Raw genomic sequence first — 57,671 nt, forward strand, 5'->3', positions numbered from 1 at the left:
CCGAATTCTCTGAGGTCCGATTCAAGGGCGATAAAGAAAAAGCTAAAAATGTATACCATGGGGTAGTGCCTTTATCAGGTACCGATATAGCAGATACAATTAGTTTTGTTTTATCACGTCCAGCTCATGTCAACATCAATGACTTATTAATAATGCCTACAGATCAGGCTACTGGTAGTATCGTAAACAGGAAATAACTTTTTTGAATTTTTAACCGAGCTTTAACGAGCTCATCATTACAACAAATTTTTAAACAATGTCATTAGAACAACAAATAAATCAAGATATCAAAACAGCAATGATCGCTAAAGATGCTGTTCGCTTACGAGGATTAAGAGCTATCAAAGCTGCTGTGTTGCTCGCTAAAACGGAGAAAGCAGGCGTAGATGAGCTAGATCAGGATACAGAGATCAAAGTCTTACAAAAGTTGGTAAAACAACGTAAAGAATCGGGAGAAATCTATAAAGGTCAGGGACGTGAAGATCTATTCCAAATTGAATTAGAAGAGCAACAAGTAATCGAAGAATACCTTCCCAAACAATTGGACCGTGCCGAGGTCGAATCTATAATAAAAGCCATCATCGCAGAAACTGGTGCTTCTGGAATGAAAGACATGGGAAAAGTGATGGGACAAGCAAACCAAAAATTAGCGGGACAAGCCGATGGAAAAACTATTTCTGAACTTGTAAAGAGTTGTCTATCTTAACGGAATACATAGGTAAGATGCAAAAAAATAAGGGAGAACTAGTTCTCCCTTATTTTTTCACGACTTCCGTAGACTTTATCTCTTTCAAAAGAAGAAATATGCCTTTCCTTTTTAGCCTGATATATATCGTCCAATGTAATTAAGATACCTGTCTCTTCTACCTCTCCAAACTCATCATTCATAGCTGTACCAAAAGTCATCATCGTCGGAGAAAGATTCATGTAGGTATTGATCAGTGGCGGAATATTCTCACCGAACTCACGTATATATTTATTTAACACTTTATACCCCTCCTTATAAGGCAATCCGTCAAAAATCCCTGAAAACGGTGAAATATCTGTTTTATAACCAACTAAAAGATTATCATAGGGCCTCACCATCTCTTTGTGATCCGGAAAATAACAATTCATAAAATAAAGCAATAGATCACGTGCCTTTGCATTAAACTGCGGGTACATGGTAACCTTTCCGAACAAATATTTGATATCAGGATTGATAATAACCAATGCACCAAGACCATCCCATAAGTTATCTAGCGAGAAAAGCCCCTTTCTATTATCGATAGAGGGTTGGTACTTCGGCTGAACCCAAGAACGCCCCAACTCAATAGTATACGGAAGATAATCCATAATAAATTCGTCCGAAAACTTAAAATAATGAAGTGTGGAAAGATGAATATTTCCGGCGCTATCTATTGCTTGATCACAGCGAATAATCCTATACCCTGCGATAATTTCTTCATCTTCTGGATTCCAAGCTATTAATTGATCATAATTATGCGTACAGGTATCATTCTCATCAATATCCAACGCTAAGCCGGTCCCTCCTCCAGCACCTCGAAAGGTCAGTTCGCGCAATCGGCCAATCTCCCTCATAATATTAGGTGCGGTATGGTAATTTACTAAATATACCTCATTGTTCCCATTATTGGTATAACGTAGAAAAGCTTCTTCGGTTAATTCTGCCTTTATCAAATCCCTAGCTACAGGGGCAATTATTTCTTCCATACAATTATTTCTGCGTCTTCAATTCATATACCTGCTGCCTTACATCCGCAGCCCATTGTCTTTCATTTTTTGAAGTATCAAAAAATGAAAATGGAATTTTCTTTCCAATTTTTATCACGACCCGTTGATTGCGCTGTGCAAAAAATTCATCGGCCAAATACAACATTTCCACATTAAATTTTAGCCCTATCTTATTTCTCCATCGAGAAAGATTATAGAAAAAATTAGAGTTTTTACCTTCAATATAAACAGGAACGATGTCTTTATTATATTTTCTTGCTTTTGAAATAAAACTTTTCTTCCAATCAAGATCCTCAATATTACCGTGAATCTTACGTGAAACTAATCCAGCTGGAAACACTAATAACGCGTGTTCACCAGCGTAAGCTTCTTCGATAGCTGATATTGCACTTTTATCTTGTCCCCCAATCTTGTTAACCCCTACAAAAAGTGGCTGCAGATTGTTTACATTCATCAAAATATCGTTAACTAAGAACTTAACATCTCTACGGTACCTCCCTATAGCATGCATAAAAGCTATGCCATCCAGCCCTCCTAAAGGATGGTTAGAAGCAAAAATAACAGCTTCTGTTTCTGGAATATTCTCTGCTCCCTCAAGAACAACTTCGACACCTAAGTCGTTAATCAATGCATCTACAAAATCTAAACCTTGTAAATCCCTGAAACGAAACATAATGTCATTTATCTCATCTTCATGGATAGTCCTTTCTAGATAACTAACAAGCGGACTTGGTATCCATTTGGCTAGTCCGGGACTTTTCTTTCGTATGACTTCTCTTACTTGTATAAACTTATCTTTTTCTATCGCCATCGCTTTTGAAAGTATGCATCGCCCTTCTATTTCGGGAAGCGTAAAAATAAAAAAATATTGCTGTATCTCCTTAACAAAATACAATTTAAAACAAGTTTTTTTGGGTTTTATATCTATTTTTGAGTAAAGATTAAACGTTTCAACACATTTTGTGTTTAATATTTAAAATAGTAATTATGTTTATCGGGCAATACATATCTACTGATTATCATGAGGTTTTGCTGACGGACACGGTAGAATTCGTGCTACAAAAAATGAATGAAAACCATTCTAAGTTTCTTGCCGTTGTAGAAGGTCAAATCTTCCATGGTTTAGTCTCTGAGGAATTGCTTTTGGATCAAATAGAAGCCGACGCACCGATCAACACCATTAAACTGCATTTTAAATCCGTATACCTATTTGACTATCAACACATATATGATGCACTACAATTGATTACGACATACGATTATTGTTTTATCCCGGTATTAAATAGAAAGCATGAATATCTTGGTGTGCTCACTAAACAGGATGTATTGATAGCTCTCAATGAAACGCTTGGCAATGATGAGGGTGCTATTATTGTTTTAGAATTGGGAATCCGCGATAATGCGCTGTCACATATTGCGCGGATTATCGAAGCAGAAAACACAAGTATACTCAGTACAGCTATACATCGTTTGCCAGACTCGTCAAAACTAGAAATGACTATTAAAGTCAACAAAACCAATATTTCGGCTGTAGTATCCTCCCTGTGGCGCAATGATTATGTTGTGAAAGCTACATTTCGGGACGGCGGCGAACAATCGGATATCCAGGATCGCTATGACCTTTTGATGAATTATTTAGATTTATAACCTATTCTTTGCACCTTTGTGAAATAGAAAACAGTACTAATTGCAATGGAGCAAACGAAAATTGCGATCTTCGGAAGGATTTTTAATCCAACAGTAATTCTTTATGTGGATCATTTATTTGATTATCTGACCCAAAGAAATATTCAGATTGTGGTGCATGTTGAGTTCTGTGATTTTTTGTATAAGAACGACTTTCGTCCACAAAATCTAGAAACTTTCACGTGCCATGAGGATCTCCCTAAAGACATTAGCTTTATGCTGAGTTTAGGTGGCGATGGGACTATGTTAGCTGCAGTCTCTGTTATCAAAGACTCGGGCATCCCTATAGCCGGTATCAATTTTGGCCGTTTGGGTTTTCTAGCTAATATTCAAAAAGGCGAAATGGAAGACGCTATAGATCAAATCCTAAGTAAGAAATTCCACATACAACAACGGGCTTTACTTTCTGTAGAATGCAACAACAAGAAGCTCTTTAACGGTGAAAACTTTGCATTAAATGACATAACGGTCTTTCGCTATGACAGCTCGTCAATGATTACAATCGATGCCAAAATAAACGATGAACTCTTAAACTCATACTGGGCTGATGGTCTCATCATTGCTACCCCTACAGGATCAACAGCATATTCACTGAGCTGTGGTGGCCCTATCATTATGCCTGGAAGCGGCAATTTTGTCATCACACCGATATCACCTCACAATCTCAATGTAAGACCAATCGTCGTATCTGAAAACATGACCTTACATTTAAAAATTGAAAGTCGTACAGAAAAATTCATTTTAAGCTGTGACTCGCGAAGCGAAACATTGTCCATAGATACAGAATTAATTATCAAGAAAGCACCGTTTAGCATAAATTTAATTCGATTAGAAAAGGATGGTTACTTTCGAACATTACGTGAAAAATTACTTTGGGGCATCGATGTCCGGAATTATTAGATCAATATATCATTTAACAAAAATTAAGACTATACAATTATTACAAAAACTTTATCTTTACAACCAAAATCAGTGAAGTTGATTAAAAATCGTATTGTTATATTAACCATTATGTCTTTCATACTGTCTAGTGTCTATGCACAACAGTATGAATTTGGTGTGTCTGGTGTGGGCACAGGCTACATGGGAGATCTTAATTCAACAAATCCTTTTTATTTCAAGAATCTAGGTGCAGGATTATTTGCCAAATACAATTTTAATCCTACATGGGGTGTTAAACTAGTATACAATCACCTCAGCCTCTTTGGAGCTGATCAAGATTTCAAAAATTCAAACCAGAAACAAAGAAACCTTCAATTCAACAACCGGGTATCCGAATTCGCAATAACGGGTGAGTTTAATTTTTTCAAATATATTCCAGGAGGACAATTAAATACGTATACCCCCTACCTTGTGGGTGGTGTCGCCGCCATCATGCATGATCCATATGTAAATTATGGCTCAAAAAAAACGCTATTACGCCCATTAAAGTTAGAGGTAGACAAGGATGGTTTGCCGGTAACTTACTCCAAATTTGCATTGGCTATTCCACTCGGTGCTGGATTTAAATATAATATTAAAGGCCCGTGGTCCGTGGGGGCCGAAGTGATCTACCGTACAGTTTTGAGCGATCATATAGATGGTGTGAGTCAGTATTATTTGGATCCTGATCATGAAGTACTATCCGCTAACAATAAAAATGGCCTGACTAAAGACGATATCACGTTCTTAGCAGATCCTAGTAATGGTAAACTTTTAGTAAACCAGGGAAAGTCTCGTGGAGATGGTAAAAATTTTGATGGGTATATGACTGCCGGAATTACGCTGACGTATACAATAATCAGTAAAAAATGTTATTGGTGGCAGTAATAGTTTTAGTATAATCAATGAGTGTTAAAGATAATATAGACCGTAACAGGCTTCCTCGCCACATCGCTATCATCATGGATGGAAATGGTCGTTGGGCCAAAGGTCTTGGTAAGTTGCGGGTTTTTGGCCATAAAAATGGGGTCACTGCCGTTCGTGAAGTTTTGGAGGCGACTATAGAACTGGGTATTCCTTACCTGACACTGTACGCTTTTTCTTCGGAAAACTGGAATCGTCCAAAATTGGAGGTGCAGGCTTTAATGGAATTACTGATTAATTCGCTGAATAAAGAGCTTAAAACATTCCATAAAAATGGCGTAAAGCTAAATGCTATTGGCAATATAAGCGATCTCCCTACCAATGCGCAAAAGACGTTGAAGGAGACTATAGCGGCTACTAGTAATAATGATAAATGCACACTAAGTCTGGCCCTCAGTTATGGGGCCCGGACAGAAATTGTCGAAGCCAGTAAACGTATTGCACAGCAAGTGCTTTCGGGAGAGCTGGAGCCAAAAGATATCAGTGAGCAAGTATTTGCCCAAAATCTATATACGGCCGATATTCCGGATCCTGACCTTATGATTCGAACAAGCGGCGAATACCGAATAAGTAATTTTTTATTGTGGCAATTGGCTTATACAGAACTTTGTTTTTCTCCAAAAATGTGGCCGGAATTCAATCGAGAAGACTTGTTTGAAGCCATATATGATTTTCAGACAAGAGAGAGAAGGTTTGGAAAAACTAGTGAGCAGCTTTAAAGACGCTAAAAAAACAAGACAATTAGCTACAAATCAAAGAGATAGCGTAATTATACTTTTAACAAAAATTAACAAGAGTTTGATGTACTTTAGCATCCATAATAACAAGTAAATGAAGCAACTATATATACTAACAGCAGCGTTTTTTTTGTTGAACATCACCACTACATTTGCCCAAATAGCAAATCGTGGACCTGTTAACCTTTCGGATCCGGACGAAATTTCCTATTTACAACCCAAAGACTACGTTATTGGCGGAGTCACAGTAAAGGGGGCTCAATATCTAGATACCGATGTGTTGATTACTATCTCCAAGTTGGTCGTCGGTCAATATATTGAAGTACCAGGAGAAGCTACTGCTAGTGTTATTAAAGATCTAATGGCGCAAAATCTTTTCGAAGATGTACAATTGTGGGCTACTCGAATTGACGGTGAAACCATTTTCTTCGAAATCCGTGTTCAGGAAAGGCCACGTCTGACACGTATCGACATTAATGGATTAAGTAAATCACAAACAGAAGAGATAAATAAGCGATTGAACTCTAGTTCAGGCCGTATTGTCAACGAAAACCTAATTCAATCTACCAGATCGACAATCCAACGTTTTCTAAGAGAAAAATCCTACCTATACCCTGAGATTAAAATCAGTACACTTAAGGATTCTGCGCAAGCGAATAATGAAATCTTAAATGTAAATGTAGATAAGAATAAAAAAATAAAAGTCAATAAAGTTCTCTTTACTGGAAATGAAACCTTTAGCAATTCGGACCTTACAAAATATCTGAAAGGTGTAAGGCCCCGTAAATGGTATAGAATCTTTGGACCAGGTAAATTCAAAGATGATAAATACAAAGAAGCTAAAGAGAAATTAGTTGCTAAACTTCAAGATAAAGGTTATCGCGATGCGCAAATATTGTCGGATAGTGTATACCGTTACAATGAAAAGGAAGTACGTATTAATATTAATGTCTACGAAGGCCCTAAATATTATGTTGGAAACATTGATTGGACTGGAAATACCCGCTATAAAGATTCTATATTAAATATACTATTAGGTGTCCAAAAGGGAGATGTATATAGCGAGGAAAAAATAAATGCAAAACTTATGGGACCGACTCGAAACAGTGATGATATCAGTGCGCTGTATCAGAATGACGGTTACCTTACGTTCAATATCAATCCCATCATTAAGAAAATTTACAGTGATACGATAGACCTTGAAATACAGATAAGCGAGGGCAAGCAGTATACCATTAACAACGTAATTGTAAAAGGTAACGATGTTACTAACGACCGCGTTGTGCTACGTTCTATATATACCAAGCCGGGACAAAAATATTCTCGAGAGCTTATCATGCGTAGTATCCGTGAGATTTCACAATTGGGTATGTTTGACGAACAAAAAATCACACCAGACATTCCTTCGTCAACGATGAACCATGAAGATGGTACTACAGACGTTATCTTTAATGTCGTTGAAAAACCTTCTGATCAAGTAGAACTATCCGGTGGTTATGGTGCTGGACAGATTATCGGTACACTTGGATTGACTTTCAACAACTTCTCTACAAGCAATTTCTTCAAGAAAGATGCTTGGAAACCGCTACCTCGTGGAGATGGACAGAAACTGAGTATCCGTGGGCAAACTTCAGGAAAGCGTTACCAATCGTATAGTTTCTCATTCTCTGAACCATGGTTGGGCGGTAAAAAGCCGGTATACTTTGGATTGAGTGCTTATACGTCTAACTCGTCTTATGGAGGATTCAACTATTATACAGGGGAGCAAATGGTTAAAGATTCGGAATTACAACGTATATGGATGACCGGTGTAACAGCTTCTTTGGGCAAGCGACTACAATGGCCGGACAACTATTTCCAAATTAATAGTTCATTATCTTTCCAACGCTATAAATTACAGAACTACGGAAACTATTTCAAGTTTTCAGATGGAACCGCTTATAACATTAACTTCACCCAAGAGATCAGTCGTAACTCGATAGATGCCCCTATCTATCCAACATCAGGTTCACACATCCGTTTTTCGGTAAGTTTGACCCCGCCATATTCTGCATGGAATAACATCAATTACAAGACAGATCCGGATCCAGTACGCTACAAATGGACTGAATATCATAAATGGAAATTTGATTCGCAATGGTATATGAAAGTAGCTGGCAAATTAGTTGTGAAGACTCAGGCTCAATTTGGCTTCTTAGGTAACTATACAAATAGAACTGAAACTTCCACATTCGAACGCTTCAAGCTAGGTGGCGATGGTATGCAAGGATTTGACTTCTTACAAGGATCTGAAATCATTGCTATGCGTGGTTATGCTAACGGTACCATTATCCCGGCATCGACTGGAAATGGAGATCAACGCGTTGCGATCAACTCCGGTAGCCCTATCTACGCTAAGTATCAAATTGAATTACGCCACCCTATAATGTTGAATGATCAGGCCACAGTATTTGCATTGGCTTTTGCAGAAGCAGGTAATACCTGGAATAAATTCTCAGAAGTGAACCCATTCAAAGTACGTCGTTCGGCAGGTGTAGGTGCACGGATATTCTTACCGATATTTGGTATGTTAGGTATTGACTACGGTCATGCTTTCGATCCTATTCCGGGAATGCGTTCAAGCGAATGGAAACAAAATTTCACATTTAGTATCATGCAGAGCATGGGAGGTTTTTAATATTTAAACTTTTTAGTATAATTGTTGTCATAGATTAAAAGGAGATTATAGATAAAGATCATTATTGTTAAATAAACAAATAATACACAAATGAAAAAGATATTCGCAATTTTAGCTTTTATAACTTGTAGCATCAGCGCTTCCTTTGCGCAACGCATAGCTTATGTTGATTCAGAATACATCTTAAAACATATTCCAGAGTATGTATCCGCGCAAAAGCGATTAGATGATCTATCTGTTCAATGGCAAGGAGAAGTAGACAAGCAATATGGCGAAATAGAACGCCTTTACAAAGCTTATCAGAATGATCAGGTGTTGTTGAATGACGATATGCGTAAAAGACGTGAAGACGAAATCGTAAACAAAGAGAAGCAGGTCAAAGAATTTCAAAAGCAAAAATTCGGTTACGAAGGTGAGCTTTTTCAAACACGGATCCGTCTTGTAAAACCCATTCAAGAACGTGTAGCGAAAGCTATCCAGGATATAGCGAATACGCAGGGACTAGACCTCATCTTAGACAAAGGCAGCGAAGTGACTTTCCTTTTTGCTAGTCCTAGACTTGATAAAAGCAACGATATAATTACAAAGCTTGGATTTAAACCGGATCCATCGTTGGCTGAGAAAGAAAAATAGAAACTAATTTTATTAACAATAAAGAATTATAAAAACAATTACATTTGTAATTATAGCGTTTAACATGAAAAGAATGAAAAATTTAGTAAAAGGAGCAGTATTAGCGGTAGGATTGTTTGCAGGGGTACAAGTAGCGAATGCACAACAAAAAATCGGACATATCAATGCTGATGAGGTATTTCAAGCTACTACAGAATTTAAAACTGCGCAAGAGCAATTAAAAACGTTGGGAGACACCAAACAAAAGGAATTGGAAGGAATGTATGCTGAGCTTAAGAAAAAAGAAGACGAGGCAAACGCACTCATGTTAAATCAAAGTGAAGCAAACAAAACTGAAACGCAGACTAAATTGCAGACGATAGGACAAGAGTTTCAGCAAATGCAACAACGTGTTCAAGAAGTGCAAAAAGTCGCTCAAGAAGACATCGGTAAAAAACAACAAGAATTAATGGCTCCTATTCAGACTAAATTGATGAACGCCATCAATGCTGTTGCAAAAGAAAAAGGCTTCGCCTATATCTTTGATATCGGCTCAGGAGCAGCAGTATATTACCAAGGCGGTGAAGATGTTACTGCAGATGTAAAAACCAAACTAGGGATCAAATAGACTCGTAGATAAAAATAATAGAAAAAGGGGTAAATTAAATTTTACCCCTTTTTTATTATCGCCAATTTTTAATCCTTCTAAATGCATATTATGCATGCATAATATTACGATATTAATTATATTTGTTTAGAACCTGATTATAAAAACTATGATTGGTCAATTGATATTTACAATCTTACTTGTTGCTGCTGGATTTTTCTTTTATAAAAACGCAGCAAAGATCTACAGAAACATCAGACTAGGAAAGGCGGTAGACCGTTTTGACAATCCTGGAAAGCGAATAAAGACCATGTTACTGGTTGCTTTCGGACAGAAAAAAATGTTTAAACGTCCCATTCCAGCGATACTACACCTTTTTGTGTATGTTGGATTCTGTATCATTAACATTGAGATGTTGGAGATCGTGATTGACGGCATCTTTGGAACACATCGTGTTCTTTCTTTCATGGGAGGATTTTACAATTTTTTGATTTATAGTTTCGAGGTATTAGCCTTTTTGGTACTCGCTTCCTGTGTAATCTTCTTTTTAAGACGTAACATCTTAAAAATAAGAAGATTGAATCAATCTGAATTAAATAAATGGCCGAAGACCGATGCTAATCTGATACTTCTTACAGAAATATTATTAATGGCGGCTTTCCTTTGTATGAATGCCGCGGATCAAAAGCTACAGCTGCTAGGACACCCACATTATACCGCCGTTGGTGCTTTTCCCATTAGTACAGCCTTATTATCGGTATTGCCGACAACAATAGATAATTTGATTCTCATCGAACGCTTTTGTTGGTGGTTTCACATCGTCGGCGTATTGGTTTTTCTAAACTACCTCCCTATATCCAAGCACCTTCACATTGTATTGGCCTTTCCTAACACCTATTTTAGTAAACTGGAACCAAAAGGTAAATTTGAAAATATGCCGGCTGTAACTGCCGAGGTTAAAGCTATGCTCGATCCTAGCTTTCCTCCTCCTTCTGGTGAAATATCTCGCTTTGGAATCAAAGATGCTCAGGATTTGACATGGAAAAATCTGTTGGACGCTTACACCTGTACGGAATGCGGGCGTTGTACCTCTGCCTGCCCAGCGAACATCACCGGTAAGCTCCTATCTCCTCGAAAAATCATGATGGATACCCGAGACCGTATCGAAGAGATAGGAAAGAATATAGATGCTAATAAAAGCTTCGTGGATGACGGAAAATCCTTGCTCGACACCTACATCAGCCGCGAAGAAATATGGGCTTGTACAAGCTGCAATGCCTGTGTAGAGCAGTGCCCTGTGAATATTAATCCTTTGGAAATAATTATAGGTCTAAGGCAATACGCTGTTATGGAAGAATCTCAGGCTCCAACGAGTATAAATACGATGTTGAGCAATATGGAAAATAACGGCGCTCCTTGGAAATATGCTCAAGCTGACCGGGCTAATTGGGCCAATCAATAAGAATCATTAACATGGAAAATAAACTACACATCCCCACTGTTGCAGAATTAATTGCTAAGGGTGAAACGCCAGATATACTTTTTTGGGTAGGCTGTGCTGGATCTTTTGACGAGAGAGCACAACGTGTAACAAAAGATATCTGTAAAATCTTGCATCATGTAGGCATAAAATATGCTATTCTAGGGGCCGAAGAAAGTTGTACCGGAGATCCGGCTAAACGTGCTGGAAACGAATTTCTGTTCCAGATGCAGGCCATGATGAATATACAGGTACTCGATGGTTATGAAATAAAAAAGATTGTTACGGCGTGTCCCCATTGTTTTAACACCTTAAAAAACGAATACCCCAATCTAGGTGGGAACTATGAGGTAATCCACCATACACAATTGATCCAATCACTCATTGAACAGGGTAAACTAAAACCAGCTGACGGCCATAGTTTCGTAGGGAAACGCATCACTTACCATGACCCGTGCTACTTAGGTCGTGCAAATGAGGTTTATGAAGCTCCAAGAAAAGCGTTAGAAATATTAGATACCGACCTTGTTGAACTAAAACGCTGTCGTAGCAACGGTCTATGCTGTGGCGCTGGAGGTGCTCAAATGTTTAAAGAGCCCGAATCTGGAAATAAAGATATCAATATTGAACGTATAGAAGATGTTATCGAATCTCAAGCTAGTATTGTGGCGGCAGCCTGTCCTTTCTGCATGACGATGCTTAGTGACGGTGTCAAAGTAAAAGAAAAAGAGCAAGAAATACGAGTTCTGGATATCGCCGAGATTATGGCTAAGGCTAACAATCTATAATATAATACCGGTTTCTAAAAAAGGCGACTAGAAAACTAATCGCCTTTTTTGTACCCAGAAGCAGATTCGAACTGCCATGCCCTTGCGAGCGCCACCCCCTCAAGATGGTGCGTCTACCAATTTCGCCACCTGGGTATTACTACGACAAAAATATAGCTTTTTTTCAAAGCTACAAGTTATATTGCAGGAATATTTTTAAAATTTTTATCAATCAAAGTCTGAATTATTCCATCGACAAGCCCCACTCTTGGCGCCACAATATTTTTTAAATGCCCTACCTTCATGATAGTCAGGAAGATCTCTGATGCAGGGATGATTACATCTGCCCTATCCGATCGCAAGCCCAATTCGTGAATACGATCTTTTAGCGAATAGGAGTTCAGGTGATCAAAGATTGCTTTCAACTTGGCGTAAGTCATAGGTTTATCTCCCTTTTCGTTAGCAATACGAGACAGCTTGTTAATATTACCTCCTGTTCCGATACCGTATATGTTTTTATGACCTTTCGTCTTCTCTTTAACCCACCGACGCATACTATCCCAAGTCTCCGGTTGATCCTGATTGTCCAAAATCCGAATTGTACCTAAATTAAATGAACGGGAATCAACGAGTTCACCGTTAGCAAAAAGTGTAATCTCAGTGCTTCCCCCTCCTACATCGATATACAAATAAACCTTAGTCTTATCAATCGTACTACTCAAGTAAGAGTTATAAATAATTTTTGCTTCAGTGCCACCATCTATAATCTGTATATCGATCCCCTCCTCTTGACACGCTCTAACTACTTCGGCCCCATTATCTGAATCACGCATTGCCGAAGTGGCACAAGCTATATAATCACTCACTTTATAAACATCCATCAAATTGCGAAATGCGCGCATAGTCTTCACCATATCCTGAAACTTGGTAATAGATATGTGTTTATCGATAAATGCGTCATCCCCCAAACGTAATGGCACCCTAAGCAAAGTATTTTTGGTGTAAACAACTTCCTCTTTTTTCTCTAAAATATCTGCAATCAACAATCGGACTGCATTGGATCCTATATCTATAGCTGCGTATCTCACTTACATTTATTTTAATATTTCAATAATAATGGTTTAATATTAACACTATATTAAGTTAATGTTAGAATTAACATTATACAAATAATAAAAGAAAAAACTTTCATGATGCCACTGAATTACCAACAGAGATGAAAGTTCTTGATGTCCATTAAATACGGACACTTTCCGAAAAAAAAAGGGAGATAATCGATATCTCCCCATATTTTGAACAAGCTGTTGACTTGATTAGTGACCAGCGTGTGCTTCTTCTTTACCACCTATCTGTGTATACAATTCCGTTGCTAAATGTAATTGTTCCTTACCCAACTTACGAAGATCTTCATTGGTATTACGGCTTAAACGTTTAAACTGCTCTTTTACAAAAGCAATCTCATGAATTGCATCATGCACATAATCCGATTTTGCAGTAGAAGCTACCGCTGTAGAATCGTTAAGCATTGACTCCGTAGCAGGAATACCTTTAATTGGAAAATCAACCTGAAGTGCTGTGGCAACTGTATCTAAAGATGGAAGCAACTGCGCATAGAAAGCTTTAACTTTAGAAGCTACCGCTTTTGATGCTGCATCTCCATTTGCTTCTGTTTGCTCAGCCAACACCACACCTGTTTGAGCAGCTTCACCTACCTTTTGAAACACAGCAAAAGCATCACCATCTACCAATGAAGTATGCGTATATTTCAATTGTCTCTCTTTTGCAGTTTTATCTACACAAGAGCTGAATAACGTACCAGCGCAAACCGCGGCAAAAAACAAAGTATTTAATTTCATTTTAATTCTTTTTTTTCGAATACAAAAATATAAAATATCTATCACAATCTGCCATACTTTCAGATTAACTATTAAGCGAGATTTCTTCCGGCATTTACAACACCATAAATAGTCCTACCGATCAGTTTTTTATAAGCGTCTTCCCGATCGGAAGACAGATTACTGTCTTGCAACTTACGTATTGCATAATGTTGGATAATCAACAGTGGCAAAACTATTTTTTCCCGCTCCAAAATAGATGCACGCTCGACCGGATAATTTTCCATAAGAACTTCCGAGCTACTTAGCTTTAACAGATACGCCTTTGTTTTGACATACTCGTCATGCAGAATTTGCCAGAATTCACCAAAGGTTCTGTCATCGCTCATATAGGCTGTAATCGCAAAATTAGACTTGGTCATAGACATCATGCAATTATCGATCAGTGTATTAAAAAATCCTGAATGCTGATACAGGTTGCGGACATACGACCACAGATTGTTTTCCTCCGCCCATTGCAAGGCTGTACCCACACCAAAGAAACCTGGAATATTCTGCTTAAGCTGGCTCCATGAAGTTACAAATGAAATAGCTCTCAGATCCTCTAACCGAAGATCTCTATCCGAAGTCCGCTTTACGGGTCGACTGCTGATATTGATAGAAGCAAGTACTTTTAACGGACTTAATGCTTCTAAATACTTTAAAAACAAGGGATGATTACGTAGTGATAGAAACTTATCATGGCTTACTTCAGCCATATCTTCAATTATCTTTTTCTGCTTCTCGGTAAGGGTATCGCCCTGATTTTGTCGGATCTCCGATATTAACCCTGCATGTAATAGTTGCTCGATATTATATTGTGCCGTGTCTAGCGAACCGTATTGACTACTGATCGTCTGACCCTGAATAGTTAACTGAATGTGCTTATTCTCAATCTCTGTCCCCATCGATGCGTAGAAACGCTGAGTCTTGCCTCCGCCACGAGCGGGAGGACCGCCACGTCCATCGAAAAAAACCAAATCGATGTCGTACTCTCGAGCTAAAGCAGTCAATTCGATCTTGGCATGGTAGATAGACCAATTGGCCATTAAATAACCTCCATCTTTAGTGCTATCCGAAAACCCCAGCATAATCGTCTGTTTGTTTGCTCGGCGTTTAAGGTGAGCTGCATATATCGGATTGGTATATAATGTCTGCATCACTTCTGATGCCCGGGATAAATCATCAACTGTCTCGAAAAGGGGCACAAAATCTATCGAAAGAGTGTCTTTCTGCCAACCTTGCCATAAGAACAACTGCATCAAACCAAGAATATCGGAAGCCTGCTGACAATTTGATATAATAAAACGTTGAGCAGCTCGCTCCCCCCCAGAGCGTTGTATATTCTTCAAAAGCCGGATAACGCCTATTGTATCTTTTATCAATGGCGCCGCATCGTCCGAATACTGCAGTTCATTCGCTGTAAATGGAAGAGCATTTTGCTTTACCTTTTCCTCCCCGGTAATTTGATCTAAAGAAATATTCAACTCATCACTGTACCTTTCTACGAGGTAATTCGTAGTCTGTCTTAATACAGAACTATCCTGTCTAATATCTAAAGTCGTAAAATAACAACCAAACGTATTTACTTTGCGAATCAAATCCTCAACCAACTCAACAAATAGACCATTATGTAAAGAATGAAGAACCTCTTTAATTGCCTTCAGATTATCAAGGATTTCAGATGTGTCGTCTTTGGGGTCATCTATAGGATTAAAACTATTACTGTAAAAAATATATTGTAAATTTTCAAGATAGTTCTCTACCCCTCTGAAAGTAATTCTTCTCTTAACGTTTCTGAAATCCCGGTAATAACAGCGAAATAGGATAGTTCGAAGCATACTTGCTACCTTCTTCGTACTCTCTACGGTTACATTAGGATTACCATCCCTGTCCCCTCCCGGCCAAAATCCCAGTTCAATAAGTTGCTTAACATCTTCTGATGGCACTTCCAACTCATCATCTATCTTAGATTGGATTCCTGAAGTCACTTTATAGAAGACATTTTCTAAGTACCAAGCAAGACTCACAGCCTCGTCTACAGGAGTAGGTCGTTGTTGTTTAATAAAGGGGGTTTTTCCCAATTGTTGTAATAACAAATGGATATTAGATATGTCGTTAGCTTTTATAGCTTCGATCAAATCATTAATTATCCCTAATACAGGACCTGGGTAGAATTGCGTGGGGTGAGCCGTAAGCACTAATCGTACAGAAAAATCCTTTAACTTCTCCACGAGTTGCTTTTTCAACTTCATATCATTTTGCGCTAACTTAAATAACGAATTAAGCCCGCCGATTTCATCACTTTTACCCACCGCCTGAAAAGAAGAATCCTCTATCGCATCAAACAAGACCACCTGCCGTTCGATATACTGCACGATTCTAAACAGCAAGTCTATCTGATCATCATGTTGGATGTATTGCTCGTATTGTTGAAAAAAGCTATCGATGATTTCTTCAGGAGTTGCATGCCGCTCCACACCTTGTTCACAATGTGTCGTAAAAAATGGAAGAAGTGTCCCAGTATGTTTTACACGTTGAAAAGGCAAGGTTAAAAATAGACTTTTAAATAAATCAAAGCGCGTAAGCACCTCATTTTCAAATACAGCTTGTTTTTGACTTAATTTCATATGTAAATAATTTGTCTTTTTATGGACATATAGAATACCCTGGTTATGTTAGATGTGTTCACAAGCGCGGTTATTTTCACTGGTGTTTGCGCAGTTCAGCCACATGGATATTTCATATGGAAATAATTATTGGATGAGCTCGTTAGCTCGTTTACCTTCTTTCTGCCATTATCTCATCCAGGTCTATCAGGACGCACATTCATTTTTCCCCGTAACTTCAAGCCCAAATGTAACAAACAAATACTTAAAAACACAAAAAATCAACATTAAATTTAACAATATCACACCAAAAAAGGTATTTTTATAAAAAAACAACAAAATAAAACCTATTTTTTTAACTAAGTGACAGTTGAACACAAAAAAAGCAACCTTTTGGTTGCTTAATTATGATCTTCTGTGGCAGGTTGACTTTTCGTGGAAGGCTTTTTAGCACCCGGTCTACGGTTGCCATAAGACCCCATTATAATCTTACCTCGTTTCGTTTTTTTATCTCCTTTTCCCATAACACTTATTTTTTAAATAATACATAAAGCTGATAATCAAACCCAATTTACATTTTAAAAAGCAGAAAAGCAAAAGGAGCGCTCTACTTGGGCGCTCCTTTTGCTTCTGAGTATAATATTTAGCCTCGACTATTGTAGTTCGGCGCTTCTTTTGTAATCTGAATATTATGAGGATGTGATTCTCTCAATCCAGCCCCTGTGATACGTACAAACTGTGCTTCCTGCAATTTCTTGATAGAAGCTGCACCACAGTAGCCCATAGACGCACGTAATCCCCCGATATACTGGTATACTACCTCAGCTAAAGTACCTTTATAAGGTACACGTCCAACGATACCCTCTGGAACAAGTTTTTTAATATCATCCTCTACATCCTGAAAGTAACGATCCTTAGATCCTTTTTCCATCGCTTCGATAGAGCCCATACCTCTGTACGACTTAAATTTACGCCCCTCCAATAGGATTGTTTCGCCCGGTGCTTCCTCTACTCCGGCAAATAACGAACCAGCCATAATTGTATCTGCTCCCGCCGCGATAGCTTTAGCGATATCTCCGGTCTGCTTTATTCCACCATCAGCGATTAACGGCACCCCTGTCCCTTTTAACGCCTTAGCGACTTCATAAACAGCATACAATTGAGGTACACCTACACCGGCGATAATACGTGTAGTACATATTGAACCTGGTCCTATACCTACTTTTACGGCATCTGCACCAGCCTCAGCCAGTGCTTTTGCTGCAGCACCTGTCGCAATATTACCTACGATAACCTGTAGATCAGGATGCTTTGCCTTAACTTCTTTCAATTTATTGATAACACCTAAAGAGTGTCCATGAGCTGTATCTATAGTTACCACATCCACACCTGCCTTTACAAGTGCATCTACCCGCTCTAACGTATCGCCTGTAACTCCAACTGCAGCACCAACCAAGAGACGGCCATGTTCGTCTTTAGCCGCATTAGGATAGTGTTTATATTTTTGAATATCTTTGAATGTGATCAATCCTTTTAAGACATAATTCTGGTCCACTACAGGCAGCTTCTCTATCTTATGATTTTGAAGAATTTCTTCGGCTTTCACTAGATCTGTTCCCTCTGGTGCAACAACAAGATTTTCTTTTGTCATTAATTCCTGGATAGGACGCTGCATATTCTTTTGAAAACGTAGATCGCGATTAGTAACGATACCCACCAACTTTCCTTCGATGTCAATAACAGGTATACCGCCAATTTTATGCTCTCTCATAATGCTAAAGGCATCTCCAACAGTAGCAGTCTCCAATAATGTAACAGGATCTTGAATCATACCGCTTTCCGAACGTTTTACCTTACGTACCTCCGCAGCCTGTTCATCGATAGTCATATTTTTATGTAACATCCCTATCCCTCCTGCCTGCGCTATTGCAATAGCTAAGTCTGATCCCGTAACCGTATCCATAGCAGCCGAAACCAATGGTATATTTAGTTTGATTTTCTTTGTTAAGAATGTGCTTGTATCTACATCTCTCGGTAGAATCTCGGAGTAAGCTGGTATTAATAATACATCGTCATATGTAAGACCTTCAGCTACGAATTTTTGTGGATCTAATTGCATGGCAAATATCTTGTGGGTTCTCTATTTGCCAGGCAAAATTACAAATTTTAACTAAATATGCAAAATAAAATTTACCTCACCCTATTTAATGACCTTCGCATTATAAATTATTTTTTATCAAAAAAAAGATGTAGAAACTCATTTTGGCAAGCTCTTTGCAAAGGGCATCAAAAATAGATTTACAATAACATTCATTATAAATTTCGTTTCCACATGAAAAAATTTATATTACCTGTAGCCACTGCGGCGTTATTGATTGGTACGTCAAGCGCAGTTCAAGCACAGTCCTATAGAACTTCCCTAGGGGTTGGTATAGATGTTGGTGATGGCCCCTCTTTAGGAGGACCTCAGATTAAGCATTTTTTCGACAGTCAAAATGCGGGTAACGCACAAGTATTATTCGGAGATAATTTAACTTTGATAGGTGTCGACTATTCATACAATCAAGCCATACGTGGTGCCAGAGGATTAAGCTGGTACGTGGGCATAGGTCCGCAAATTGCTTTTTTGGACAATGATAACATCTGGTTTGATGACGACCATCGTGACAATCACACGCATGTGGCCATCCGACCTGCTATAGGACTTGAGTTCAAAATCCCTTCTGCACCATTAGCTTTTCATTTCGACTGGAAGCCTTGGTGGAATTTGACGCATAACTCAAGTTTCGAGCCATCCAGGTTCACACTTGGATTTAAATTCACATTGAAATAATTCAAAGTCTCCGACTCATATAAAAAAACTGGGGCTTACCATAAAATCGATTAAGGGTGAATCAGGGTCTCTCCATTCACCCTTAATATTTCAACCTGTATAATTTTTAAGAGTTTTTCTTCACATTTCCATAACAAAAACTTTTCAATAGTTATCTATTTATTTTGTTTTCATTATACAAAATTTTTATACCTTTGCGATTCTTGGTAAAATATTTTTTATTAGAGTATTGGGTATGATCCAAGCCAATAAAAGTGACCTATAAGTCCTTTTTTAGCCCAAAGATTAACATACTTTAGTATATTTTCACGAGATTTAAAGCAATTAAAAAACATAAACTATATCAAACTAATAGACGAATACAGAAAATGCAGAGTAAAGGGCTGATTAAATTTTTGGTAATAATAGTGGCATTGGCTTGTCTCTATTCTTTATCATTCACTTTTGTAACTAGAAAAGTGGAACGTGAAGCTGAGGCATATGCAGGAGGCGATATCGCAAAGGAAAAAGCATACCTCGATTCCATTGCGGGCGAAACGGTTTATAACTTAGGTTTTGCCAAATACACGTACAGAGAATGTAAATCTTATGAACTCGCTTTAGGACTCGATCTTAAAGGAGGGATGAACGTCACTATGGAGATTTCCTTAGATGAGTTGATAAAGAACCTAGCCAACAATCCAAAAGATGAAAAGTTTAACGCTGCTTTAAACTCCGCTATTCAAAAAAGCAAGTCATCAAACAAGTCGATTGTTGACCACTTTATCGAAGATTACAAAACTAGTGGCGCATCCGCAAGTTTAGCTTCTTTTTTTGCTACGAAAGATAATGCTACATTTATAAAAGCTACAAGCTCAGATTCTGATGTAAAAAGCTTCCTTCAAAAAGAAGCAGACAACGCTATACAGAATTCCTTTAAAGTGTTACGTACACGTATTGATAAATTCGGTGTGGCATCGCCAAACATCCAAATTCAACAAGGTACCAACCGTATCTTAATCGAACTACCGGGTGTAAACGATGAAAGTCGTGTCCGTAAACTATTACAAGGATCTGCAAAATTGGAGTTTTATGAAACGCACGACAATATGCAGGTTTATCCGCTACTAGAGAACATCAACCGTTCATTGGCTAGTTCACTAAAATCTACTGAGCCGATTAAAACGGTGTCCGTAAAAGATACTTCAGCAGCAGATAGTACAAAATCGGAAGAAACCCTTTTGGCAAATCTTGGCGCAAACAAAGCTGGCAATCAAGACTCTAGCGCTGCTACTGCTAATCTTTCTTCTGAAAACCCACTTTTCAGTATATTGATACCTTCTATTTATCAAGCTGAAAACGGACAACAACAATTAGCTCCCGGCGCTCAGGTAGGTATAGCCAATCTAAAAGATACAGCTAAAGTAAATGCGTACTTAGCAAGACCAGAAATAAAATCACAGATCCCTTCAAACCTTAAATTGATGTGGGCTGTAAAACCAGAGCAACGTACACCTAGTCTCTTATCCCTATATGCTATCAAACCAGCTCCAGGAGAACATGGTTCAGTATTAACAGGAGAAGTCATCACAGATGCCAGAGATGCATTCAATCCACAAACAAATGCTCCTGAGGTATCCATGCAAATGAATTCCTACGGTGCTAAAGAGTGGAGAAGAATTACGGCTAAAGCTGCACAAACAAAGGCATCTATTGCCATCGTATTGGATGGTGTTGTTTATTCTGCTCCTACAGTACAAAATGAAATCCCAGGAGGAAGTTCATCTATATCAGGGAATTTTACTATTGAAGATACCAAAGATTTAGCAAACGTATTAAAAGCCGGCCGCCTTCCAACAACGGCCAAGATTGTAGAAGAAGCGATCGTAGGTCCTTCTCTAGGACAGGCGGCAATCGACTCAGGAGTTAACTCCGCTGTAATCGGTATTGTCATCGTGATGATATTCATGGTAGTATACTATAACAAAGCGGGCTGGGCAGCCAACATTGCCGTGTTATTCAACGTATTTTTCCTTTTAGGAATCTTAGCATCATTAAACGCAGTATTAACTTTACCTGGTATTGCCGGTATCGTATTAACAATGGGTACAGCCGTAGATGCTAACGTACTTATTTATGAGCGTATACGTGAAGAGTTGCGCCTCGGAAAAAATATTCGTCAAGCTATAACCGATGGTTATAAACACGCTTTACCTTCTATCTTAGATTCACAGATTACAACGTTCCTAGTAGGTCTGGTTCTATTCTTCTTCGGTTCAGGTCCAATCTTAGGTTTTGCAACGACATTAATGATCGGTATTATTACCTCATTATTTACTTCTATCTTTATTTCGCGTTTGATCTTCGAATTTATGCTAGATAGAGATATGAAAATATCAGTTTCATTCCCTTGGTCGGAGAAAACGCTTCAGAATGCGAATTACCAATTTATCAAAAAGCGTAAAATATTTTACACAGTCTCATTAATAGCTGTAGCTATTTCTCTTGGTTTTATCTTTACAAAAGGCTTTACATTAGGCGTTGATTTCCAAGGTGGTCGTACCTTTACTGTTCGCTATGACAATGCCGTGAACCTGGAGAAAGTACGTCAAAACCTCGATGAGGCATTCCAATCGACGACAGAAGTAAAAACATTTGGTAGCGAAAATCAAGTCCGAGTAACGACAACATACCATGTTACGGAGACTTCTGACGAAGCAGATGCAGAAGTATTAGCCAAATTGAATGAAGGATTGTCTAAAGAACAAGGCAATAAATACGAAATTCTTTCATCTCAAAAAGTAGGTCCGTCGATCGCCTCTGATATTAAGGATAGAGCAGTATGGTCAAGCTTACTTTGTATTTTGATCATCGCTGGATATATATTACTCCGTTTTCACAAATGGCAATACTCTGTCGGGGCCGCCGTGGCTACGATTCACGATGGTATCATTTTATTAGGGTTATTCTCAATTTTAGATGGTATCGTTCCGTTCTCCCTTGATATTGATCAACATTTTGTGGCAGCTTTCCTAACAGTACTCGGTTACTCCGTAAATGACACGGTAGTTGTTTTTGACCGAATCAGGGAAGATGTAAACAAGTCGAAAGGAATGAATAGATATTTTGGAGATGTGATAAACCACGCGATCAACACGACATTGAGTCGTACGATTATTACATCCTTGACCATCATATTCGTATTAGCTGTCTTATTCGTATTCGGTGGTGAAGTTATCAGAGGTTTTTCATTTGCTATCTTGATCGGTATAATCGTTGGAACATATTCATCAATTATATTAGCTGCTCCTACAGTTTATGACTTAGGAAAAGGTAAAAGCATAGCTCAACCTGCAGAAGAAAAAGTAAAAGTAGTGACACCGTAAGGTAACAATACAAGCTTATAACGAAAGGCTATCCAATATACGGATAGCCTTTTCTTTTGCTCATCTTTTCGTTTAAACATCCAAACGTCAGATTCGTTTACTTTTTGAGCTAGACATGCATGAATTAAAAGCATTTTATCTAAGTTTGTAGCTATTAAACACAAACGTATGAAGAAAATGATTATACCAGGGTATCTGATGTTATGCATATCGCTAGGCCTGTCGAGCTGTTCCAATACAACCAGCAATTCCGAGCAAAAACAAGTAGAATCCAAGGGGCATGAAGGTCATGATCATAGTGGTCACAATCATGGAACACATGAAGAAACAGCGACAAAGCAAGAACAGCCTCCTGCAATTGCAAACTTAGCACAAGGCGAGCCTATAGCTCAGATACCTGTATTTACATTTTACAAAGTAAAATCGGGTATTTCATTTACAAATACGGATATTCCAAAAGGAAAAAAGACGGTGTTCATACTTTTTGACCCAGGCTGCTCACATTGTAGGACAGAAGCTGCGGCACTAGGTAAAAACTATAACAGTATCAAAAATGTAAACATCTATTTTGTTTCCATGAATGATCCTGCATTAATGGCTTCATTTTTAGAAACCTTCGCCAAAGAACTTGTAGGTAAGCCTAACATTGAAGTACTTTATGACAAAAACCAAGAGTTCATTCAGAAATTCCATGTTCCAAAACAATTCCCGGCAAACTATGTATATACAACCGACAACAAGCTTCAGACACATTGGGATGGTGACAAGAATATCAATGAAATAATAGCGGCTTACATCAAGTAGGAAATTAGAATTCAGAAATAATAAACATGAACATAGCAATAAATGGATTCGGTCGTATAGGTAGACATACCTTACGCAACCTCTTGGTTCGTCAGCTTCCAAACATCGACATTGTAGCGATTAATGACCTCACTAGTCCATTGACCTTAGCACATTTATTAAAATATGATTCTGTACATGGTCCATTTCCAGGAGAAGTTTCCCATGGCGAAAACTTTATCCAAGTAAACGGTAGAAAAATATTAATTCTGAATGAGAAAAATCCAGCAGATCTCCCATGGTCATCCCTAAGGATAGATCTTGTGATAGAATCCACTGGTTTTTTCACTTCTCAAGAACATGCCGCACTTCACCTTCAAGCGGGTGCCAAGCAGGTACTGATCTCAGCTCCTTCTTCAGACAAAGAAGTGCCAACAGTGGTGCTCGGCATTAATGACGGTGATTTTGATTGGGGTACCCCCATTTTTTCCAATGCATCCTGTACAACAAACAACGTAGCACCCTTGGTAAAAATTCTAGATGAAAACTGGGGAATAGAAGATGGTTATATCACCACGGTACACTCGATGACCGGAGATCAAAATCTTCATGATGCTCCACATAGAGACCTGCGCAGAGCACGGGCAGCCTCCTCATCGATCATACCAACGAGTACAGGTGCGGCAAAAGCAATAACCAATGTGTTCACACATCTAGAAGGAAAACTAGGTGGTGCCGGTATACGTGTCCCCGTGCTTAACGGTTCACTAACAGACTTCACCTGTACGCTCCGAAAAAAAACAAGTGTTGTTGAAATTAACCAAAAATTCAAAGAAGCCGCTAACGGAAAACTCAAGCAAGTGCTTTACTACACCGAAGATCCTATTGTGTCGGTAGATATCATCAATAACCCTTACTCTTGCGTGTTTGATGCTCAACTAACATCGATCGTCGGAGGCCTTGTAAAAGTGGTGGGATGGTATGATAATGAATTTGGCTATTCCAATAGATTAGTAGATATTTTGGAAAAAATCAGCAAATCATGATACGTTTTATCACTGCCGAACAAACTCTTCCCCTTCGTTCTCAAGTATTGCGGAACGGATTAGCAGAATCCAAATGTATATTCGATCATGATTTATATCCCAGCACATTTCACATGGGGTATTTTGAGGACAACCAATTAGTATCGATACTTACCTGTATGCAGGAAAATCACGGCAAACTACCAAAATCGGCCTATCGTTTGCGCGGAATGGCCACCGCACCTAATTCAAGACGCAAAGGCTATTCCGCTCAACTACTGCTTGCCGCGATGGAGCACTTAAAAGACCAACTGCATATTGATTACCTATGGTTTAATGCGAGAGCGATAGCATTTCCTTTTTACGAGAGCTTAGGGTTTGAATTTATGTCCGACGAATTCGAAATACCAGAAATAGGTCTACACCGGGAGATGTTTAAGCTATTATAATCAATTTTCATAGAGTCATTTTTACATTTCCCGTTCTACCCCTAGTCCAAATAAAGCGAAATCGTATTTTACCGGATCATCAGCATCCAATGTCCGCAGATTTTCAGTGAGTTCCAACGCCGCCTTCCAGTTAATTTTATCCAAAGTAATCAATCCTAGTTTTCGTGCTACCCGTTCCACATGAACATCACATGGACAGATCAATTGGCCTGGAGTAATCCGGCTCCATATTCCAAAGTCTACACCTTTATCATCCTTACGTACCATCCATCGAAGAAACATATTCAATCGCTTACAAGTTGACTTTTGAAAAGGAGAGCTTATATGCTTCTTGGTACGTAAAGGGAAATCTGCCAATGAAAAAAAATAAGTCTTAAAACGATTTAACGCTATTTCAATCGAAAAAGAAACCTCGTCATTCTGCCCGATTAAAAAAGCATCCTCTAGAGAATCATTCGTATGATAATGAAACTTAAAAAACGAAACAAAATACAATAAATCGGTATCGTTAAACGTGCGATGTTTAAAGTTGAGAAGACATTTCAAATCTGCATCCTTGTGATTTCGAATAAAATCATAGGGAGCACCATCCATCCTATCGATCAGTTCCTTACATTTATTGATAATAGTTTTACGTTGCCCCCAGGCAAATATCGCCGCAAAGAAGCCCATGACCTCTATATCCTCCTTGTTCTGAAAAAGATGAGGAATTAAAATCGGGTCATTATCAACAAACTGCGGTTGGTTATACTCATCCACCTTTCCATCAAGAAACTCCTTAAGGTTAAATCCACTCATATTTATTAAGCCAATGCTTGTTCCAAATCTGCAATCAAGTCTTCGATAGCCTCAATTCCAACGGAAAGACGAAGCAGATTATCTACTACTCCTACCCGCTCCCTTATCTCTTTGGGTACAGAGCCATGCGACATCGAAACCGAATGGTTTACTAAAGACTCTACGCCTCCCAAAGACTCCGCTAACTTAAAGAGCTTAAAACGGGACGTAATGCGATAAGTCTCTTTCAGGTCCGCATCTTTTAACACGATCGAAACCACTCCTCCAAAATCCCGCATCTGCTTTTTGGCTATAACATGCCCGGGATGATCTTCAAAGCCCGGCCAATAAATACGTTCTATTTTAGGATGTCCCTTCAAAAAAAAAGCAACATCTCTGGCATTATCACAGTGTGCCTGCATCCGTAAATGTAAAGTCTTAATCCCTCTAAGAGCTAAAAAGCAATCCTGTGGACCAGGCGTAGCTCCACACGTATTATAAAAGAAACGGAGCTTTTTATACAAAGTTTCATCATTTACCACCAATGCACCCAGCACCAAATCCGAATGACCATTAATATACTTAGTAGCAGAATGTATCACAATATCCGCACCCATATCCAAAGGATTTTGTAAATACGGAGAAGCAAAGGTATTATCAACAACATACCATATCGATGCGGCCTTTGCAACCCGCCCTATAGCTTCCAGATCAGCGATCATTAAGGTAGGATTTGTTGGAGTTTCGATCCAAATCAGTTTGGTCCGTTCCGAAATCGCTTGTTCAACAGCATGGATATCAGCCGTATCTACAAAGACAAACTTAATCCCATATTCTGCATACACTTTTGTAAATATACGATACGATCCTCCATAAAGATCATCTCCTGTCAAAACCTCATCTCCCGGCTTTAACAGTCGAAGCACACAATCCGTAGCAGCCATACCGCTTGAAAATGCCAGACCATATCTCCCATTTTCTAAAGAAGCCAAACACTCCTCTAAAGCCTTACGCGTTGGATTTGTACCTCTAGAATATTCATACCCTTTATGATCCCCCGGTGAGGCCTGTTGATAGGTTGAAGTTTGATATATAGGAGTCATTACAGCACCAGTCGTTGGATCAGACTCCTGCCCTGCATGGATAGCTCGAGTGGCGAATTTATAAGCCATAATCGTATATGTTTATTATCAAGGTAAATTTACTAAAACTTTAAGGGAGATGGATACTTATAGTGGTATTGCAATTCATCTATTATCTTTTGCCCAGACACGATTTTTTGAAAATTAAATGTCGATTCAAAAGCCGAAGGACCAGCGTATCCGTATTTCGCCGCTGATGCCAGAATAACCGCCTTCTTCTTCGGGTGCTCCGGCGCAACAATATTAAACACCTCGCCAACCTTTAGCTTTTCAAATCCCAAAACCAATAATTTAACCACATCTGCAAGATGGACAAAATTAGCAGGTTGATTACCAGTCCGACACACTTTACCACTAAAATACTTAGCGAAAATACGGCTTTTTCCGAAAAGTCCACCTAACCGATAAATCAAGGTATTATCTACTTGCTGCATGGTTTGTTCGGCAAGCAATAATTTTTCATCGAGATGATCTCGCCAATTTTCATCAAAAAGACCGTCCGCATCGGGATAAATCCCAATGGAACTCAAATAAATATGCTTTCGAAAAGTAAGCTGTTCCAAAAGAAGCTTAATACAGTTGAATCGCTCTAGTAATACTTCTTGAGAATTACGGGAACTGGCTGGAATTGAATTTAACACAAAATCAAACGTAGTAGGCATATCGGATCCACCTATAACTACCTCTGAATCAAAGTCTAACAAAACAGATTGAAATCCTTCCTCACTTAATCGAAGTCTCTTTTCTTCGGTGGTCGTCGTAACCCAAACTTCATTACCGCGAAGTTTCATTGCATGTGCAAATTCCTCACCAACCCATCCACAGCCTAGGATAAGTACGCGATTTGTTGCTGATTTACCTATTGATTCGATATCCATATCTTATTAAAATAGTAGAACCGTAAAATTTTACAATTTTACGGTTCTACCCTTGTTTTCAAACCTACACAAATTCGCCTTTACAAGCAATATAATTGCGCGTAATATAAAAGCGAATTTTGTAGCTCTCCTCATCCATTTAGATTCTTTTATAGAGGAAAATACATCTGAGACTTAATACGCCTTTGCAAACAACACTCTTCTCGCCGAAGGTTTACCTGTAAAAATACAAACACCCTCTTCATCCTTGGCATCCAAAGGTATACAACGGATAGTTGCTTTAGTCTCCTCCTTAACACGTTTCTCTGTCTCCACAGTGCCGTCCCAATGACAGGACACAAAGCCTCCTTTCGTTTCGATCACTTGTTTGAACTCTTCATATGAATTCACTTCCGTAGTATGCGTAGCTCTAAAATCAAAAGCTTTTTGATAGATGTTTTTCTGAATAGTGTCCATCAACACTTCGATACGATCAGCAAGCCCTTCCTGCGAAACAGTTTCTTTCGTTTGTGTATCACGTCGCGCCAATTCCACTGTTCCATTCTGCATATCACGTGCGCCTACAGCTATACGCGCTGGCACACCTTTCAATTCCCATTCCGCAAATTTAAAACCAGGTCGTTGTGTATCCCTGTCATCATATTTTACAGTGATATCTTTGGCTTTCAGTTCCGCTTGCAAGGTCGTTACGAAAGCATCAATAGCCGCTTTTTCTTCCTCCGTTTTAAAAATAGGAACTATCACCACCTGAATAGGTGCCAACTTTGGAGGTAACACCAAACCTTGATCATCCGAGTGCGCCATGATAAGTGCTCCCATCAAACGGGTAGACACCCCCCAAGATGTAGCCCATACATATTCTTGCTTTCCTTCTTTGCTCGTAAACTTTACATCAAAAGCTTTGGCAAAATTCTGTCCTAAGAAATGAGACGTACCCGCTTGCAATGCCTTTCCATCCTGCATTAACGCCTCAATACAAAAAGTATCCAATGCACCCGCAAAACGTTCATTTTCTGTCTTTCTACCTCTTACAACTGGCACTGCCAATGTATTTTCAGCGAAATCAGCATACACGTCCAACATTTGTTCAGCCTCAGCAATTGCCTCCTCACTTGTCGCGTGCGCCGTATGCCCTTCTTGCCATAAGAATTCAGCAGTACGCAAGAAAAGACGCGTACGCATTTCCCATCGCACAACGTTTGCCCACTGGTTAACAAGGATCGGAAGATCACGATAAGACTCAATCCATCCTTTATAGGTATTCCAGATAATAGTTTCGGAAGTAGGTCGTACAATAAGCTCTTCTTCTAATTTAGCATCTTCATCGACGATGATATTTCCGTTGCCATCATTTTTCAATCGATAATGTGTTACTACGGCACATTCTGTAGCAAAACCTTCAACGTGAGAAGCTTCTTTAGAGAAAAAAGACTTGGGAATAAACAAGGGGAAATAAGCGTTACTGTGTCCTGTCTCCTTAAAACGCTTATCCAAAATAGCCTGCATACGCTCCCAAATCGCATACCCATAGGGTTTGATAACCATACATCCTCTCACCGCAGAGTTCTCTGCTAAATCAGCCTTAATCACTAGGTCATTATACCATTGAGAATAATCCTCGCTTCTACTTGTTATTCCTTTACTCATTGATCTTATAACTATTTAATTTGTAACAATATATTAAGGTTACGGTCAAACCGTATCAATATTTTTTTTGAGACTAAATTTATTTATATTTTTGAGGCCGCGATTAAACCTTCGCCAAAATATGCGTCTAAGATAATAAAAAGACACTGGATTATCAGACAACTTTAGCGATAAAGATAGTATGAGCCAGACATGATTTAACATAAAAGTCATAAACGCTCCATCTGACAACTAGAAACTAAAAAATTAAACAGATGAAATCATCAGAATCTATCCAATCCACACCAGGAAATGAATAAATCTGATAGCTTCATCAACTTTAAAAAATATAAGCAGATGAAAACAAATAGATTATTAATCGGCGGATGGGCTTTAGCACTTGTGGCGGCGCTGAGTTCTTGTTCGACAAGCAGACAAATCACCTATAGAGACGATGTCTATAACAACCAGAACGCAGGCAGACCAACTCCGGTGTACCAAAGTCCAGATTACTACTACGACGAGAATCAAAACTCTAATTCGAACGCAGCGAATGAGTATTATGCAGACGAATATTCAGATGAAGAATATAACGATGGTCAATATCAGGAACTAGAATATGCCAACCGTATTAATCGTTTCTATTACTCTTCACCAGGAATGGCATACTATGATCCTTGGTTTGACCCTTGGTATGGTTATGGAGGCTTTGGTTTAGGTTGGTCCAACTGGGGTTGGGGATCAAGTTGGTCTATTGGATTTGGCTGGGGTTCTCCATACTACGGTTACGGCTGGGGTTCTCCTTATTATGGTTATGGATGGGGAAGACCTTATTACGGTTATGGTGGTGGATATTGGGGCCACAACTCCTACTACAACTCGTGGGGACACCCTTATTATGGTCACGGATACAACAACTACTATTATGGAGGATCAGGTCGTCGTCCGACTTATTCTTCGGTACGTTCCGACAATCGTGACCGTTTCAATTCTAGAACAGGAAGTTCGAGCCGGAGAGATGTTGGTGCTACGTCCTCTAGCAGACGTGGATCCACAACAATAAGCCGTGATGCGAATGGACGTATCGATACCCGTTCTAGCGTATCAAGCCGTAGAGGTACTGATGGCACTAGTACTTCAAATCGCGTAGGTACCTCACGTGGAAATAGCGAAAGTTCGAGAGGATCAGTAAGTTCTTCACGTAGAGGAACTGTCTCAGAAGGTAACAGACCGACCACTGATGTAAGAAATTCGACAAGCGGTCGTAGACAACCCTCAAATAGCGGCACTGTTACAAGACCTAGCACAACAGAACGCTCAGGCTCATCGCGTCCGACTACGACACAACCACAAAGCCGTCGTTCGGATAGTGGCAGCTCGAGATCATCAGGGAGTACGTACACACCTCCTGCAAGAAGTAGCAGTGGTTCATCCATGTCAAGTGGTGGCGGATCCATGTCTAGAGGAGGCGGAGCATCGAGCTCAGGTGGTGGATCCCGCTCGTCAGGTTCATCAAGACGCTAATTTTAATAAAGCGAATTTAGTTAACATATAATAATTAATAAACAGCCAATGATAAGATTGGCTGTTTATTAATTGGACAAATCATACCATACTGAAATACTCATGTTTAGCGAAGCACAAATACCCATGAGTATTCCATATGACAGATAAAAAAAGATTATTCCATATGAATTTAAAACATATTATCCTTTCTGCTTTTGTATCCAGCGTCTTCTGGACACAAACACATGCACAAACCGTAGACGATGCCTTAACATTTTCTAGAGAAGATATTGGGGGGTCTGCTCGTATGAAAGGTCTCGGTAATACACAGACTGCTTTAGGTGGAGATATCTCAGCTATAAATGGTAACCCTGCAGGTTTGGGCTTTTTCAGCCGTTCCGATATGTCTGTTACCTTCAATTACCTGGGGAATAAGAATAAAACACTATTTGAAGGAATGAATTCGAACAGCAAGAAAGACAACTTTGGAGTTGATCAGGCGGGAGTAGTTTTTCATTTTCCCACTTCAAACTACCGTTCCAATTCAGGTTGGCTGAACTTTAATGTTGGTTTGAGCTATAACAAAACTCAAAACTATAATAATAAACTTACCTATGAAGGCATCAACAACAACACAACTATTGTAAATGCCCTATCAGATATTATGTCAGGCAGTTTCGGTACTGACTTTGCAGGATCCAATATAGTCGAGCAATTTGGAGACACTGACAAAGGATACTTCCCTCTAGCCAAGGAGGAAGCAGCAAAAGACCAATACAATGAAGTAATCACTAGAGGCAATCGCAGTAAAACTGCCATTGCTTTTGGTTCAAATTATAACAATCAATTTTTCATTGGAGCGACTTTAGGTATAACTTCGTTCCGTTATGAAAAAAACACGCAGTTTATAGAAAACGGCTGGACCAAGACTAGAAGTGAGATACTGTCCTACAATCCAAACTCAGCATATGCTGATCCTACAAATGATAAATACGACTTCGTAGAAGCCAGCTATGAATTATTCGACAATTTTGGACAAGTTACAGAAGGTTCCGGAGTAGATCTGAAATTAGGGATGATCTTCAAGCCGACTACAGATTGGAATATAGGCGTTACCATCAATACACCAACCTGGATGACAATTAAAGACGATACGCGGTCTTACACCGACGTAAGTTTTTACGATAATGAGACTACCAAAGATCCCTTCCATACTTACGAATCAAAATTCTACGACAGCGCACAGGATTATAATATTACTACACCCTGGAAATTCGGCTTGGGTCTTACAAAATTCTTTAGCAGAGGTTTATTGACTGCAGATGCAGAATATGTTACGTACAATTCTATGCGCTATTCGACAGCCAATAATTCACTAAATACAAACTACGACCACATCAATAGAGATATCAAAGACCTCTACAGAGGCGCTGTAAACTTCAGAGCCGGAGGCGAATTTCTCTTCACCAATATACTAAGTGGCCGCGCAGGATTTAATTATTTCGGAAACCCTTACCAAGGTGGAATTGAAGACGAGAACTACAGCGGAAGTTTAGGTCTAGGCGTAAAACTAACAAACACCCTTTACATGGACTTAGCGGTAGTACATCAGGTAAACTCATACAAACAAGCTCCTTACTCGATTAATGAAACTTTTGGGGGAACTTCCAGCCCAGTAGCTTCTATCGACCACAAAAGAACAAGTGGCATCCTAACTATAGGTGCTAAGTTTTAAAAATAACAACAAGCGAAAGTACAGCAAAGGTTGCCTAGATCAAGGCAACCTTTGCTGTTAACGCAGATACCTATAGGCCATTGCAACAGTCCCCAAAACTAGCAAGACACCAAAAACAACAGTCCACTCACTATCCTTTACCTTTCGATAATAGCTTTTCCAAATACTAAGCTTTACTTTGTTCAGTGCTTCCGTGTGGCTGCTATCCATAACAGCCATCCAAGCCTGCTTTTGCACCTTATTCTCCCAAAGGGATAGTAGACCTTGCCTTGTCAGCAAACCACTATCAGGGTAGTAATAGAATGCACTATCCGAGCGAAATGTCCAATACCTCCCGCTGCTATCAATCCGCCCATGTTTATGATCAAACACCTCCAACTTGAATTCGAAGAAGTCACAAATCTAGCATCAGTACTGGCTGTACAGGGCTGGGTAGCTAGCTATTACCTACTGTATCATTCGAACTAATTTTCCAAGATTTTAATTACTTCTTGCCTATACAAAACATCGTACCTCGACTTTACGAAATTTAATTCTGATACGTTAAAGTTGACCTGAGCCGTGGCCAGTTCAAAAGGTGAGGCCATACCAATTTCATAACGTTGTAGTGTAGCATCGTATGCCGTCTTAGAACTAACAAACTGTTTATTATAAGCGCCATATTCTTTTACAGTCCTGACATATTCCTGAACTGCTCTTTGCAAAATGATCGCTTGCTCTTTCTTCACCCTTTCCACTTCGATCTGGGCTATCTCTAAATTAATTTTGGATCGCCGAATCTCTCCACGAGCTTTAAAAGCATCAAAGACCGGCATTGATAAGGAAAGACCGATGTTCAACGATCTATTCTGATTGACCTGCGAAAGAAAAGGAATCGCATCCTTATCTGATGTATTATCATATCTCTCGGATGAATAATTGGATCCATAGCCGCCTGAAAACATAATACTAGGATAGAAATTATTCTTTTTTGTCTTGACTAGAAGTTCATTCTGCTGAACATTTAATTCCGATAATGCGACGTACCTATTATTCTCCACAGAACGCGTCGAGGTATCTAGGTTTTCAATTACTGCAAAACTTGGAATTCCTAAAATCAGGCTATCCGAAAACATTAAATTTAAAACCCTTTTCAAGGATAAAATGTCATTAGCAAAATTTGTCTTGCTAATGAGTATCTTTAATTCGTCATTAGCAACGATATTTTCGACATAATTAAGATCGACCAATGTCTTGACTCCAACATCCACCTCGGTCTTTATAACCCGCAACTGCTCTCTAGAAAGGCCTAATTGCGCCTCCGCTACTTTAGAAAGCTCACTATTCACTAATGCCTTAAAATAATTGGACAGAAGATCTAACCGTAAAGTTTGTCTTTTAAGATCATACTCGAGGATTTTTGATTGTAAATTCAACTTGGCCAATTTAAGGCCATTTATCTTACTGAATCCTTGGAATACAGACGCTCGCAACGCTAAGTTACCATTTGCCACACTCGTCCAATTGCTACCCGTGATTAATTGTCCGGATAATTATCTAGTTTAAGTATGACTTCTTGCCCCCGTTCGACTTTTCCGGCACCAACATTAGGTAACATAAACTGTGCTAAGATCTTGCTATCAGAAGGAACAATTAAAAAAAAGCATCCCCAGCCTTAACAAACAAATTATTATTCAGGAAACTCAAATATTGAAGGCTACCATCCTGAGGTCTCCTAAATAGGTACGTTTCTTCAAATTGTTTCAATGCAACACGTAATTCATGATAAGCGGAATTAAGTTTCAAAAACAACATCTCTTCGATCTCTGTCTTTTGATCTTTACCTCATTTTTCATGTTTCGCGTACGCAGGATTTCAGAATTGATCTGAGATATTTCATTTTTACCACTGTTATTATTGTGTTCAGCATTCAAATAATTCATTTTATTTTTTTCCAACTCAGATTGGCTGATAATTCGCTTTTCAAATAGTATGGAATCTCTTCTCTCAAATTCTTTCGTTAGTTCTAAGCTATTGCTGCTAAGTTGCATTTTCTTATGACTAATATCCAACAAGTTTCCCTGTTGCTCAATAAGACTCTAATAAATAGCCAATTGACTGAAATATAGACTATTTGAATAATAGTTCTGAAATTGCTATAGGGCTTCCAAAAAGAGGTAATATCTCGCATTAATACCTCCAAGATACACGCGGGTCGGCAGATTTTTTGTACTTACAACCAGCTCCGTATTATTGATTTCGAAGACATCAAGGATACTATCTATGGTAACTATATCAACAATATTTGCTGGATTCTCCAGATAACCAATGATATCTCCCTTTTGAACAAATTCATTACTCTTTTTGAGCAACAATATTTTACCAGAATGATTACTAACGATTTTAATAGCGGGAGATTCGGTATTGTAAATCGTCAGCATAATTTAGACATAATTTATTAAAAACCAAGAGATTGTTCTCCTAAAAAAAATAACTTTATTCAGGATGGGAAGACCGAAAAAAACAACCCCGGAGAATTTTATCAAGGATGTACGTCGTAGTAACCGCAGAATCTTTACCGCCGAGCAGAAAATTATGATCGTAATGGAAGCTCTATGTGCAGAACATTCTATTGCCGAGATCTGCCGTAAGCACAGTATTAACGAGTCTCAGTTCTACAAATGGAACAAGGAGTTTTTAGAGGCCAAAAAAACGACTTGAAGGCGATGTTACCCGTGAGGCAACATCAGATGAGGTGGCCGAACTCCGAAAAGAAAATGCTAGACTGAAAGAAAGGGTTGCTGATCTAGGGTTGCGCTATGATATCGTAAAAAAAGCTTGGATCTGCTGGATTAACGGATAAATACAAAAAGTATATGCGATTATCAGCAGGAGAAAAAATGGAGATTATTCAGACGGTTACCCGATCGGAGATCGGTGTGAAGCAATTTGGAATTCCTAAAAGTACATTTTACAGCTGGTACGACCGTTATCTCGTAAAAGGCTATGAGGGTCTAGCGAAAAAAAAACAGTGATTCTGGACAACAATGGAACAGCATTCCCGAGCAGATTAAAGAATTCGTTGTCGAGGTTGCCCTGGATAAGATTGATTTATCGGCGCGTGAGTTGGCTTGTCACATTACAGACGAACATCAGTTTTTTATTTCTGAATCCTCTGTCTACATAATCCTTAAAAACAAGGGACTGATAAGCGCTCCATCCCATATTTTGATCAGTGCATCCGATGAATTCAAGGGTAAGACCAGTATTGTACATGAAATGTCGCAGACAGATTTCACCTATTTCAGGATAAAAGGCTGGGGAGATTATTATTTAAGCACCATATTGGACGACTACAGCCCCTACATTGTACATTGGGAGCTCTGTCCATCAATGAAACATGAGGACGTGATACGCAATGTAGACACAGCGATTGAAAAGGCGAAGTTAAAGACAAAGGTTAAGCCTAAATTATTGTCAGATAATGGATCGTGCTATATCTCTAAGGATCTTGGCAGGTATCTGACCGAAGAACTGGAAATGAAGCAGATCCATGGCAGCCCCGCTCATCCACAGACCCAGGGAAAAATTGAAAGATACAACAGAACAATGAAAAATGTGGTCAAATTGAACAATTACTATTCACCAGAAGAGCTAAAAGAAGCCCTCCAAGAGTTTGTAGAGAGATACAATAATGAACGTTATCACGAGGCCTTAAATAACCTAACTCCTGCTGACGTATATTATGGTCGTGGAGAACTGATATTAAAACAGAAAGAACGATTGAAAAAAATCGCCATTAGTAACAGATAAGCACAATATCTAAAACAAAAATTAATATATTTATAAATAAGAAACACGCCTTAACAGTTTGTCCTGATTTGTTTGAAGACATACAGTCTCATAAACACAAAAAACATAACATACAACAGATAATAATCCCTATTAAATCAATAAAGCAGGAAGATTTTTAAACTACAAATAACATGAGAAAAAGTAACACATTAGATTTCTTTGATATCTCTAACGACTTGAAGATACTTCCCGAGAACGAATTATTTAAAATTAAAGGTGGGAACAGTGATATTGCTTGGGAAAATGAACTAGATCCGATCGACATACCTCCACCAGATGACAATGAAGACGACTATCCAGAGGAAGAGTATAGTGAAGAAACTGATTGGTATGATGAAGAGTACGAAGCATATCTGGAGGAATTAGCAGAAGTCCTTAGAGAAGGAGGCACCTCAAGTTCAGGATCTAATACAGAAGAAGAAACAAAAAAACAGACCTTCCTGACGAACTCTGTTTTACAGCATTATTTAACCAATACCCCCCTGCCGGCCCCAACGGCTCTCCTGCACATCCGTCCCAAGATTCATATGCTGAGAACCAATGTGCAATCCGTGTGGGATCAATGTTCATGGACGCTTATGGGGTCGATTTTTCAAACTCCGCAAACTACAACGGAAATGTGACTTCAGAAGGCTATCCACGAGGAGCAAGAGATGTAGCTAATTGGCTAAGAAAAGAAGGACTACAATCTTACGAGATGAGTCTTTCAGAATTTATAAATTCTGAATATTATCATCAAACAGGAGTCATATATCAGATAGCCCAAGGAAATAGCATGGCTCACATTGATATTTATACTGGCGAAGGGAGAACTGGTTCGGGATTCTATAGTAATGAAAGAATTGTATTCTTTCATTACTATAGAAGATAATGGTTGTTAACTTAATGAAACAGATAATTCAATGAGATATATAAGGCTGATTATTTATTTCATTATACATTTTTCCTTTTTCCAGGCAGTCGCCCAGACTTCTCACAAGGAGCAGGTCTGGCTACCCATCGATTATATTGAGAACATCAAAAAGGAAAAGACCTTAATAAATAAAGACAAATATTGCGCTCCGATAGAAGCATTTGCTTTTCGAAATGGAAAAATCTACTTCAAAACTTATCTGGGTAGGGTAACAATGGCTAATTATAAATCCAAAGGAAAAGGGATTTGGGAGTTAACAAATGTAGAGTCTAACATAAACCGAAAGTTTAACTCTTGGACAGCGTATAAAAATCACACTTTTACTTTAATCCATCAAATCGACACACTTTTATTATTAATAAAAGCTCCAGGGACCCGATCAAGCGATACAATCAAGTTTACAGCCCCTATATCAAGAAGAAATGGGATAGCTATTAATTTAGCCGAGGGTTATTTACTGCTACAAGGAAAACGGAATTTAGTAAATACTGAAACATGGGGAGATAATAGAGAAATAATATTCAACCTTGATGGCAGTGTTACTTCCTCGAGATGGAAAAGCTACAAAATACTGTCATCTTCCTTAGTATTGGAAAATAATTCGCTTAAAAATTGGGGTTCATTTCTGATCCAGTTACAAGATATTTCAGGAAATGTAGAAAAAAAAATACTATTGCATTATGGTGATAAAAAAATTGAATTTTACAGGTTTAGTCTCAGCAAAGAGAATAAGTATGTCTTGGATTTAAACTCCAAAATGACTCTTATAAGTTTATAACATCTAAGATCCGTATTATGAATAAGATATTATTTCTAAACCTCTCTCTATTATCATTAGTATCCTGTGCACAAGAGAATAAAAAAAATGGCAACGAACTATATCGATATATAGACACAACAGGATCAGAGAAATATAGCTATAAAAATGCCAAGGGAGTGGTCATTATACCTGACGACCGCTACCCCATTGCGTATACAGACACCATCAAAACTATCGGATTTGTCCTCAAAAAAGGTCAGGGCTTTTGGGCTATCAATACAAAAGGAGAGGAATTGTTTAAAGTTACCGACTTTGACAACGGACCCGATGTGGTAAGCGATGGACTGTTCAGGATAGAGAATGAGAAAGGATTACTCGGCTTTGCCGATATGAATGGAAATATCGTGATACCACCAAAATTTAAAAGAGTCAATCCCTTCAGTGAGGGATTAGCAGTTGTTTGCGTAGATTGTATTGCTGAGCAAAATGACGATCCAAAAATGCTTACCGGACTTTTGAAAGGTGCATTTGGATTTATAGATAAAAAAGGAAATATAGCAATAGAGCCACAATTTGATTTAGCTTCACCCTTTAAAGATGGTAAAGCCAAAGTATGGAAAAAAGGCAGAGAGTACTACATTGATAAAAAAGGAAATGAGATAAAATAATAATTCTAAAAACAACTAAAACATATTTTGTAAAATGAAAAGAAATACTGTATTAAACTTTTTCGATATCTCCAGTGATTTAGAGATTCTGCCCGAAAATGAGCTATTTAAAATTAAAGGTGGGAACAGCGATATTGCTTGGGAAAATGAACTAGATCCGATCGACATCCCTCCACCAGATGACAACGAAGACGACTATCCAGAGGAAGAAGAGGAAGAATATCCTTATGATTATGAGGACCCTTTTGACGATGAAGATCCAGACGATGGAAGCTGGTATGGAGGGGAAGGAGAGCAAGATAATCCACCACCAGACGAAGAAGACAAAGAGTGTACATGTTCTGCAAGTTTACTAACAAACATGCCGAAATTTAATATTGGAGGGTTTTCATTTGTTGACGATACTGGCGCTTTATCAAAACTAACACAAGGTGTTGACGCGATGTTAGCAAATCCAACAAACTTTAATGCCGATTTTTTAACCAGATTAAATAATATCAACAACATACTAGACAGAGTAAATGATTTGAATGTTAAACTCACTATCGAATTTGGAAATTTGATTGATGCCGGGGCTACAACTTCATTGCGAGACAACAACGAGTTAGTAATAACACTAGATAGAACAACAACAACATATGCAGAAGATCAGGTATTACTTGGTCAAACGGTAAATGAAGCAGGAGATTTAAATAGTAATGCATTAAGTTTATTGGTTCATGAATTAAAGCACGTAGCACAGTTTCTGGACGGAGAGCTCGATTTTGAAATAGATAATAATGAAAATATTCTAAAATATGGCATAGAGGATGAAGTAGAAGCCTTTCAATTTCAACAAATGTATGAAACGTCAGGATCTCCCACTCAAACGATCGATCAAAATTACATCAAAAACATGTCAATACCATTAAAAGATGTAAACGGGAACCCGATATTAGATGACAATGGCAATTCAGTTTCTGTAACTCCTTACAAGAATTTAACCGTTGGTAAAACATGTCCAATACATGGATAATTATTAAAACGAAACAAATGAGAAAATTCTTATCTTATTTCATCTTATCCTATATAACAGCAATCCCGACATTCGCTCAAGAGCGTGTTAAATACACTCCTTTGGCCCAAGCTGTTATTAATATGCAGAAGCATGTTGGACCTAGCGACACCGGTCCATACAAGATAGGCGCAAATGAAGCTTTTTACTTTTTACATCAAGGTAAAGATTCGCTAACGACCATTACATTAGAAGAAATCAACAAACTCAATCACCTTGAGTACGACATCAGACTTACGTTTGATATGGTCTATAAACAAAAATGGTTAAAAAGAGCTATAATACTTGAGCCAGTGAGTGCGCAAAGGCAACAAGAACTTTTTAATTTTTTTCAAAACGATCCTAGATATAAACATCTAAAAAAAGATTCCTTCGAAAATTAAGGATCAAAAAAAGCATTGTTATGAAAAAGTTACTGTTAGCAATACTCTTACTTGGTTTTACATTTCAATCTCATGGAATGACGACCGTCATCCAGAAGAATGAATACCGCTATGTCGCACGGAGAAATTCAGACAGCTCGTTGTTCAACCTACTGAATCTGATCAATAAAAACCTCTTCAATATACAGGCAACTAAACGTATTGGAAATAAAACCAAAAATAACGATATTAAACCTGTTGCCGAATCGGTGTCTCCAAATAGTGGATTAAAAGACACCTATAAGTTGGATCAAAAGAACATTTTTCTTCAGGGAGAACGGCGAGGGGTTTCTGCTTCTGAGCTATCTGACTATAATCTTCACGAAATCAATTTAATTTCCATACTATTGGATGCAGAATCAATCGGATTAAAAGCTGTTTATGGCAGCTCATCAGCATATGGTATAATAGTGCTTCACCCGAAAAAGAAGAGTTACAAAAAGAAAAGAACAAAGGTCGCCGGATCTTTTCAAAACGTTCAGAGAAATAATTTAATAGAAAGCCGCCAAATAAACGATATGCTAAAGGAAATTCAACTATATCTCAAAGATATTGGTTACACACCTGACACAGAAGCATATATCATGGTAGAAAACAAAAAAAGCAAACTTTCAGATTTAACTACCGACGCTCTCCTTCTTTACGACAGGATAGAGATTAAACTTAAGAAAAGCAAAAAAGCTGCTAGCGGTACAATAGGGATAATTTGTCTTAAGAAAGATTCCTTCGAAAATTAAGGGTAAAAAAAAGCATTGACATTCCAGCTCTATCGAATGGCAATGCTAAGACCTAAAAAAGCGGAGATTCAGTTTATTGGATTCTCCGCTTTTCTTATTATTTCGCTATTATCGTTTCTATTCCCAGCGACTCGAAAAGTTCCTGAAATGCCGGTGGTATTTCATTACTGATCACGACATCGATCTGGGAAAAATCTACAATCTTCCCAAAGCTCTTTCTACCAAATTTACTCGAATCTGCCAGTACAATCACTTGCTGAGCTACAGAAATCATTTTCTGATTCAACATCGCTTCTTGCGCATTAGTAGTCGATATTCCATAGTCCAGATCAATACCATCTACCCCTAAAAACAATTTCGAGCAGAAAAAATGGTCTAAAATATTATTAGCATATTGCCCGGTTACAGACGACGAGGTACGTCGCACCGATCCTCCGAGTTGTATAACCTCGACATTCTGATGCTTGAGCAACTCTAAAGTCACATTCAGCGCTGATGTAACTACAGTAAGGTTTCCTTGAGGCAAAATCTCTCTCCCTAAAAACTGTGTTGTCGTTCCCGATCCAATAATAATAGAATCATTAGCCATTACTAAACGAGACGCAGCACGCGCGATTCTTATCTTTTCCTCTTCGTGAATTTTTTCTTTCTCAATAACAGGTCTATCCGTTTGATACGGATTTTGTCTTGTAGCCCCTCCATGTGTTCGATACACCAACCCCGTATCTTCTAAAAACTGTAAATCTTTACGAATTGTTACAGAAGAAACATTTAATTCTTCGCACAATTCCAAAACAGAAACATGTCCATTTTGGTTTATTTGCTTGATGATATATTGATGACGCTCAACATTGTTCATATGTATATTACTTACTTTTTGATGGTCAATACTTGTCTCGATCCTTGTGAAGGGCCCATCCTCCTCATATGCCCTTACATCCGGAGCAGGTCTATCCTATGGATCTTTCATTATCCTAAGATAATTAAGATATTTCAAAACAGTAGCATTTATCTAAAAGACTTCACAAACTTTCGTTTGTTTACGTTTTTTATTATTTTTACAAAACAAAGCACACATAAACACAGTAAAACAAAATGAACTTCACAAGAAACGAAGCTTTAGAAAGCATTCAAGATACAACAGTATGGGATATTGCAATCATAGGCGGTGGAGCCACAGGTCTGGGAATTGCAGTTGATGCAGCTTCTCGGGGCTATAAAACGCTCCTGATTGAGAAATATGATTTTGCAAAAGGAACCTCAAGCAAAAGCACCAAATTGGTCCACGGTGGCGTCCGGTATCTCGCAAATGGAGATATCAAACTCGTTTTATCAGCGCTCAAAGAAAGAGGTTTACTATTTAAAAATGCGCCTCATGTTTCCTTTGTTCAAAGCTTTGTAATTCCATCATACTCGACCTTCAATAAGCTTAAATTCTTGATCGGTCTAAAAATGTACGATTGGATGGCAGGTAAACTTCGCATAGGAAAATCGACCCTCTTGAGCAAAAGCGACGTCATTCAAAAGCTACCCAAAATCAAATCAAAGGGATTAGTAGGCGGTGTATTATATTATGATGGTCAATTTGATGATGCCAGATTAGCAATCAACCTCGGACAGACGGCTTCCGAACATGGCGCAACACTTCTCAACTATGCCGAAGTAAATAAGATATCAAAAGATGAAGCAGGTAAAACAAATGGTCTTAATTTCAAAGACAGACTTTCAGGACTAGATCATACGATAAAAGCGAAGGCTGTCATTAATGCAACAGGTGTATTTGTAGATGATATCCTAAAGTTGGATAGTACAACGCACAAAGACCTCGTACGACCAAGCCAAGGAGCCCATATCGTAATAGATAAAAAATTCCTGGGCAATGATGATGCCCTGATGATTCCTGAAACCAGTGACGGGCGCGTATTATTTGGAGTGCCTTGGCACGACAAAGTATTATTAGGCACGACCGACACACCATTAAATGCACATCAGATCGAACCGAGACCGTTGGATGAAGAAATCGATTTTATCTTAAAAACGGCAAATCAATACCTTGAAAATTCACCTACTGAAAAAGATGTTTTAAGTGTATTTGCGGGACTTAGACCCCTAGCCGCTCCCACAGATGGCGACTCGGGCAGCACAAAAGAAATATCAAGAGATCATAAGCTTATCAAAAGCGCATCCAATCTAATTACCATTACCGGAGGCAAGTGGACTACCTACAGAAAAATGGCTGAAGAAACCGTTGACTTAGCGATCAAGACAGTGGGCTTAACACCTAAGGACTGTAAAACACAACATCTTCCCATTCACGGCTATTCCGAAGAAAAAAGACCAGGGCATTGGCAGGTATACGGAACCGACGTCACCCCTATTCTTGATTTGGCATCCCAGTCTCCGCAACTCAACGAACGCCTACACCCGAATTTCGAATTTATAGCAGCCGAAGTTGTATGGGCATGTCGTCATGAGATGATCGCGAAAGTAGAAGACTTCTTAGCTCGCAGAGTGCGCTTTTTGTTGTTAGACGCCAAGGCATCCTTAGAGGCAGCGCCAAAAGTAGCTGAATTAATGGCGAAGGAACTCGGAAAAGACCAAAACTGGATTCAACAGGAAATCGCAGACTACACCGCACTTGTCAAAAATTACACCTTATAATAAATAAGTAACTACTATAAACCCAATTAGATCATGAACAAGGAATATATTCTCGCTTTAGACCAGGGTACAACTAGCTCTAGAGCTATTCTTTTCAATCAGAAAGGTGAAATCGTAACAATAGCACAAAAAGAGTTTACTCAAATATACCCTAAATCGGGCTGGGTAGAACATGACGCTCAGGAGATATGGTCGACACAACTAGCGGTAATGACCGAAGCGATAGCCAAAGAACAGCTAAGACTAGACGCAGTCAAAGCTATTGGTATCACCAATCAGCGAGAGACGACCATCGTTTGGCATAAAAAAACAGGTAAACCCATATATAATGCTATTGTATGGCAAGATCGTAGAACAGCAGATTACTGTAAAAAAATAGCCGAACAGGGACACGAACACATCATACAGGAAAAAACAGGTTTATTAATTGACGCTTACTTTTCAGCGTCTAAAATAAACTGGATACTCAACAATGTAGACGGAGCCAAACAACTTGCTGAGCAGGGTGAACTTGCATTTGGAACCGTAGACTCTTGGTTAGTTTATAACCTTACAAATGGAGAGAAACATGTTACGGATGTATCCAATGCCTCTCGGACACTTCTTCTCAATATTCATACCTTAGAATGGGACCAGGAATTGCTAGATATATTTGACATCCCAGCATCCATGCTTCCCACTGTATGTAGCAGCTCTGAAATATATGGTCATACATCCGAACATATAGCAAATGTCAGCGTTCCTATAGCCGGGATAGCAGGCGATCAACAAGCCGCTCTATTTGGTCAGCTGTGCACAAAAAAAGGCATGGTCAAAAACACCTACGGAACAGGCTGCTTCCTATTAATGAATATCGGAGACAAACCAGTGATATCGAAAAGCAAACTGGTCACTACTGTAGCTTGGAAAATAGGCAACGAAATAAACTATGCTTTGGAAGGAAGTGTATTTATTGGGGGGGCCGTCGTCCAGTGGTTAAGAGATGAGCTAGGTGTCATTCGTAGCTCCAGCGAAGTAGAAAAATTAGCAACCAGTGTCCCTGACAGCAACGGTGTCTACCTCATTCCTGCGTTTTCAGGGCTAGGAGCTCCCCACTGGAACTCCGAAGCTAGGGGGACAATGGTAGGACTGTCACGAGGTGCAAATGCAGCCCATATCGCTCGCGCCTCCTTAGAAAGCATTGCCTATCAAACCTATGACATCCTAAAAGCCATGGAAAATGATTCTTCTTCGAAAATAAAAGAACTCAGGGTTGACGGAGGCGTAACACAAAATGGCTTCCTAATGCAATTTCAGGCAGAAATCTTAAAAACAAAAGTGATTCGCCCTGCGATTACAGAAACGACGGCTATGGGAGCTGCCTTTCTTGCTGGACTAGCTGTTGGATTTTGGAAAGATATTTCCGAACTGCAAAACTTATGGAAAGAAGATAGAGTTTTCGAAGCTGCTCCAGATAGCAATTACGAAGTCCAATTGAAGGAATGGAAAAGAGCCATCGAAACGGCTAAATTCTGGGCAAACTACGAGAATTAAAAGATAATGTAACCACTTTTTAATAAATCCATATTATGACACCTTTTATTGCAGAACTAATAGGAACCGCTGCGATGATCCTTCTAGGAGGAGGAGTAGTCGCCAACGTGGTATTAAACCAGACTAAAGGAAACAGTTCAGGCTGGATAGTTATCACAACAGCCTGGGCTATTGCGGTTTTTGTCGGAGTCTCTATCGCCGGCCCCTACAGCGGCGCACATCTCAACTGTGCGGTCACATTGGCCAACTACATCTTGAATCGTATCGATCTCCTTACAGCATTATCCTATATGACAGCACAATTTGGCGGAGCCATGATAGGTGCTTCATTGGTATGGATAGTGTATAAAGACCATTTTGATAAAACAGAGGATCCAGACACCAAACAAGCCGTATTTTGCACTGCACCAGCCATCAAAAACCTACCCATAAATTTAGCTAGTGAAGTCATCGGAACTTTTGTGCTGATATTCACCATTTTGCATTTCAAAGACGCTAGCCTATCCGACCAATCTCCCATCGGCCTGGGATCTATAGGCGCGCTACCGGTAACATTGTTAGTATGGGGAATAGGTCTTTCACTTGGAGGAACTACAGGCTATGCGATTAATCCTGCGCGTGATCTTGGTCCTCGCATTATTCATGCCCTATTACCCCTAAAAAATAAAGCTAAATTCAATCTCTCCTACGCATGGGTACCGGTCATCGGTCCCTTACTCGGAGCTTCGCTTGCTGCATTATTATTCTTGTTTATGAAATAAAACGAAAGAAAAAGCAGCAATTAACATTAAGTTAATATTAAAATATCAATTTAGTAACCAATTTAATCACACGACATATGTTAACAAACAATCAAGACAAAGTTAAGCCACATCGTATAGGATCTAAGCTCCTGTGGATTGCTTTAGCTACTGCTTGTTATTCTGGAGGACAGGCTTACGCCAGTCTCCCGTTCTCTTTGGAGAAAACAACTAGGCAAGAAAAAATTAAGATCCAGGGTAAAGTAGTAGACAAAAATACGAATGAGCCCTTAGGTGGAGTATCAATCCGGGTAGAAGGCAAAGCAGTTGGGACAAGTAACACAAACGGTACATTCGCTATTGAAATTGCTACGGGTTCGAATATTAGCTTTCAACTCATAGGTTATAATAGTTACGCACAAATATTTAACAATACAAATTCCAATACTGTTATTCAACTCGCAGAGAATACGGAGGGGATCGAAGAAGTTGTAGTTACGGCATTAGGCATTAAACGAGAGGAAAAGTCATTAGGTTATTCTGTAACTACGGTTTCCGGAGAAGAACTGACTAACGCACAATCAGCAAACTGGACCGACGCATTAACCGGTAAAGTAGCAGGCTTAAATCTAACTAAATCAGGTGCTGGTCCAGCAGGAACAAATCAGATTATTCTTCGCGGAGAAAATTCCTTAACAGGTGACAACTCGGCACTAATTGTCGTTGATGGAGTCATAACAAGCTCCAGTTCAGGAAGAATGACTACCAATGGAAACTCGAATTACATGTCCGATGATGCACCTGTAGATTTTGGAACAGGTCTAGCTGACATCAACCCGGAAGACATCGAAAGTATCTCTGTATTAAAAGGCCCGGGCGCGACAGCACTCTATGGAGCTAGAGGTGCTAACGGCGCTATTATTATTACTACTAAAAAAGGAAAAAAGAATAATGGCTTAGGATTTAGCTTGACTTCAAACACATCTATCGGCACCATAAATAGATGGCCTGATTATCAAAACCAATATGGTGCTGGAATTGGTGGAAACGATTTTTACTATTCCTATGGTCAGTCTGAAGATGGTGCCAGTACTTACTCTACATCTGCAGCATGGGGCCCAAAATTCAATGGTCAGCAATTTTATCAGTTCAACCCTGAATATTACAGACAGACACCTCCAGAAAGAACATTATGGAGACCTTATGAAGACAATAAAAAGGATTTTTTTGAAACTACGGTAAATAGCTCGAACAATCTTTCCTATTCAAACTCAACAGAAAAAACTTCTACACGAATCAGTATAGGAAACACCATTAACAAATGGATGGTTCCTAATACCGGATTCAATAGAACAACTGCTAGTGTCCAGATGTCTCACAAGCTGACTGACAAAATCAATATCCAAGGAAAAGCATCTTACAACAATAAATTCTCCAAAAACCTTCCTACCTCAGGATATAACAATGGTACCATCATGTACTTTATCAGGGGACTTACCCCTAATATGAATCTAAATTGGTTTAAAAATTATTGGATCGAAAAAGATGTAGAGCAAAATACGCCAATGTCTTCATTGCTTGACAATCCTTATCTACAGGCTTATGAGATGTTAAATGGTCAAAACCGTGATGGCTTTCTTGGTAATGCACAGGTAGACTATACCATTAACAAAGAATTCAGTGTAATGGGTCGCGCATCAATCGATTTTAGCTACGACGGTAGAACTTCACGAAGACCATTTGACTCTAACAAGTTTGCTAATGGATATTTCAGAAAGCAAAATATTTTCAATTCGGAAACAAACGTTGATTTCCTTGCTCGCTATAGAAACGAAAGAAACAGCAATATAAAATGGGGAGCAAGTGTTGGTGGTGCCCGTATGGCTAACACCTACAGAAGGGTAGATTTATCAACGAGTAAACTAAAGGAAAGAGGTATTTATAGTCTAGATAATACAGCCGAACCGATTATCTCAAGACCTTATAGAAGTAAATATGCCGTAAACTCAATTTATGGTATGGCCAATATCGAATACAAAAATTATTTGTTTTTTGATGTAACGAGTAGAATTGACTGGTCTAGTACACTTGCCTCCCCTGCATTCGGTGAGGGGGACGGATTTATGTACAATTCCTACAACGGTAGTGTTATTCTTTCTCAATTATTAGATTTACCAAAATCTATCAATTTCTTTAAATTTAGAGCTTCGCTTGCAAATGTGGGTAGTGGCGGGACGACACCATTCTTAACTTCATATACCTACCCTATAGTCCCGAGTTTTGGTAACGACGGTCTATCTAACAGCCTACAAATCCCAAATGAATCGCTCAAGTACGAATCCACAAGATCTGTGGAATTTGGCACAGATTTAAGAATGTTTAAAAACAGATTAACATTTGATATAGCAGTATACCAAAACAATACCTTCAATCAAATTCTTCCTGTACCCATCGATCCATCAAGTGGGTTTACACGGATGGTTATTAATGCCGGAGAGGTTAGAAATAGAGGTGCAGAATTTGCGACATCGTATCAAATTCTAAAAAACAAAGAAAAACTGAACTGGAAAATGTTTGGTAACTTCTCTTACAATGATGGAATAATCATCTCATTACCTGAATCATCTGAGGAAAACTCAATTATCCTATCAACCATCTATGGTTCGAGAGGAACTATTGAAGCTCGAGTTGGAGGAAACTATGGAGCTATGTATGGCTATGGCTATAAGCGAGCTCCGGACGGTCAGATCATCTACAAGGAAGGATACCCAGAAGTATCTAATGATTTACTTTATTTAGGTCGGTCTACTGCACCTTGGAAAGCTGCCTGGGGTAACGAATTCCAATACAAAAATTGGAAATTCAACTTCTTGTTCGACGGGCAATTCGGCGGTGTTGGTTATTCATTAACGCATGCCGTATTAATGGAGGAAGGAAAACTAAACAAAACAATCCCAGGACGGTATAATGGATTAATAGGCAAAGGAGTCGTTGACAACGGTGATAATACTTTTAGTCCTAATACCACATTGGTAAATGCGCGTGACTTCTATTACAATCACTTCAATCGTGACAATCTGGAAGCAAATACTTTCTCAACAAACTACATTAAGCTTAGAGAAGTGCGTATTGATTATACCTTTAGTCCTAACTTCTTGAAACAATACAAATTTCAACGCGCAAATTTAGGCCTGTACGGTCGTGACCTTTTTGTATTCACGAACTGGCCTGCGTTTGATCCTGAATTTGGTTCCCTTACATCCGCTGGAATCCAAAAAGGAGCCGAAGTTGCGCAGTTTCCTTCTACAAGAAATTTTGGTCTTAGTTTAACGTTAAATTTCTAATGCTTGTCCGATGAAAAATAAAATAAAAAATATACTTATATATAGCACGTTTGCGACAACCATACTAGCAACAAGCTGTACAAAAGATTTCATTGAAAAGAACACGAATCCCAATGAAGCAACTTTTGCAAGCCCCCAAGCGCTATTTGCTCCCTCGGTGCTATCCATTGTAAATAATAACCTCAATAGAGGTTTCAGAATTAACGGAGAGCTAGCACAAGTAACCGTAACCAATAGCGATAGCCGCGAAATTCACCGTTACGAGATAAAAACGACAGAATCGAATAGCTCTTGGCAAAATTGGTATACCGAATTGACAAATATCAGAGATGTATACAAATCAGCCGAAACCACGCAGCAGCAAGGTTACCAAACTTGGCAAGGCATGTCCTTAATAATGGACGCCTATTTAGGCTCCTTATTGACAGATGTCTTTGGTGATGTTCCTTACTCTGACGCTGCCAAAGGCAGAGAATTTGAAATCTCTCCCAAGTTTGATACACAAAAATTTGTTTATCAACAGATTTTCGAAAAGCTAGAGAAAGCAAATGAATTGCTAAAAATAAATGCGCAATTACCCGCAAACCACTTGATATCAGACCCTCTTTATGGAAGTATTTATCAACATACCCGTAGCAGCCCTGAACATTGGCGTAGATTTGGAAATTCGCTTTATTTACGATTACTACTTAGAGCGTCCGGTAATAACGAGTTGAATCAAATAGCAAAAATCAAGGAAATAGTAGATACTAAAGCTGCAGAATATCCTATCATGGAGAGTAATGCGGATAATGCAATCTTTAACTTTACCAATGTCGTCCCTTTTGTCACAGAATTTTACAATTATAGGGATATTGATTTTAACGGTGATAAAGGTTATTCTGAGTTTTTCATAAATACATTAGTAGACATGGAAGACACGAGAATAGCAAAATGGGCTACGCAAGCTACCCTTGGAATTTACTCAGGCATACGAAGTGGCTACGCAAAGGGAAATGTTCCTGAAATAGGCTCTAAACTACTATTAGATCTTAAGACAGACATTAGACTTGGCAATCTCATGAATTATTCTGAGCTGCAGTTCATATTAGCAGAAGCAGCTCTTAAGGGCTATATTTCAGGGTCTCCCCTAACTTATTACGGTAGAGGTATTCAATCCTCTTTTAACTATTGGAAAGCAAGTTTGACAGCGGAATATTTCCAACAAGATGCTATAAAATTCTCTTCGACAGATAATTTCGAAGATATTATGGAAAAAATCCATACCCAGCGCTATTATGCAATGTTATTTACCGATTTTCAGCAATGGACGGAAATCCGCCGTACAGGTCATCCTACATTACCTATTGGCCCTGGAGTTGAAAACCAAGGTAGATACCCATCACGTCTACCTTTCCCTCCGTCCACAATTTCCTATAACAGGGCAAACTATCTGGAAGCAGTAAAAATTATGGGACCTGATGATATTAACACAAAGGTTTGGTGGAATAAATAAAATAATCATGAAAAGTTCAAATAAATATAAATATCTTCTTACTATCATTGTTTCAAGTTTGTTATTAACTAACTGCGGTGAAACATATAAGGAAGAAATAGTGGACCATGTGAATCCGCAAGGATCTATTTATGTGTTAAGAAGCAATTTCAAGGGGCAGGATCTAACGATATCAGAAAGCACACTGGAAGGAGCCAAACATATCGGAGGTGTTGTGATTTCAAACAATGAAAGTAAAAACCTTCCAGAAAACACCATTGCTATTCAAAGCACTTGGAGAGGACAAACAAGAGGGATATTATTAGAGGTTGAAGATGCCTCCCAATACACCTTCGGCGATTCTCTTAATATGAATCTGATAGGTAGCACCTTAACTGCAAGATTGGGGTCATTGATGATTACAAATGTAGCGAGCTCTAAAATTTCAAAAATATCATCAGGAAATATTAAAACACACACACCTGTCGCAGTAAGTACCTTAGAGAAGAAAAAAGATCAATTCGAAAGCACACTCATCAGTGTTACTGCAGATGTTGATCCTGAACCAGCAAAAGGATCAAAACTTGCAGGGGTTCATAAATTATTAGACGGAGAAAACAAATCTATAAAAATCGCAGTAAACGAGTCAAGTCCCTTGGCAAACAATACCCTATCCCCCTCTGCAACGTTCAGAGGAATTTTATACAGCAATCAAGGAGATCTTGAAATCCGTCTTCAAAGCGCAGAAGATTTAGCTTTTCCCTCAGGAAAACTGTATTCGGGTTGGCCGGAGACCTTCGAACAGCCAGACACAGTGAAAGCAGGTTATGCAAAATGGCCGGTAATTCTACCTACGGGAGAATGGACTTTTGATCAATCTATGTTAGGAAATACTGTCGGCAGAGATAGAATTGTATCAGGAAAACTAGCGGTAAGGTTTCAGCAAAATTTAAAAACCCCAGCCTACCTACAAATGAATTTTGATGTTCCGCAAGGTGCATCAAAAGTGACCTTATGGTATGGTTCTTACTACACCGACAGATCCTCTACATTTCAATTGGAATATTCTATCGATCAAGGAAAAACCTGGAAAATTGTAGGTAAACCAATCAGTGATGCACATCCGACTTCCGTAAGTCTTGTTGCAAAACAAGCTGTTTTCTTAATGAATATCACAGAACCCGTTCGCTTTAGAATAAATAAATTAGGCCTCGGTACAAGTAGTAACACCATAAATAATGGTCGGTTGGGAATAGATGATATAGCGATATATCAAAGTTATTAATATAGTTGCTATTTTTGATAGGAGTAAATAATCTTACTCCTATCTTTATTTTATATAACAAGACATGAAAAAGTTTAACTTTCTATTGACTTCAATCTCTGTGCTAAGCCTAAGTATCTCTTCCTGCAACACGCAAAAACGAGTTAGTATGCAAAATTCAGACTTTCCCTCATTCTCGTATGAGGGACACCGTGGTGCACGCGGACTATATCCAGAAAATTCTATAGGAGCCATGAAGGTCGCTATTGACCTTCCTAAAGTCACCACATTGGAAATGGACTGTCATATTACGAAAGACAAGAAAGTTGTCGTTTATCACGATGATTATCTAAATCCAAAATTCGTAACCTATACTGATGGAAGGGAACTGAAAGGAAAAGACATCAAAGGTACCCTCTACAGTTATAACTGGAAGGAACTAAAAGCATTCGACTTAGGCTTAAAAGGAAATGTAGACTTTCCTCAGCAGAAGAAAATTTCTACTCCCATAGCTCTCTTAAGTGATCTCATTGATCAATCTGAAGCCTACGCGAGAGAAAAACGTCAATCCCCTATGTTCTACAACATCGAGACAAAAAGCAGAGAGGGCAAAGATCACGAGTGGCATCCAGCCCCTCAAGAGTTTTCGGATCTCGTGTTAGAAGTCGTCATCGAAAAAGGAATTGCATCCCGCACCGTGATCCAATCCTTTGATAAAAGAACAATACAATACATCAACAAGCACTACCCTCAGATCAAAACCTCTTACCTGATTGATGCAAAGAACACAAAGACCATCAAGGAATTGATTACTGACCTAGGCTTCAAACCTTTTATTATCAGTCCAAACTATAAACTAGTTAATGCTAATATTGTAAAAGAAGCCCACGATTTGGGTGTAAAAGTAATACCCTGGACAGTCAATAAAAAAGAAGAAATATCTGCTTTAGAAGCATTAAAGGTCGATGGTATCATCAGCGACTATCCAAACCTATTTTAAGATACAATATTTATGTTCGATATTTTTAAACCAGCCTTGCACAAAGCGAGGCTGCCCGAAAACCGCATTGACCCAGAATACAAAAAACTCCGGTTGCAAGTATTCCTAGGTATATTCCTAGGCTATGCGGCCTATTATTTTGTACGGAAGAACTTTTCTTTTGCGGTAAAAGACCTACAAGATACCTTAGGTTATAGTAAAGCCGAATTAGGTTTTGCCATGTCCGCGATATCAATCGCCTATGGATTGAGTAAATTCTTCATGGGCAATGTATCTGATCGTAGCAATGCACGTTATTTTCTGGCCACGGGACTCATCCTATCATCACTCACCATGATCTTTATGGGTTTCTCCCCCTTAGCTACCTCTTCAGTCACCATCATGTTTGCATTATTGTTCATTAATGGATGGGTACAAGGTATGGGCTGGCCAGCTTGCGGTCGTGTCGTTGTGCATTGGTATTCAATAAAAGAACGCGGTACCGCTATGTCTATTTGGAATTTAGCACACAATGTTGGTGGATTCTTAGTAGGACCATTGGCTATTCTAGGTGTTGAATTATTTGCTGACTGGCACGCACGCCTTTATTTCCCTGGACTTGCAGCAATATTAGTCGCTATCATTTCTATATTCCTCGTCAGAGACACACCGCAGTCCTGTGGACTACCGCCGATCGAAGAATACAAAAACGACTATCCGAAAAGCTACGCGTCCTCACAGGAGAAAGAATTCAGTGCAAAAGAAATCTTCCTTAAGTATGTCCTCAACAACAAATTATTATGGTACATCGCCATAGCAAATGCATTTGTCTATCTAGTGAGAAACGGAATTATCAACTGGGCACCTACCTTTCTTCAGGAAGCAAAGCATTTCACCGCATCGGAAGCCACCTGGTCAGCCTCAGTATATGAGTTGGCGGCAATTCCCGGAACCATTCTCTGTGGCATCATGAGTGACAAGCTGTTCAACGGACGTAGAGCTCCTGTAACAATCATATACATGACCCTGACACTACTTGCCGTAGCAGTATATTGGCTGACACCAGGCGACAATCAATGGATCGTCAACATATCGCTATGGACTATCGGTTTTCTGATATATGGCCCCGTTATGCTCATCGGTGTTCAAGCCCTAGACCTGGTACCTAAAAAAGCTGCTGGAACCGCGGCCGGCTTAACAGGCTTATTCGGTTATTTCATCGGAGATCTGCTTGCCAATGCAGCGCTAGGTGCAATCGTGGACAAAAGCGGCTGGGATGCCTCATTCGAAGTCATCTTACTCGCATCTGCTCTTGCTATACTCTTTACAGCATTCACCTGGAATAAAGAAAAAGAATTCTTACGTCTGAAGTAAAATTCTAGTAAACAACAGAAAAGGCTCGAAAAACAATTTCGGGCCTTTTTTGATTATCTTTATAAAAAAACGACTGATGAAGAAGATGTTATTCAAAATACTAAACAAGATAAACAAGCTTGTCCTACCGAAATACAATCTCAAAGATCCTTCAAAACTAAATAAGCTACAACAGGCTGTTGTAGCTTACCGTTATTATATACTAATACGAGCTTTAGACTAGGATTTGTCCGATAGCTTCCCTAAGATCTGTCCGTCACTCCTGATATGCATCTCAGTCTGCGGGTAAGGTATAGAGATTCCCTTTGCATCAAGCGCAACCTTAATTTTTTCCCGCAAACCATTACTAGTAGTCCAAAAATTCTCCCGCTTAACCCAACCACGGATAGTTAGATTAACAGAACTATCTGCTAGATCGCCTGCAAACACATCTGGTGCGGGCGTTTTCAAAACTTCAGTTTCCTGATGCAAAACAGCTAAAATCGTATCTTTAGCAACCTTAATATTATCATCATATGATATACCTATCACAAATTCAAATCTTCTCGACAAAATTTTTGTATAATTTTTAATCACCGAATTGGCCAATGAGCCATTAGGGCTAAAAACACGGATACCGCTATCATCAATCATAGTCGTATATAACAAATCAATCTTCTCTACCGTTCCATTAGAACCATTAGCACTGCTAATATAGTCACCCACTTCAAAAGGCCTAAACATTAAGATCAGGACACCACCAGCGAAATTTGAAAGACTCCCCTGCAACGCCATACCTACAGCCAAACCAAAAGCCGAGAGTGCTGCAATAAATGAAGTTGTCTGGATCCCCATGGTACTTGCGACCGTCAATAACAACAATGCATACAGAACAAATTTGACCAAGCTAACCGCAAATCCACGAATAGACTTATCAACATTTCGCTTCTCAAAACGACGATTCATAAATTGAATCAAAAACTTAATTGCGAATCGCCCCAAAAACAAGATGACAATAGCTGCAAATATTGAAGGTAAGCTAACGACTACAACATCGATCAACCGATCGAGATATTGTTCAATTTTGGTTACATTTTTTTCCATACAACACAAACCTACATAAATTCACTTTTACAGGCAATAAAACTTTCATGATGCCTTTGGATCACCAACAAGTATGAACCGAACCCGATTGTATCGGGTGAGCTCTTGAATATCAACAATAAAGTAAAATGTTTTGAAAAAAGTTCTTGATAGCCCCTGAAAACATACACTTTCAGAAAAAATTACCCATGATAAAAAAGCGAATTTTTAGCCCTCCACATCCGCCTAGATTTCTTATAGAGGAAAATAAAAAATGACGCAGGACTCCAGATGAATAATCCTTAAATTTAAGGCATGATATATCTAGATAATAACGCAACAACCCGGCTAGATGATGCAGCTTTTGACGCCATGCTCCCCTTTCTGAAAGAAGAATACGGTAATGCTTCCAGCCTGCAACACAAACTAGGGAGACAAGCCAATCAAGCTATTGAAAGCGCCCGTCAACTTATTGCAGATACGTTACAGGTACAGTCCAAGGAAATTTTCTTCACCTCTGGATCGACAGAAGTCATAAATACAGTACTCCGCGGAGTATTCGACCGCTATCAGACCAAAGGGAGTCACATAATCACCTGTCAAACAGAACACAAAGCTGTATTAACTACTTGTAGAGCCCTGGAAAGAAAAGGTGCTACAGTGACCTATCTACCTGTCGACAGGAATGGAACTGTATCACTAGAAGACCTAAAATCAGCCATTACAGCGCATACGATTCTCGTCTGCCTAATGTCTGCTAATAACGAAACAGGAATCTTACATCCCATCAAAGAGATTGCTGAGCTATGTCGCGAAAAAGAAGTTATATTCTTTTGTGATAGCACACAATCTCTAGGTAAACAAGCCTTCGACTTAGCGGCACTGTCAATCGACATCTGCTGTTTCAGTGCACACAAATTTCACGGGCCAAAAGGAGCAGGAATACTCTTTATACGTCGAAAAACGAAACCTATACAGATAGCCCCTTTGCATACTGGCGGCGACCAAGAGCAGGGATTACGTGGCGGGACCTACAATGTCCCCGCTATAGTAGGGATGGGAGAAGCCATTCGTCTGAGTCATAAAAAAGATTTTTCAACTATGGAGAATCTTCGTAATCACCTTGAACACCGAATCCTTACAGAAATTGAAGACACCTTAGTTAATGGAAAAGAAACAGATAGGACAAGCAACACCAGCAATATAACTATCAAGCACGTACGTGCTAGCGAATTAATGACCAAAACCCCAAATATCGCAATAGCCTCAGGCTCAGCCTGCGTGTCTGGGGCTAGAGACCCCTCTCATGTACTAAAAGCCATGGGGCACACCGACGAAGACGCTTTTTGCAGTATACGTATCAGTCTATCGCGTTATAACACCTTAGCAGAAATAGATCATGCCGTTGAGTTACTAAAGTCAGCTATTCAGTCCATCAGAGACCAGTCACCCATTTGGCAAATGTACAAAAATGGACTTCTAGAATAATATGACAGTCTCCTAACCCACCGCATTTGCGTTTAGCAAATAATTTACGAAATTTGTAGTAAACAATAACGACAATATGGTAACGATTACAGATAAGGCCAAGGAACGTATCTTGCAAATAATAAAGGACGAACAGTATGATGAAAACTATTTTGTCCGCGTTGCTGTAACTAGCGGGGGCTGTTCAGGATTATCCTATCAGCTCAATTTTGATAATCAAGAAAAAAAAGGAGATCAATTTTGCGAAGACAAAGGAATAAAGATCTGCTTAGATATTAAATCGTATCTGTATTTAGCAGGTACAGAGTTAGACTATTCCGACGGTTTGGCAGGAAAGGGGTTTGAGTTCCATAATCCAAATGCTTCTCGCACATGCGCTTGTGGAGAAAGCTTCTCCGTATAGAATTTCACACTGCAAATCAGCTATTCCTAGGTAAAGTAGAGTATTATTTCACCTAGGCATGGCTTGAAGTAAAGCCTTTCAAAAACAATAATCGACCTCTTCTTTCTGCCCCATTCCAATAAAAACTCTCCTGCCATCCGAACTCGCTACCATTAATAATATTACAACAAAAACAGTGTATCTATTATCATTTTAATTACATTTGCGTATTAAT

General features: G+C 38.9%; 54 protein-coding genes and 1 tRNA gene (1 of these 55 only partly in view). 38 read left to right on the top strand and 17 right to left on the bottom strand.

What is annotated here, in order from left to right; translation table 11 throughout:
* Window positions 1-197, top strand: partial view of an SDR family NAD(P)-dependent oxidoreductase gene (locus tag G7B18_RS05050; RefSeq protein ID WP_164108059.1) — the 3' end only. The gene continues 565 nt to the left of window position 1, outside the view; the window shows 197 of its 762 coding nt (coding positions 566-762); its start codon lies off the left edge, out of view; its stop codon occupies window positions 195-197.
* 59 nt (window positions 198-256) lie between these two features.
* Window positions 257-706 (top strand): GatB/YqeY domain-containing protein, encoded by a 450-nt coding sequence (locus tag G7B18_RS05055; RefSeq protein WP_079641912.1) that lies wholly within the window; start codon window positions 257-259, stop codon window positions 704-706.
* 38 nt (window positions 707-744) lie between these two features.
* Here the strand turns inward: G7B18_RS05055 and G7B18_RS05060 are convergent, their stop codons facing one another.
* Together G7B18_RS05060 and G7B18_RS05065 are read right to left on the bottom strand one after the other, a co-directional pair.
* Window positions 745-1,713: a GNAT family N-acetyltransferase gene (locus G7B18_RS05060; protein ID WP_164122152.1), complete on the bottom strand. Its 969-nt coding sequence runs from the start codon at window positions 1,711-1,713 to the stop codon at window positions 745-747.
* A gap of 4 nt (window positions 1,714-1,717) precedes the next feature.
* Window positions 1,718-2,545, bottom strand: a complete 828-nt coding sequence (locus G7B18_RS05065) for a 1-acyl-sn-glycerol-3-phosphate acyltransferase (RefSeq protein WP_164122153.1) — start codon at window positions 2,543-2,545, stop codon at window positions 1,718-1,720.
* Window positions 2,546-2,721: 176 nt separating this feature from the next.
* Between G7B18_RS05065 and G7B18_RS05070 the strand changes: the two genes are divergently transcribed.
* From G7B18_RS05070 to G7B18_RS05110, 9 genes are all read left to right on the top strand, one after another.
* Complete coding sequence (locus tag G7B18_RS05070; protein WP_164108055.1) at window positions 2,722-3,381, top strand: CBS domain-containing protein; 660 nt, start codon at window positions 2,722-2,724, stop codon at window positions 3,379-3,381.
* Between the two features lie 45 nt (window positions 3,382-3,426).
* A complete protein-coding gene (locus G7B18_RS05075; protein ID WP_164108054.1) occupies window positions 3,427-4,320 on the top strand; it encodes an NAD kinase in 894 nt (297 codons plus the stop codon).
* Between the two features lie 72 nt (window positions 4,321-4,392).
* Complete coding sequence (locus G7B18_RS05080) at window positions 4,393-5,229, top strand: porin family protein (RefSeq protein ID WP_262886552.1); 837 nt, start codon at window positions 4,393-4,395, stop codon at window positions 5,227-5,229.
* A 17-nt stretch (window positions 5,230-5,246) separates the two neighbouring features.
* On the top strand, window positions 5,247-5,984 hold the full coding sequence (locus G7B18_RS05085; protein ID WP_164108052.1) for an isoprenyl transferase: 738 nt from the start codon (window positions 5,247-5,249) through the stop codon (window positions 5,982-5,984).
* Window positions 5,985-6,096: 112 nt separating this feature from the next.
* Window positions 6,097-8,679: an outer membrane protein assembly factor BamA gene (gene bamA / locus G7B18_RS05090; protein WP_164108051.1), complete on the top strand. Its 2,583-nt coding sequence runs from the start codon at window positions 6,097-6,099 to the stop codon at window positions 8,677-8,679.
* A 90-nt stretch (window positions 8,680-8,769) separates the two neighbouring features.
* A complete protein-coding gene (locus G7B18_RS05095; RefSeq protein ID WP_164108050.1) occupies window positions 8,770-9,312 on the top strand; it encodes an OmpH family outer membrane protein in 543 nt (180 codons plus the stop codon).
* A gap of 73 nt (window positions 9,313-9,385) precedes the next feature.
* Window positions 9,386-9,919 carry an OmpH family outer membrane protein gene (locus tag G7B18_RS05100; protein ID WP_164122154.1) on the top strand — a complete coding sequence of 178 codons (534 nt, stop codon included), beginning with the start codon at window positions 9,386-9,388 and terminating at the stop codon, window positions 9,917-9,919.
* 148 nt (window positions 9,920-10,067) lie between these two features.
* Window positions 10,068-11,360, top strand: a complete 1,293-nt coding sequence (locus G7B18_RS05105; RefSeq protein WP_164108048.1) for a (Fe-S)-binding protein — start codon at window positions 10,068-10,070, stop codon at window positions 11,358-11,360.
* Window positions 11,361-11,371: 11 nt separating this feature from the next.
* Complete coding sequence (locus G7B18_RS05110; RefSeq protein WP_164108047.1) at window positions 11,372-12,166, top strand: (Fe-S)-binding protein; 795 nt, start codon at window positions 11,372-11,374, stop codon at window positions 12,164-12,166.
* A gap of 51 nt (window positions 12,167-12,217) precedes the next feature.
* On the opposite strand, the gene G7B18_RS05115 is transcribed toward G7B18_RS05110, so the two are convergent.
* The 6 genes from G7B18_RS05115 to guaB all read right to left on the bottom strand — a co-directional run bounded on the left by G7B18_RS05115 (window position 12,218) and on the right by guaB (window position 18,747).
* Window positions 12,218-12,301: transfer RNA gene (locus G7B18_RS05115), tRNA-Leu, on the bottom strand.
* A 41-nt stretch (window positions 12,302-12,342) separates the two neighbouring features.
* Window positions 12,343-13,233 carry an exopolyphosphatase gene (locus G7B18_RS05120; protein WP_164108046.1) on the bottom strand — a complete coding sequence of 297 codons (891 nt, stop codon included), beginning with the start codon at window positions 13,231-13,233 and terminating at the stop codon, window positions 12,343-12,345.
* A 225-nt stretch (window positions 13,234-13,458) separates the two neighbouring features.
* On the bottom strand, window positions 13,459-14,001 hold the full coding sequence (locus tag G7B18_RS05125; protein WP_164108045.1) for a hypothetical protein: 543 nt from the start codon (window positions 13,999-14,001) through the stop codon (window positions 13,459-13,461).
* 71 nt (window positions 14,002-14,072) lie between these two features.
* A complete protein-coding gene (locus G7B18_RS05130; protein ID WP_164122155.1) occupies window positions 14,073-16,649 on the bottom strand; it encodes a phosphoenolpyruvate carboxylase in 2,577 nt (858 codons plus the stop codon).
* 380 nt (window positions 16,650-17,029) lie between these two features.
* A complete protein-coding gene (locus tag G7B18_RS05135) occupies window positions 17,030-17,152 on the bottom strand; it encodes a 30S ribosomal protein THX (RefSeq protein WP_164108043.1) in 123 nt (40 codons plus the stop codon).
* Between the two features lie 119 nt (window positions 17,153-17,271).
* A complete protein-coding gene (gene guaB / locus G7B18_RS05140; protein ID WP_164108042.1) occupies window positions 17,272-18,747 on the bottom strand; it encodes an IMP dehydrogenase in 1,476 nt (491 codons plus the stop codon).
* Between the two features lie 213 nt (window positions 18,748-18,960).
* Here guaB and G7B18_RS05145 point away from each other — a divergent pair, with 213 nt between their 5' ends.
* From G7B18_RS05145 to G7B18_RS05165, 5 genes are all read left to right on the top strand, one after another.
* Window positions 18,961-19,461: a porin family protein gene (locus G7B18_RS05145; RefSeq protein WP_164108041.1), complete on the top strand. Its 501-nt coding sequence runs from the start codon at window positions 18,961-18,963 to the stop codon at window positions 19,459-19,461.
* A gap of 368 nt (window positions 19,462-19,829) precedes the next feature.
* Entirely contained in the window at window positions 19,830-22,826 is a 2,997-nt protein-coding gene (gene secDF / locus G7B18_RS05150) for a protein translocase subunit SecDF (protein ID WP_164108040.1), read from the top strand.
* A gap of 168 nt (window positions 22,827-22,994) precedes the next feature.
* Window positions 22,995-23,630, top strand: coding sequence for a peroxiredoxin family protein (locus G7B18_RS05155; protein ID WP_164108039.1), 636 nt, complete (start codon window positions 22,995-22,997; stop codon window positions 23,628-23,630).
* Window positions 23,631-23,656: 26 nt separating this feature from the next.
* Window positions 23,657-24,655 (top strand): type I glyceraldehyde-3-phosphate dehydrogenase, encoded by a 999-nt coding sequence (gap, locus tag G7B18_RS05160; RefSeq protein ID WP_164108038.1) that lies wholly within the window; start codon window positions 23,657-23,659, stop codon window positions 24,653-24,655.
* Window positions 24,652-25,083, top strand: coding sequence for a GNAT family N-acetyltransferase (locus tag G7B18_RS05165; RefSeq protein WP_164108037.1), 432 nt, complete (start codon window positions 24,652-24,654; stop codon window positions 25,081-25,083). Before gap ends, G7B18_RS05165 begins: the two co-directional genes overlap by 4 nt.
* Window positions 25,084-25,104: 21 nt before the next feature.
* On the opposite strand, the gene G7B18_RS05170 is transcribed toward G7B18_RS05165, so the two are convergent.
* From G7B18_RS05170 to proS, 4 genes are all read right to left on the bottom strand, one after another.
* The gene (locus tag G7B18_RS05170) at window positions 25,105-25,881 is read right to left on the bottom strand and encodes a TIGR02757 family protein (protein ID WP_164108036.1); all 777 of its coding nucleotides are present in this window, start codon (window positions 25,879-25,881) and stop codon (window positions 25,105-25,107) included.
* Window positions 25,882-25,886: 5 nt separating this feature from the next.
* A complete protein-coding gene (locus G7B18_RS05175; protein WP_164122156.1) occupies window positions 25,887-27,032 on the bottom strand; it encodes a cystathionine gamma-synthase in 1,146 nt (381 codons plus the stop codon).
* A gap of 32 nt (window positions 27,033-27,064) precedes the next feature.
* Complete coding sequence (locus G7B18_RS05180; RefSeq protein ID WP_164108034.1) at window positions 27,065-27,880, bottom strand: GDP-L-fucose synthase; 816 nt, start codon at window positions 27,878-27,880, stop codon at window positions 27,065-27,067.
* Window positions 27,881-28,054: 174 nt separating this feature from the next.
* Complete coding sequence (proS, locus tag G7B18_RS05185) at window positions 28,055-29,527, bottom strand: proline--tRNA ligase (RefSeq protein WP_164108033.1); 1,473 nt, start codon at window positions 29,525-29,527, stop codon at window positions 28,055-28,057.
* A gap of 336 nt (window positions 29,528-29,863) precedes the next feature.
* Between proS and G7B18_RS05190 the strand changes: the two genes are divergently transcribed.
* Together G7B18_RS05190 and G7B18_RS05195 are read left to right on the top strand one after the other, a co-directional pair.
* Window positions 29,864-31,030: a hypothetical protein gene (locus tag G7B18_RS05190; protein ID WP_240452773.1), complete on the top strand. Its 1,167-nt coding sequence runs from the start codon at window positions 29,864-29,866 to the stop codon at window positions 31,028-31,030.
* A gap of 166 nt (window positions 31,031-31,196) precedes the next feature.
* A complete protein-coding gene (locus tag G7B18_RS05195) occupies window positions 31,197-32,747 on the top strand; it encodes an OmpP1/FadL family transporter (RefSeq protein WP_164122157.1) in 1,551 nt (516 codons plus the stop codon).
* Between the two features lie 57 nt (window positions 32,748-32,804).
* Here the strand turns inward: G7B18_RS05195 and G7B18_RS05200 are convergent, their stop codons facing one another.
* The 3 genes from G7B18_RS05200 to G7B18_RS05210 form a co-directional block, all read right to left on the bottom strand.
* Window positions 32,805-33,119 carry a hypothetical protein gene (locus G7B18_RS05200; protein WP_164108030.1) on the bottom strand — a complete coding sequence of 105 codons (315 nt, stop codon included), beginning with the start codon at window positions 33,117-33,119 and terminating at the stop codon, window positions 32,805-32,807.
* Window positions 33,120-33,211: 92 nt separating this feature from the next.
* Window positions 33,212-34,240, bottom strand: a complete 1,029-nt coding sequence (locus G7B18_RS05205) for a TolC family protein (protein WP_164108029.1) — start codon at window positions 34,238-34,240, stop codon at window positions 33,212-33,214.
* Between the two features lie 642 nt (window positions 34,241-34,882).
* Window positions 34,883-35,167, bottom strand: a complete 285-nt coding sequence (locus G7B18_RS05210; RefSeq protein WP_164108028.1) for a hypothetical protein — start codon at window positions 35,165-35,167, stop codon at window positions 34,883-34,885.
* A 64-nt stretch (window positions 35,168-35,231) separates the two neighbouring features.
* Between G7B18_RS05210 and G7B18_RS05215 the strand changes: the two genes are divergently transcribed.
* The 10 genes from G7B18_RS05215 to G7B18_RS05260 all read left to right on the top strand — a co-directional run bounded on the left by G7B18_RS05215 (window position 35,232) and on the right by G7B18_RS05260 (window position 41,135).
* The gene (locus G7B18_RS05215; protein ID WP_164108027.1) at window positions 35,232-35,447 is read left to right on the top strand and encodes a transposase; all 216 of its coding nucleotides are present in this window, start codon (window positions 35,232-35,234) and stop codon (window positions 35,445-35,447) included.
* Window positions 35,448-35,602: 155 nt separating this feature from the next.
* A complete protein-coding gene (locus tag G7B18_RS05220; protein ID WP_164108026.1) occupies window positions 35,603-35,761 on the top strand; it encodes a helix-turn-helix domain-containing protein in 159 nt (52 codons plus the stop codon).
* Window positions 35,762-35,852: 91 nt separating this feature from the next.
* Entirely contained in the window at window positions 35,853-36,539 is a 687-nt protein-coding gene (locus tag G7B18_RS05225) for a DDE-type integrase/transposase/recombinase (protein WP_164108025.1), read from the top strand.
* A gap of 173 nt (window positions 36,540-36,712) precedes the next feature.
* Window positions 36,713-37,204 (top strand): hypothetical protein, encoded by a 492-nt coding sequence (locus tag G7B18_RS05230; RefSeq protein WP_164108024.1) that lies wholly within the window; start codon window positions 36,713-36,715, stop codon window positions 37,202-37,204.
* Entirely contained in the window at window positions 37,150-37,452 is a 303-nt protein-coding gene (locus tag G7B18_RS19390) for a hypothetical protein (RefSeq protein ID WP_164108023.1), read from the top strand. The genes G7B18_RS05230 and G7B18_RS19390 overlap by 55 nt, the downstream gene beginning before the upstream one ends.
* A gap of 256 nt (window positions 37,453-37,708) precedes the next feature.
* Window positions 37,709-38,272: a hypothetical protein gene (locus tag G7B18_RS05240; RefSeq protein ID WP_164108022.1), complete on the top strand. Its 564-nt coding sequence runs from the start codon at window positions 37,709-37,711 to the stop codon at window positions 38,270-38,272.
* 17 nt (window positions 38,273-38,289) lie between these two features.
* On the top strand, window positions 38,290-38,922 hold the full coding sequence (locus G7B18_RS18935; protein WP_205600163.1) for a WG repeat-containing protein: 633 nt from the start codon (window positions 38,290-38,292) through the stop codon (window positions 38,920-38,922).
* A 34-nt stretch (window positions 38,923-38,956) separates the two neighbouring features.
* On the top strand, window positions 38,957-39,937 hold the full coding sequence (locus G7B18_RS05250; protein WP_164122158.1) for a hypothetical protein: 981 nt from the start codon (window positions 38,957-38,959) through the stop codon (window positions 39,935-39,937).
* A gap of 17 nt (window positions 39,938-39,954) precedes the next feature.
* Window positions 39,955-40,359 carry a hypothetical protein gene (locus G7B18_RS05255; RefSeq protein WP_164108017.1) on the top strand — a complete coding sequence of 135 codons (405 nt, stop codon included), beginning with the start codon at window positions 39,955-39,957 and terminating at the stop codon, window positions 40,357-40,359.
* A 20-nt stretch (window positions 40,360-40,379) separates the two neighbouring features.
* A complete protein-coding gene (locus G7B18_RS05260) occupies window positions 40,380-41,135 on the top strand; it encodes a hypothetical protein (protein ID WP_164122159.1) in 756 nt (251 codons plus the stop codon).
* A gap of 97 nt (window positions 41,136-41,232) precedes the next feature.
* On the opposite strand, the gene G7B18_RS05265 is transcribed toward G7B18_RS05260, so the two are convergent.
* Entirely contained in the window at window positions 41,233-41,994 is a 762-nt protein-coding gene (locus tag G7B18_RS05265) for a DeoR/GlpR family DNA-binding transcription regulator (RefSeq protein ID WP_164108015.1), read from the bottom strand.
* Between the two features lie 236 nt (window positions 41,995-42,230).
* On the opposite strand from G7B18_RS05265, the gene G7B18_RS05270 reads away from it, so the two are divergent.
* The 8 genes from G7B18_RS05270 to glpT all read left to right on the top strand — a co-directional run bounded on the left by G7B18_RS05270 (window position 42,231) and on the right by glpT (window position 54,504).
* Window positions 42,231-43,796, top strand: coding sequence for a glycerol-3-phosphate dehydrogenase/oxidase (locus G7B18_RS05270; protein WP_164122160.1), 1,566 nt, complete (start codon window positions 42,231-42,233; stop codon window positions 43,794-43,796).
* 33 nt (window positions 43,797-43,829) lie between these two features.
* Complete coding sequence (glpK, locus tag G7B18_RS05275; RefSeq protein WP_205600295.1) at window positions 43,830-45,329, top strand: glycerol kinase GlpK; 1,500 nt, start codon at window positions 43,830-43,832, stop codon at window positions 45,327-45,329.
* 35 nt (window positions 45,330-45,364) lie between these two features.
* Entirely contained in the window at window positions 45,365-46,090 is a 726-nt protein-coding gene (locus G7B18_RS05280) for an MIP/aquaporin family protein (RefSeq protein WP_164108013.1), read from the top strand.
* Window positions 46,091-46,167: 77 nt separating this feature from the next.
* Window positions 46,168-49,413 carry a SusC/RagA family TonB-linked outer membrane protein gene (locus tag G7B18_RS05285; protein ID WP_164122161.1) on the top strand — a complete coding sequence of 1,082 codons (3,246 nt, stop codon included), beginning with the start codon at window positions 46,168-46,170 and terminating at the stop codon, window positions 49,411-49,413.
* 10 nt (window positions 49,414-49,423) lie between these two features.
* Window positions 49,424-50,908: a SusD/RagB family nutrient-binding outer membrane lipoprotein gene (locus G7B18_RS05290; protein WP_164122162.1), complete on the top strand. Its 1,485-nt coding sequence runs from the start codon at window positions 49,424-49,426 to the stop codon at window positions 50,906-50,908.
* 7 nt (window positions 50,909-50,915) lie between these two features.
* Window positions 50,916-52,172 (top strand): DUF5689 domain-containing protein, encoded by a 1,257-nt coding sequence (locus tag G7B18_RS05295; RefSeq protein WP_164122163.1) that lies wholly within the window; start codon window positions 50,916-50,918, stop codon window positions 52,170-52,172.
* A 64-nt stretch (window positions 52,173-52,236) separates the two neighbouring features.
* Window positions 52,237-53,151, top strand: coding sequence for a glycerophosphodiester phosphodiesterase family protein (locus tag G7B18_RS05300; protein ID WP_164108009.1), 915 nt, complete (start codon window positions 52,237-52,239; stop codon window positions 53,149-53,151).
* Window positions 53,152-53,163: 12 nt separating this feature from the next.
* A complete protein-coding gene (gene glpT / locus G7B18_RS05305; protein WP_164108008.1) occupies window positions 53,164-54,504 on the top strand; it encodes a glycerol-3-phosphate transporter in 1,341 nt (446 codons plus the stop codon).
* Window positions 54,505-54,723: 219 nt separating this feature from the next.
* On the opposite strand, the gene G7B18_RS05310 is transcribed toward glpT, so the two are convergent.
* On the bottom strand, window positions 54,724-55,587 hold the full coding sequence (locus tag G7B18_RS05310; RefSeq protein ID WP_164108007.1) for a mechanosensitive ion channel family protein: 864 nt from the start codon (window positions 55,585-55,587) through the stop codon (window positions 54,724-54,726).
* 294 nt (window positions 55,588-55,881) lie between these two features.
* Between G7B18_RS05310 and G7B18_RS05315 the strand changes: the two genes are divergently transcribed.
* Both G7B18_RS05315 and G7B18_RS05320 read left to right on the top strand, forming a co-directional pair.
* Window positions 55,882-57,054: a cysteine desulfurase family protein gene (locus G7B18_RS05315; protein WP_164108006.1), complete on the top strand. Its 1,173-nt coding sequence runs from the start codon at window positions 55,882-55,884 to the stop codon at window positions 57,052-57,054.
* 76 nt (window positions 57,055-57,130) lie between these two features.
* On the top strand, window positions 57,131-57,457 hold the full coding sequence (locus tag G7B18_RS05320; protein ID WP_164108005.1) for a HesB/IscA family protein: 327 nt from the start codon (window positions 57,131-57,133) through the stop codon (window positions 57,455-57,457).
* The last annotated feature ends 214 nt before the right edge of the window (window positions 57,458-57,671 follow it).

Source organism: Sphingobacterium sp. xlx-130, from assembly GCF_011007405.1.
Lineage (GTDB): Bacteria > Bacteroidota > Bacteroidia > Sphingobacteriales > Sphingobacteriaceae > Sphingobacterium > Sphingobacterium luzhongxinii.

Excerpts from the sequence above, each read along its gene's own strand:
- G7B18_RS05055 (WP_079641912.1), top strand. The coding sequence starts at position 257 with ATGTCATTAGAACAACAAATAAATCAAGATATCAAAACAGCAATGATC.
- G7B18_RS05060 (WP_164122152.1), bottom strand. The coding sequence starts at position 1,713 with ATGGAAGAAATAATTGCCCCTGTAGCTAGGGATTTGATAAAGGCAGAA.
- G7B18_RS05065 (WP_164122153.1), bottom strand. The coding sequence starts at position 2,545 with ATGGCGATAGAAAAAGATAAGTTTATACAAGTAAGAGAAGTCATACGA.
- G7B18_RS05070 (WP_164108055.1), top strand. The coding sequence starts at position 2,722 with ATGTTTATCGGGCAATACATATCTACTGATTATCATGAGGTTTTGCTG.
- G7B18_RS05075 (WP_164108054.1), top strand. The coding sequence starts at position 3,427 with ATGGAGCAAACGAAAATTGCGATCTTCGGAAGGATTTTTAATCCAACA.
- G7B18_RS05085 (WP_164108052.1), top strand. The coding sequence starts at position 5,247 with ATGAGTGTTAAAGATAATATAGACCGTAACAGGCTTCCTCGCCACATC.
- bamA (WP_164108051.1), top strand. The coding sequence starts at position 6,097 with ATGAAGCAACTATATATACTAACAGCAGCGTTTTTTTTGTTGAACATC.
- G7B18_RS05095 (WP_164108050.1), top strand. The coding sequence starts at position 8,770 with ATGAAAAAGATATTCGCAATTTTAGCTTTTATAACTTGTAGCATCAGC.
- G7B18_RS05100 (WP_164122154.1), top strand. The coding sequence starts at position 9,386 with ATGAAAAATTTAGTAAAAGGAGCAGTATTAGCGGTAGGATTGTTTGCA.
- G7B18_RS05105 (WP_164108048.1), top strand. The coding sequence starts at position 10,068 with ATGATTGGTCAATTGATATTTACAATCTTACTTGTTGCTGCTGGATTT.
- G7B18_RS05110 (WP_164108047.1), top strand. The coding sequence starts at position 11,372 with ATGGAAAATAAACTACACATCCCCACTGTTGCAGAATTAATTGCTAAG.
- G7B18_RS05125 (WP_164108045.1), bottom strand. The coding sequence starts at position 14,001 with ATGAAATTAAATACTTTGTTTTTTGCCGCGGTTTGCGCTGGTACGTTA.
- G7B18_RS05130 (WP_164122155.1), bottom strand. The coding sequence starts at position 16,649 with ATGAAATTAAGTCAAAAACAAGCTGTATTTGAAAATGAGGTGCTTACG.
- G7B18_RS05135 (WP_164108043.1), bottom strand. The coding sequence starts at position 17,152 with ATGGGAAAAGGAGATAAAAAAACGAAACGAGGTAAGATTATAATGGGG.
- guaB (WP_164108042.1), bottom strand. The coding sequence starts at position 18,747 with ATGCAATTAGATCCACAAAAATTCGTAGCTGAAGGTCTTACATATGAC.
- G7B18_RS05145 (WP_164108041.1), top strand. The coding sequence starts at position 18,961 with ATGAAAAAATTTATATTACCTGTAGCCACTGCGGCGTTATTGATTGGT.
- secDF (WP_164108040.1), top strand. The coding sequence starts at position 19,830 with ATGCAGAGTAAAGGGCTGATTAAATTTTTGGTAATAATAGTGGCATTG.
- G7B18_RS05155 (WP_164108039.1), top strand. The coding sequence starts at position 22,995 with ATGAAGAAAATGATTATACCAGGGTATCTGATGTTATGCATATCGCTA.
- gap (WP_164108038.1), top strand. The coding sequence starts at position 23,657 with ATGAACATAGCAATAAATGGATTCGGTCGTATAGGTAGACATACCTTA.
- G7B18_RS05165 (WP_164108037.1), top strand. The coding sequence starts at position 24,652 with ATGATACGTTTTATCACTGCCGAACAAACTCTTCCCCTTCGTTCTCAA.
- G7B18_RS05170 (WP_164108036.1), bottom strand. The coding sequence starts at position 25,881 with ATGAGTGGATTTAACCTTAAGGAGTTTCTTGATGGAAAGGTGGATGAG.
- G7B18_RS05175 (WP_164122156.1), bottom strand. The coding sequence starts at position 27,032 with ATGGCTTATAAATTCGCCACTCGAGCTATCCATGCAGGGCAGGAGTCT.
- G7B18_RS05180 (WP_164108034.1), bottom strand. The coding sequence starts at position 27,880 with ATGGATATCGAATCAATAGGTAAATCAGCAACAAATCGCGTACTTATC.
- proS (WP_164108033.1), bottom strand. The coding sequence starts at position 29,527 with ATGAGTAAAGGAATAACAAGTAGAAGCGAGGATTATTCTCAATGGTAT.
- G7B18_RS05190 (WP_240452773.1), top strand. The coding sequence starts at position 29,864 with ATGAAAACAAATAGATTATTAATCGGCGGATGGGCTTTAGCACTTGTG.
- G7B18_RS05195 (WP_164122157.1), top strand. The coding sequence starts at position 31,197 with ATGAATTTAAAACATATTATCCTTTCTGCTTTTGTATCCAGCGTCTTC.
- G7B18_RS05210 (WP_164108028.1), bottom strand. The coding sequence starts at position 35,167 with ATGCTGACGATTTACAATACCGAATCTCCCGCTATTAAAATCGTTAGT.
- G7B18_RS05215 (WP_164108027.1), top strand. The coding sequence starts at position 35,232 with ATGGGAAGACCGAAAAAAACAACCCCGGAGAATTTTATCAAGGATGTA.
- G7B18_RS05220 (WP_164108026.1), top strand. The coding sequence starts at position 35,603 with ATGCGATTATCAGCAGGAGAAAAAATGGAGATTATTCAGACGGTTACC.
- G7B18_RS05230 (WP_164108024.1), top strand. The coding sequence starts at position 36,713 with ATGAGAAAAAGTAACACATTAGATTTCTTTGATATCTCTAACGACTTG.
- G7B18_RS19390 (WP_164108023.1), top strand. The coding sequence starts at position 37,150 with ATGGACGCTTATGGGGTCGATTTTTCAAACTCCGCAAACTACAACGGA.
- G7B18_RS05240 (WP_164108022.1), top strand. The coding sequence starts at position 37,709 with ATGGCTAATTATAAATCCAAAGGAAAAGGGATTTGGGAGTTAACAAAT.
- G7B18_RS18935 (WP_205600163.1), top strand. The coding sequence starts at position 38,290 with ATGAATAAGATATTATTTCTAAACCTCTCTCTATTATCATTAGTATCC.
- G7B18_RS05250 (WP_164122158.1), top strand. The coding sequence starts at position 38,957 with ATGAAAAGAAATACTGTATTAAACTTTTTCGATATCTCCAGTGATTTA.
- G7B18_RS05255 (WP_164108017.1), top strand. The coding sequence starts at position 39,955 with ATGAGAAAATTCTTATCTTATTTCATCTTATCCTATATAACAGCAATC.
- G7B18_RS05260 (WP_164122159.1), top strand. The coding sequence starts at position 40,380 with ATGAAAAAGTTACTGTTAGCAATACTCTTACTTGGTTTTACATTTCAA.
- G7B18_RS05265 (WP_164108015.1), bottom strand. The coding sequence starts at position 41,994 with ATGAACAATGTTGAGCGTCATCAATATATCATCAAGCAAATAAACCAA.
- G7B18_RS05270 (WP_164122160.1), top strand. The coding sequence starts at position 42,231 with ATGAACTTCACAAGAAACGAAGCTTTAGAAAGCATTCAAGATACAACA.
- glpK (WP_205600295.1), top strand. The coding sequence starts at position 43,830 with ATGAACAAGGAATATATTCTCGCTTTAGACCAGGGTACAACTAGCTCT.
- G7B18_RS05280 (WP_164108013.1), top strand. The coding sequence starts at position 45,365 with ATGACACCTTTTATTGCAGAACTAATAGGAACCGCTGCGATGATCCTT.
- G7B18_RS05285 (WP_164122161.1), top strand. The coding sequence starts at position 46,168 with ATGTTAACAAACAATCAAGACAAAGTTAAGCCACATCGTATAGGATCT.
- G7B18_RS05290 (WP_164122162.1), top strand. The coding sequence starts at position 49,424 with ATGAAAAATAAAATAAAAAATATACTTATATATAGCACGTTTGCGACA.
- G7B18_RS05295 (WP_164122163.1), top strand. The coding sequence starts at position 50,916 with ATGAAAAGTTCAAATAAATATAAATATCTTCTTACTATCATTGTTTCA.
- G7B18_RS05300 (WP_164108009.1), top strand. The coding sequence starts at position 52,237 with ATGAAAAAGTTTAACTTTCTATTGACTTCAATCTCTGTGCTAAGCCTA.
- glpT (WP_164108008.1), top strand. The coding sequence starts at position 53,164 with ATGTTCGATATTTTTAAACCAGCCTTGCACAAAGCGAGGCTGCCCGAA.
- G7B18_RS05310 (WP_164108007.1), bottom strand. The coding sequence starts at position 55,587 with ATGGAAAAAAATGTAACCAAAATTGAACAATATCTCGATCGGTTGATC.
- G7B18_RS05315 (WP_164108006.1), top strand. The coding sequence starts at position 55,882 with ATGATATATCTAGATAATAACGCAACAACCCGGCTAGATGATGCAGCT.
- G7B18_RS05320 (WP_164108005.1), top strand. The coding sequence starts at position 57,131 with ATGGTAACGATTACAGATAAGGCCAAGGAACGTATCTTGCAAATAATA.